This window comes from Streptomyces altiplanensis, from assembly GCF_053591575.1.
The window spans coordinates 1-56,137 of sequence record NZ_JBSFUB010000029.1 but is presented as its reverse complement, the minus strand read 5'-3'; the positions used below and the strand labels follow the sequence as shown (position 1 = coordinate 56,137).

At 71.7% G+C, this 56,137-nt stretch carries 49 protein-coding genes (1 of these 49 cut by a window edge); 33 read left to right on the top strand and 16 right to left on the bottom strand.

The window, feature by feature from the left end:
• The 6 genes from ACWD0Y_RS15805 to ACWD0Y_RS15780 form a co-directional block, all read left to right on the top strand.
• Window positions 1–722 carry the 3' portion of an alpha/beta hydrolase fold domain-containing protein gene (locus ACWD0Y_RS15805; protein WP_450260912.1) on the top strand. The gene continues 166 nt to the left of window position 1, outside the view, so 722 of the gene's 888 nt are visible here — the last part of the coding sequence; its start codon lies off the left edge, out of view; the stop codon is at window positions 720–722.
• Window positions 723–1,005: 283 nt separating this feature from the next.
• The gene (locus ACWD0Y_RS15800) at window positions 1,006–1,758 is read left to right on the top strand and encodes a GntR family transcriptional regulator (RefSeq protein WP_450260911.1); all 753 of its coding nucleotides are present in this window, start codon (window positions 1,006–1,008) and stop codon (window positions 1,756–1,758) included.
• Window positions 1,759–2,098: 340 nt separating this feature from the next.
• Window positions 2,099–2,278 (top strand): SPOR domain-containing protein, encoded by a 180-nt coding sequence (locus ACWD0Y_RS15795; RefSeq protein ID WP_450260910.1) that lies wholly within the window; start codon window positions 2,099–2,101, stop codon window positions 2,276–2,278.
• Between the two features lie 63 nt (window positions 2,279–2,341).
• Complete coding sequence (locus ACWD0Y_RS15790; protein WP_450260909.1) at window positions 2,342–2,767, top strand: (deoxy)nucleoside triphosphate pyrophosphohydrolase; 426 nt, start codon at window positions 2,342–2,344, stop codon at window positions 2,765–2,767.
• Between the two features lie 242 nt (window positions 2,768–3,009).
• Window positions 3,010–3,438 carry an ATP-binding protein gene (locus ACWD0Y_RS15785; RefSeq protein ID WP_450260908.1) on the top strand — a complete coding sequence of 143 codons (429 nt, stop codon included), beginning with the start codon at window positions 3,010–3,012 and terminating at the stop codon, window positions 3,436–3,438.
• Window positions 3,439–3,627: 189 nt separating this feature from the next.
• Window positions 3,628–6,135, top strand: coding sequence for a SpoIIE family protein phosphatase (locus tag ACWD0Y_RS15780; protein WP_450260927.1), 2,508 nt, complete (start codon window positions 3,628–3,630; stop codon window positions 6,133–6,135).
• 88 nt (window positions 6,136–6,223) lie between these two features.
• On the opposite strand, the gene ACWD0Y_RS15775 is transcribed toward ACWD0Y_RS15780, so the two are convergent.
• From ACWD0Y_RS15775 to ACWD0Y_RS15745, 7 genes are all read right to left on the bottom strand, one after another.
• On the bottom strand, window positions 6,224–6,934 hold the full coding sequence (locus ACWD0Y_RS15775; RefSeq protein WP_450260907.1) for a PspA/IM30 family protein: 711 nt from the start codon (window positions 6,932–6,934) through the stop codon (window positions 6,224–6,226).
• A 44-nt stretch (window positions 6,935–6,978) separates the two neighbouring features.
• Window positions 6,979–9,099, bottom strand: a complete 2,121-nt coding sequence (locus tag ACWD0Y_RS15770; protein ID WP_450260926.1) for a TPM domain-containing protein — start codon at window positions 9,097–9,099, stop codon at window positions 6,979–6,981.
• Window positions 9,100–9,172: 73 nt separating this feature from the next.
• Window positions 9,173–10,021, bottom strand: a complete 849-nt coding sequence (locus ACWD0Y_RS15765) for an arylamine N-acetyltransferase family protein (RefSeq protein ID WP_450260906.1) — start codon at window positions 10,019–10,021, stop codon at window positions 9,173–9,175.
• A gap of 63 nt (window positions 10,022–10,084) precedes the next feature.
• Complete coding sequence (locus tag ACWD0Y_RS15760; protein ID WP_450260905.1) at window positions 10,085–10,855, bottom strand: succinate dehydrogenase/fumarate reductase iron-sulfur subunit; 771 nt, start codon at window positions 10,853–10,855, stop codon at window positions 10,085–10,087.
• A gap of 13 nt (window positions 10,856–10,868) precedes the next feature.
• On the bottom strand, window positions 10,869–12,830 hold the full coding sequence (locus tag ACWD0Y_RS15755) for a fumarate reductase/succinate dehydrogenase flavoprotein subunit (protein ID WP_450260904.1): 1,962 nt from the start codon (window positions 12,828–12,830) through the stop codon (window positions 10,869–10,871).
• Window positions 12,831–12,860: 30 nt separating this feature from the next.
• Window positions 12,861–13,697, bottom strand: a complete 837-nt coding sequence (locus ACWD0Y_RS15750; RefSeq protein WP_450260903.1) for a hypothetical protein — start codon at window positions 13,695–13,697, stop codon at window positions 12,861–12,863.
• Window positions 13,698–13,799: 102 nt separating this feature from the next.
• A complete protein-coding gene (locus tag ACWD0Y_RS15745) occupies window positions 13,800–14,093 on the bottom strand; it encodes a hypothetical protein (protein ID WP_450260902.1) in 294 nt (97 codons plus the stop codon).
• Window positions 14,094–14,396: 303 nt separating this feature from the next.
• Here ACWD0Y_RS15745 and ACWD0Y_RS15740 point away from each other — a divergent pair, with 303 nt between their 5' ends.
• The 12 genes from ACWD0Y_RS15740 to ACWD0Y_RS15685 all read left to right on the top strand — a co-directional run bounded on the left by ACWD0Y_RS15740 (window position 14,397) and on the right by ACWD0Y_RS15685 (window position 31,149).
• Complete coding sequence (locus ACWD0Y_RS15740; RefSeq protein WP_450260901.1) at window positions 14,397–16,799, top strand: ABC transporter family substrate-binding protein; 2,403 nt, start codon at window positions 14,397–14,399, stop codon at window positions 16,797–16,799.
• Window positions 16,800–17,167: 368 nt separating this feature from the next.
• Window positions 17,168–19,039, top strand: coding sequence for a translational GTPase TypA (typA, locus tag ACWD0Y_RS15735; protein ID WP_093799244.1), 1,872 nt, complete (start codon window positions 17,168–17,170; stop codon window positions 19,037–19,039).
• 475 nt (window positions 19,040–19,514) lie between these two features.
• On the top strand, window positions 19,515–21,134 hold the full coding sequence (locus ACWD0Y_RS15730) for a peptide ABC transporter substrate-binding protein (RefSeq protein WP_450260900.1): 1,620 nt from the start codon (window positions 19,515–19,517) through the stop codon (window positions 21,132–21,134).
• 120 nt (window positions 21,135–21,254) lie between these two features.
• Window positions 21,255–22,184, top strand: a complete 930-nt coding sequence (locus ACWD0Y_RS15725; protein WP_093799242.1) for an ABC transporter permease — start codon at window positions 21,255–21,257, stop codon at window positions 22,182–22,184.
• Window positions 22,177–23,130 (top strand): ABC transporter permease, encoded by a 954-nt coding sequence (locus tag ACWD0Y_RS15720; RefSeq protein WP_450260899.1) that lies wholly within the window; start codon window positions 22,177–22,179, stop codon window positions 23,128–23,130. The genes ACWD0Y_RS15725 and ACWD0Y_RS15720 overlap by 8 nt, the downstream gene beginning before the upstream one ends.
• A 15-nt stretch (window positions 23,131–23,145) precedes the next feature.
• A complete protein-coding gene (locus ACWD0Y_RS15715) occupies window positions 23,146–24,204 on the top strand; it encodes an ABC transporter ATP-binding protein (protein WP_450260898.1) in 1,059 nt (352 codons plus the stop codon).
• Window positions 24,197–25,348, top strand: a complete 1,152-nt coding sequence (locus ACWD0Y_RS15710; protein ID WP_450260897.1) for an ABC transporter ATP-binding protein — start codon at window positions 24,197–24,199, stop codon at window positions 25,346–25,348. Before ACWD0Y_RS15715 ends, ACWD0Y_RS15710 begins: the two co-directional genes overlap by 8 nt.
• Window positions 25,349–25,523: 175 nt before the next feature.
• Window positions 25,524–27,149, top strand: coding sequence for a peptide ABC transporter substrate-binding protein (locus ACWD0Y_RS15705; protein WP_450260896.1), 1,626 nt, complete (start codon window positions 25,524–25,526; stop codon window positions 27,147–27,149).
• A 42-nt stretch (window positions 27,150–27,191) separates the two neighbouring features.
• A complete protein-coding gene (locus ACWD0Y_RS15700; protein ID WP_450260895.1) occupies window positions 27,192–28,115 on the top strand; it encodes an ABC transporter permease in 924 nt (307 codons plus the stop codon).
• Window positions 28,108–29,088 carry an ABC transporter permease gene (locus tag ACWD0Y_RS15695; RefSeq protein WP_450260894.1) on the top strand — a complete coding sequence of 327 codons (981 nt, stop codon included), beginning with the start codon at window positions 28,108–28,110 and terminating at the stop codon, window positions 29,086–29,088. The genes ACWD0Y_RS15700 and ACWD0Y_RS15695 overlap by 8 nt, the downstream gene beginning before the upstream one ends.
• Window positions 29,089–29,099: 11 nt before the next feature.
• Complete coding sequence (locus ACWD0Y_RS15690) at window positions 29,100–30,083, top strand: ABC transporter ATP-binding protein (RefSeq protein WP_450260893.1); 984 nt, start codon at window positions 29,100–29,102, stop codon at window positions 30,081–30,083.
• On the top strand, window positions 30,076–31,149 hold the full coding sequence (locus tag ACWD0Y_RS15685) for an ABC transporter ATP-binding protein (RefSeq protein ID WP_450260892.1): 1,074 nt from the start codon (window positions 30,076–30,078) through the stop codon (window positions 31,147–31,149). Before ACWD0Y_RS15690 ends, ACWD0Y_RS15685 begins: the two co-directional genes overlap by 8 nt.
• Window positions 31,150–31,345: 196 nt before the next feature.
• Here the strand turns inward: ACWD0Y_RS15685 and ACWD0Y_RS15680 are convergent, their stop codons facing one another.
• Entirely contained in the window at window positions 31,346–33,472 is a 2,127-nt protein-coding gene (locus tag ACWD0Y_RS15680; RefSeq protein ID WP_450260891.1) for a prolyl oligopeptidase family serine peptidase, read from the bottom strand.
• A 168-nt stretch (window positions 33,473–33,640) separates the two neighbouring features.
• Between ACWD0Y_RS15680 and ACWD0Y_RS15675 the strand changes: the two genes are divergently transcribed.
• The 4 genes from ACWD0Y_RS15675 (at window position 33,641) to ACWD0Y_RS15660 (ending at window position 37,318) form a co-directional block, all read left to right on the top strand.
• The gene (locus ACWD0Y_RS15675; RefSeq protein WP_028811826.1) at window positions 33,641–33,835 is read left to right on the top strand and encodes a hypothetical protein; all 195 of its coding nucleotides are present in this window, start codon (window positions 33,641–33,643) and stop codon (window positions 33,833–33,835) included.
• Between the two features lie 22 nt (window positions 33,836–33,857).
• Window positions 33,858–34,745 (top strand): N-acetyl-1-D-myo-inositol-2-amino-2-deoxy-alpha-D-glucopyranoside deacetylase, encoded by an 888-nt coding sequence (gene mshB / locus ACWD0Y_RS15670; RefSeq protein WP_450260890.1) that lies wholly within the window; start codon window positions 33,858–33,860, stop codon window positions 34,743–34,745.
• Entirely contained in the window at window positions 34,742–35,110 is a 369-nt protein-coding gene (locus ACWD0Y_RS15665; RefSeq protein ID WP_450260889.1) for a DUF6113 family protein, read from the top strand. Before mshB ends, ACWD0Y_RS15665 begins: the two co-directional genes overlap by 4 nt.
• A gap of 168 nt (window positions 35,111–35,278) precedes the next feature.
• Complete coding sequence (locus tag ACWD0Y_RS15660) at window positions 35,279–37,318, top strand: hypothetical protein (protein WP_450260888.1); 2,040 nt, start codon at window positions 35,279–35,281, stop codon at window positions 37,316–37,318.
• A 6-nt stretch (window positions 37,319–37,324) separates the two neighbouring features.
• Here the strand turns inward: ACWD0Y_RS15660 and fabG (ACWD0Y_RS15655) are convergent, their stop codons facing one another.
• Genes fabG (ACWD0Y_RS15655) through ACWD0Y_RS15645 form a run of 3 tightly spaced genes read right to left on the bottom strand, consistent with a single transcriptional unit; the run spans window position 37,325 to window position 40,817 of the window.
• The gene (gene fabG, locus ACWD0Y_RS15655) at window positions 37,325–38,107 is read right to left on the bottom strand and encodes a 3-oxoacyl-ACP reductase FabG (protein ID WP_450260887.1); all 783 of its coding nucleotides are present in this window, start codon (window positions 38,105–38,107) and stop codon (window positions 37,325–37,327) included.
• A complete protein-coding gene (locus ACWD0Y_RS15650; RefSeq protein WP_450260886.1) occupies window positions 38,104–39,813 on the bottom strand; it encodes a phytoene desaturase family protein in 1,710 nt (569 codons plus the stop codon). Before ACWD0Y_RS15650 ends, fabG (ACWD0Y_RS15655) begins: the two co-directional genes overlap by 4 nt.
• Window positions 39,810–40,817 carry an ACP S-malonyltransferase gene (locus ACWD0Y_RS15645; protein ID WP_450260885.1) on the bottom strand — a complete coding sequence of 336 codons (1,008 nt, stop codon included), beginning with the start codon at window positions 40,815–40,817 and terminating at the stop codon, window positions 39,810–39,812. Before ACWD0Y_RS15645 ends, ACWD0Y_RS15650 begins: the two co-directional genes overlap by 4 nt.
• Before the next feature lie 260 nt (window positions 40,818–41,077).
• On the opposite strand from ACWD0Y_RS15645, the gene ACWD0Y_RS15640 reads away from it, so the two are divergent.
• The 5 genes from ACWD0Y_RS15640 (at window position 41,078) to ACWD0Y_RS15620 (ending at window position 44,694) form a co-directional block, all read left to right on the top strand.
• Entirely contained in the window at window positions 41,078–41,353 is a 276-nt protein-coding gene (locus ACWD0Y_RS15640; protein ID WP_093799227.1) for an acyl carrier protein, read from the top strand.
• A complete protein-coding gene (locus ACWD0Y_RS15635; protein ID WP_450260884.1) occupies window positions 41,346–42,578 on the top strand; it encodes a beta-ketoacyl-[acyl-carrier-protein] synthase family protein in 1,233 nt (410 codons plus the stop codon). Before ACWD0Y_RS15640 ends, ACWD0Y_RS15635 begins: the two co-directional genes overlap by 8 nt.
• On the top strand, window positions 42,575–43,711 hold the full coding sequence (locus ACWD0Y_RS15630) for a beta-ketoacyl synthase N-terminal-like domain-containing protein (protein WP_450260883.1): 1,137 nt from the start codon (window positions 42,575–42,577) through the stop codon (window positions 43,709–43,711). The genes ACWD0Y_RS15635 and ACWD0Y_RS15630 overlap by 4 nt, the downstream gene beginning before the upstream one ends.
• Window positions 43,712–43,870: 159 nt before the next feature.
• Window positions 43,871–44,275, top strand: a complete 405-nt coding sequence (locus tag ACWD0Y_RS15625; RefSeq protein WP_450260882.1) for an FAS1-like dehydratase domain-containing protein — start codon at window positions 43,871–43,873, stop codon at window positions 44,273–44,275.
• Window positions 44,272–44,694 (top strand): MaoC/PaaZ C-terminal domain-containing protein, encoded by a 423-nt coding sequence (locus tag ACWD0Y_RS15620; protein WP_450260881.1) that lies wholly within the window; start codon window positions 44,272–44,274, stop codon window positions 44,692–44,694. The genes ACWD0Y_RS15625 and ACWD0Y_RS15620 overlap by 4 nt, the downstream gene beginning before the upstream one ends.
• A gap of 93 nt (window positions 44,695–44,787) precedes the next feature.
• Here the strand turns inward: ACWD0Y_RS15620 and ACWD0Y_RS15615 are convergent, their stop codons facing one another.
• From ACWD0Y_RS15615 to ACWD0Y_RS15600, 4 genes are read right to left on the bottom strand one after another with little or no spacing between them, the layout of a single operon-like run.
• Complete coding sequence (locus tag ACWD0Y_RS15615) at window positions 44,788–45,231, bottom strand: ester cyclase (protein WP_093799222.1); 444 nt, start codon at window positions 45,229–45,231, stop codon at window positions 44,788–44,790.
• Between the two features lie 36 nt (window positions 45,232–45,267).
• On the bottom strand, window positions 45,268–45,972 hold the full coding sequence (gene fabG, locus ACWD0Y_RS15610; RefSeq protein ID WP_450260880.1) for a 3-oxoacyl-ACP reductase FabG: 705 nt from the start codon (window positions 45,970–45,972) through the stop codon (window positions 45,268–45,270).
• A gap of 4 nt (window positions 45,973–45,976) precedes the next feature.
• Window positions 45,977–46,678: an HAD-IA family hydrolase gene (locus ACWD0Y_RS15605; RefSeq protein ID WP_450260879.1), complete on the bottom strand. Its 702-nt coding sequence runs from the start codon at window positions 46,676–46,678 to the stop codon at window positions 45,977–45,979.
• Window positions 46,675–47,667 (bottom strand): AfsA-related hotdog domain-containing protein, encoded by a 993-nt coding sequence (locus ACWD0Y_RS15600; protein WP_450260878.1) that lies wholly within the window; start codon window positions 47,665–47,667, stop codon window positions 46,675–46,677. The genes ACWD0Y_RS15605 and ACWD0Y_RS15600 overlap by 4 nt, the downstream gene beginning before the upstream one ends.
• A gap of 144 nt (window positions 47,668–47,811) precedes the next feature.
• Here ACWD0Y_RS15600 and ACWD0Y_RS15595 point away from each other — a divergent pair, with 144 nt between their 5' ends.
• On the top strand, window positions 47,812–48,453 hold the full coding sequence (locus tag ACWD0Y_RS15595; RefSeq protein ID WP_450260877.1) for a MerR family transcriptional regulator: 642 nt from the start codon (window positions 47,812–47,814) through the stop codon (window positions 48,451–48,453).
• Window positions 48,454–48,541: 88 nt separating this feature from the next.
• Here ACWD0Y_RS15595 and ACWD0Y_RS15590 read toward each other — a convergent pair whose 3' ends face one another.
• Window positions 48,542–49,171: a class I SAM-dependent methyltransferase gene (locus ACWD0Y_RS15590; RefSeq protein WP_450260876.1), complete on the bottom strand. Its 630-nt coding sequence runs from the start codon at window positions 49,169–49,171 to the stop codon at window positions 48,542–48,544.
• A 266-nt stretch (window positions 49,172–49,437) separates the two neighbouring features.
• On the opposite strand from ACWD0Y_RS15590, the gene ACWD0Y_RS15585 reads away from it, so the two are divergent.
• The 5 genes from ACWD0Y_RS15585 to ACWD0Y_RS15565 all read left to right on the top strand — a co-directional run bounded on the left by ACWD0Y_RS15585 (window position 49,438) and on the right by ACWD0Y_RS15565 (window position 55,990).
• Window positions 49,438–50,079: a DedA family protein gene (locus ACWD0Y_RS15585; protein WP_450260875.1), complete on the top strand. Its 642-nt coding sequence runs from the start codon at window positions 49,438–49,440 to the stop codon at window positions 50,077–50,079.
• A gap of 124 nt (window positions 50,080–50,203) precedes the next feature.
• Window positions 50,204–51,640, top strand: a complete 1,437-nt coding sequence (locus ACWD0Y_RS15580; RefSeq protein WP_450260874.1) for an MFS transporter — start codon at window positions 50,204–50,206, stop codon at window positions 51,638–51,640.
• 56 nt (window positions 51,641–51,696) lie between these two features.
• On the top strand, window positions 51,697–53,907 hold the full coding sequence (locus ACWD0Y_RS15575; RefSeq protein WP_450260873.1) for an MMPL family transporter: 2,211 nt from the start codon (window positions 51,697–51,699) through the stop codon (window positions 53,905–53,907).
• Window positions 53,904–54,806, top strand: coding sequence for a hypothetical protein (locus tag ACWD0Y_RS15570; protein WP_450260872.1), 903 nt, complete (start codon window positions 53,904–53,906; stop codon window positions 54,804–54,806). Before ACWD0Y_RS15575 ends, ACWD0Y_RS15570 begins: the two co-directional genes overlap by 4 nt.
• A complete protein-coding gene (locus tag ACWD0Y_RS15565; RefSeq protein WP_450260871.1) occupies window positions 54,803–55,990 on the top strand; it encodes a lactonase family protein in 1,188 nt (395 codons plus the stop codon). Before ACWD0Y_RS15570 ends, ACWD0Y_RS15565 begins: the two co-directional genes overlap by 4 nt.
• The last annotated feature ends 147 nt before the right edge of the window (window positions 55,991–56,137 follow it).

Genomic DNA, 56,137 nt, shown 5'->3' with positions numbered 1-56,137 from the left:
CCCGGGCCGCCCCGGCGGGCCCCGCCCCGCTGGTGCTGTTCGTGCACGGCGGTGCCTGGCGCCGCGGGCGGCGCGACGACATGGGTCTGCGTACGCGCGACTGGGCCCCGGGGCCCTTCGCCCGCATCGCGGCGGCGGGAGCCGCGGTCGCCTGCGCCGACTACCGGCTCAGCGGCGAAGCCGCCTTCCCCGCCCCGCTGGACGACCTCCGCACCGCGCTGCGCTGGCTCACGCTGCGATCGCCGGAGCTCGGCATCGACACCGGGCGGACGGTGGTGTGGGGAGAGTCCGCCGGCGGACACCTCGCCTCCCACCTCGCCCTCACCCACACCGACCCGCCCCTGGCCGGCGCCGTCGTCTGGTACGGCCCGAGCGACCTGACCACTCCCCGGGACGGCTACGACCCCGCGAATCCGGCCACCCCGGAGGCCCTGCTGATCGGGGCCGCCCCGGCCGCCGCCCCCGACCGCGCCCGCGCCGCGAGCCCCGTCGCGCACGTCCGCTCCGACGCGCCGCCCTTCCTGCTCGTCCACGGCGAGGAGGACACCATGGTGGCGTGCGCGAACAGCGAAGCCCTGGCCGCCGGTCTCGAGGACGCCGGCGCGCCGGTCGAGTTGCGTACGGTGCCGGACGCCGACCACGGCTGGTACGGACTGCCCGACGAGGAGGTGGAGGACATCTTCGCCCACTCGCTGCGCTTCGCCCTGCGCCTGATCACCTGAACCGCGCTCGCCCCGCGCCCACGCCCTGACCGCGTTGGACCCCACCGTTCTCGCGCGCGTCGCCTGCGGCATTCCTGACGGTGAGTCGCCGGACCGGGGTGCGGGGGCCGGAAACGGAATCGAGGCAAGCCGGTTCCGGGGTGAGGGGCCTGACATCCATACCCACGGTAAGGCCCTGCGTAAAAGCAAATCATCACTTCGGGTGAAACCTTGGCCTGTGCTTGCGGTCAACAACCTACGGTTGCCACGCTGTTGCTGTCTGCCAACCTGATGGGAGTGGCCAGTGACATTCGGTGAGCAGCCGGCCTATCTGCGCGTCGCGGGCGATCTACGGCAGAAGATCGCCGACGGTTCCCTGCCACCCCACACCCGGCTCCCCTCCCAGGCCCGCATCCGCGCGGAGTACGGCGTCTCCGACACCGTCGCCCTGGAGGCCCGCAAGGTCCTGATGGCGGAGGGCCTGGTCGAAGGCCGCTCCGGTTCCGGTACGTACGTGCGCGAGCAGCCCGTCCCGCGCCGCATCTCCCGCGCCGGCTACCGGGGGGCGACGCCTTCGACCCCGTTCCGGCAGGAGCAGTCGGAGGCCGGTGCGCGCGGCACCTGGGAGTCCGGCAGCGAGCAGGAGGAGGCGACCGCGTCCATCGCCAAGCGGCTCGGCATCCAGGAGGGCGACCGCGTGATGCGCACGCGGTACGTCTTCAGGGACGCCGGCGAGGCGATGATGCTCTCCACTTCCTGGGAGCCCCTCGCCGTCACGGGGCGCACGCCCGTGATGCTGCCCGAGGAGGGTCCGCTGGCCGGATGCGGCGTCGTCGAGCGGATGGCCGCCATCGACATCGTCGTGGACAACGTGGTGGAGGAGGTCGGCACCCGGCCCGGCCTCGCGGAGGAGCTGCTCAGGCTCGGCGGCGTACCGGGCCATGCGGTGCTGGTCATCGAGCGGACGTACTACGCGTCGGGGATGGCGGTCGAGACGGCCGACGTGGTGGTCCCGGCCGACCGCTACCGGATCGCGTACCACCTGCCCGTGAAGTGACCGGCGCGAAGCGGTCGGCCGCCGGAGTCCGGACCCCGCGCCCGCCGTGATCCCGCTGCGCCGCTCGCCCGAGCCGGAGTGCGGTGGCATGTGCCGCACGGGGGAGGCGCCGGATCCCGTGCCGGTGCCGGCGCTGCCACCGCCGCCGCGCGAGGGCTGGGCGGCCACGGGAAGGGGGGCGCACTCCATCGAGTGCGCCCCCCTTCCCGTGGCTTGATGCGTACCTCTTTGTGTAAAAGCGTATCCGCTGAGTAAAGGTCAGGCGTAGGGTCGGGCATATGCGGATTGCGGTTTCCTGGGGATCCTTAGAGACGGGCACGCCGGCGGACGGAGGCGCACGATGAGCGACAGCGGCGCTGTTCTCCCGTGGCTGGTCATACGGCAGGACGACAACGGCAACCGGTACCGCGTCGGCCGGTACGCGACCAGGGCCGAGGCGCAGAAGATCGTCGACAGCTTCGACGACCGCGGCCACAAGCAGCTGTACTGGGTCGAGCGGATCGGCCAGAGCGTCCAGTAGCCGGCCGTACGGGCCGCGCGGCCGCGTCCCGCCGCCTTCCCCGTACGCCATAGGCTTCCGGGCATGACGGGCGTGACTGATCGTGTCGTGGTGGGCGCAGCGGTGTTCCACGAGGGGCGGCTGCTGGCCGCGCGCCGCAGCGCCCCGCCCGAGCTGGCCGGCGGCTGGGAGCTGCCCGGCGGCAAGGTCGAGCCCGGTGAGAGTCCGGAGCAGGCGCTCGTGCGCGAGCTGCGCGAAGAGCTGGGGGTCGAGGCGGACGTGAGGGAACGCATCCCCGGCGAGTGGCCCCTGAAGCCCGGTTATGTCCTTCAGGTGTGGACCGTCCGGCTGCTGTCCGGCACCCCTCGCCCGCTCCAGGACCACGACGCCCTGCGCTGGCTCCTTCCGCACGAGGCGGACGCCGTGGACTGGCTCGTCCAGGACCGCCCCGCCGTCACCGAGGCGGTACGCCGCCTGAGCGCTCCGCCGGGGACCGCCGCGCAGACGTGACGCCGCGCCCCCGCCGTACGGACGGCTCTCGCGCCGGTCCGCGCCGGTCCGTGCAGACCCCTGCGGACCCCTGCGGACCCCTGCCCGGCCCGGCCCCCGGCGCGGGGCTGGCGGCGGGGACCTGTACGCCGTTCGTGCCACTGTGCGTCCGGGACCGCGATAGCCCGACTCTCATATCGGGTATGTGCTGGCTAACCCCCCGAAAAGGGACGCGGGTCTGCTGCAGGTCTGGGATCTGGGATGTGATCGGCGTGATCGACACCGACGGCGTCTGCGCCGAGTGGTCGTTCCCTGCTGAACCCGGTGCCGTCCGCACCGCCCGCCACGCCGTCCGGGACACGCTGCGCGCCTGGGACCTGCCGGAGAGCGTCGGCGATGTGACGGTACTGCTGGTCAGTGAGCTGGTGACCAATTCCTTGCGGTACGCGTCCGGGCCGATCGGGGTCCGCCTCCTGCGCCCCGCCGCCGACGGCCACCCGCCGGGCACCCGGCCCGTACTGGTGGTCGAGGTCTCGGACCCGCTTCCGGATCCGCCCCTGGAGCGGGCCGCGGCCCCCGATGACGAGGGAGGACGCGGTCTGCAACTGGTGGCCTGTTCTGCCTGGCGGTGGGGCACCCGCCGCGGCAGAACGGGCAAGACGGTGTGGTTCGAGCTGGCTCTCCCTGGTTAGAAGAGTGAAGGGACAACGATCACCTCGGGGGAATCTTTCCTGGCCGAAAAGGAACGAGACCGTGCTGTGATCGTGAACGCCGTGCAGGTTGGGACCGTAGTGCTGAATACTGCGGGAAGGACCGGTCCGGTGCGCTGAGCTGGAGGGGACGGTCGCGTGAACGAGATACCAGCGGCAGCTGGCGATGTGATGTGGCAGAACAGCCCGCCCGGCTCGATCTACGACTACATCGGCGTCGCCTCCTTCTCGGTGGGCCCCGACGGGCTGGTCGAGCAGTGGAGCAGGCGGGCCGAAGAGCTGTTCGGCCTGACCGCCGACGAGGTCGTGGGCAAGGACCCGGTCGAGACCTTCATGCCCCCCGAGCTGCGGGGACGCGGGCAGCACCGGCTCGCCGGGATCCTCGACGGCAAGGAATGGACGGGCCTCGTCCCGTTCCGGGCGCCCGGCCGCGAGGGCGCGCAGGGCGTCGCGGAGATCTACGTGATGCCCAGCGCGGCGACCGACGGCGAACGGGCCGCGCTCTGCGTCGTCGTCGACATCCGTGCCGTGCGCCGGATCGAGACCGATCTCGCTGCTTCGCAGGCCATTTTCGGTCAATCTCCTTTCGGATTCCTGCTTTTCGGTACGGACCTCACCGTGCAGCGCGCCAACCAGCGCTTCGCCACCGTCTTCGGCGGCAGCGCGACCGACCACCGCGGCCGCACCGTCCACGACTACCTCTCCCGCGCCGAGGCCGACCGGATGACTGCGGCCCTGGAGCGGGTCCTGGAGACCGGCGAGGCCGTCACCGACCTGCAGATCGTCGGCACCGTCCCCGGCGGGACGGAGCGCAGGCACTGGTCGGTCAACCTCTACCGGGTGCACAGCGGATCCGGCCGCACCATCGGAGTCGCCGGGCTCGCCACCGACGTGACCCGGCGCCACGTCGCCGCCCGCGAGGCCGCCGACGCCCGCCGCAACCTCGCCCTGCTGAACGAGGCCGGCGCCCGCATCGGGAACTCCCTCGACCTGGAGACCACCGCCCGCGAACTCCTCGACGTCGCCGTCCCCGGCTTCTGCGACCTCGCGTCCGTCGACCTCTACCAGGGGCTCCTGGCCGGTGACGAGACCCCGCCGGGCCGGTCCGACGGCAGCGCCGAACTGCGCCGCGTCGCCTTCGCCAGCGCGGTCTCGGGCGGCCCGCCCGCCGCCCCCGCACGCCTCGCCGGCGGTGACGAACCGGCGCCGGCCGAAGTCGGCGACGTCCACCGCTATCCGTTCCACTCGCCCTGCGCGAGCGCCCTGCGCACCGCCCGCGCCCGGGTCGTGCCCGGCGGGGAAGGCAGCCTCGTCCACACCACGCTCGCCGTGCCGATGGTCGCCCACGACACCGTCGTCGGCCTCGCCCAGTTCTCCCGTGCGAAGGGGAGCGAGCCCTTCGGCGAGCGCGACCTCGCGCTCGCCACCGAGCTCGCCGCGCGTGCCGCCGTCTGCATGGACAACGCCCGCCTCTACCGGCGCGAGCACGAGCGGGCCCTGATCCTCCAGCGCAGCCTGCTGCCCCCCGGCGACCCCGAGGCCGCCGGACTCGACATCGCCTGCCGCTACCTGCCCGGCAACACGGCGACCGAGGTGGGCGGCGACTGGTTCGACGTCATCGAACTGCCCGGCCACCGCACGGCCCTGGTCGTCGGCGACGTGATGGGACGCGGCCTGCGCGCCGCCGTCGCCATGGGCGAACTGCGCACGGCGGTACGGACCCTGGCGCTCCTCGACCTGGAGCCGGCCGAAGTCCTCTACGCCCTCGACGAGATCGCGCGCGGCCTCGGCTCGCCCAGCGGCGCGCAGCACGCGTCGCGCGCCGCCCACAAGGCACGCGAGGCCGACCTCTCCGAGGTCTACCTCGCGACCTGCGTGTACGCCGTCTACGACCCGGTCACCCGCCGCTGTACGTTCGCCAACGCCGGCCACCTGCCGCCCGTCCTCGTCGAACCGGGCGAGGAGGCGCTGCTGCTCGACGTACCGCCGGGCATGCCGCTCGGCGTCGGCGGCGAGCCCTTCGAGGAGGTCGAGGTCGAGGTGGCCGAGGGTGCGCTGCTCGCCCTCTACACGGACGGGCTCGTCGAGTCGAGGGACCATCCGCTCGACGAGGGGCTGCGCGAGTTCCGCAGGGCGCTCGCCGATCCCGTACGTCCCCTGGAGGAGGTCTGCGACCACGTGCTGAGCACCCTCGACACCCGGCACGGCGAGGACGACATCGCCCTGCTGATGGCCCGCATCCAGGGGCTGCCCGCCGGTTCCGTCGGCGACTGGCGGCTGTCGCGCGGGCCGCGCTCGGTGGGCCGGGCGCGGGAGCTGGCGCGGGCGCAGCTGGTGTCCTGGGGCCTCGAAGACCTGGTGGACACCACGGAGCTGCTGGTCAGCGAGCTGGTCACCAACGCTCTGCGGTACGGCGAGGGCGAGATCAGGGTCCGGCTGCTCCTCGACCGTACGCTCGTGTGCGAGGTGTGGGACGCGGGCCTCGTCCAGCCGCGGCGGCGCCGGGCCCGCGACACCGACGAGGGCGGGCGCGGGCTCCAGCTGGTGGACCTGCTCAGCGCCGCGTGGGGCTCGCGGCGCACACCGCGCGGGAAGACGGTCTGGTTCGAACTCGCCCTGCCGACGGGGGAGGAGGAGAAGGGCGAGCTCAGTGTCGACGAGCTGCTGAGCCTCTTCTGACTCCGGCTCCGGCTCCGGCTCCGGCTCTGACTCCGGCTGTGGCTGTGGCGCCGAAGCCGGTACGGGAGTCGGTACGGGCCGGTGCCGGTCACCGGGCTTTCATGGCGGCCAGCCTGGCCTCGATCTCGGCGTCGTCGCCCAGGCTGTCCAACTGCTCGAACTGGGCGTCCAGGGACGACGCGGCCAGCTCCTGCCTGCCCAGCGCCTTCGCCTCCTCGCGGCGCACCTTGTCCTCGAAGCGGCTCAGCTCGCTCGTCGGGTCCAGGACGTCGATGTTCTTCACGGCGTCCGTCATCCGGTTCTGCGCCTGCGCGGACGTGGCGCGGGCCACCAGTTCGTCGCGCCTGGAGGTGAGCTCGGTCAGCTTGGTCTTCATCCGCACCAGACCGGCCTTGAGCTTGTCGACCACCTCCGTCTGCGTGGCGATGACCGGCTCGGCGGCCTTCGCCTCCTTCTCGGACTGGAGCTGCCGCTGGAGCGCCACCTTGGCGAGGTGGTCGAAGGCGTCCGCCTGCGCGGCCGGCCCGGTGCCGCGCATCTCGTCCGCCTTCCTGCTGGCGGCGAGCGCCTTGACGCCCCACTCCCGGGCCGCCTCGACGTCCTCCTCGTGGTCCAGCTCCAGGAGCCGCAGATTGCCGATGGTGGCCGCGACGGCCTCCTCGGCCTCCCTGATGTTGTCGGTGTAGTCGCGGATCAGCTGGTCCAGCATCTTCTGCGGGTCCTCGGCCTGGTCGAGGAGGGCGTGGATGTTGGCCCTCGCGAGCTGGGTCACGCGCCCGAGGACCGTCTGCTTCGTCATGCGCATCTCCTTGAGTCTTGAGTGGTGTACGAGCGGTGTACGGGTCAGAACCGGCCGCCGCCGCCCCTGCGGCCCCGCGTGCCTCCGCCGCCGAAGCTGCCGGGACCGCCGCCGAGGCCCCCGCCCCCGCCGAAGCCCCTGCCGCCGAAGCCGCCGCCCCCGCCGAAGCCGCCCGCGCCCCGGCCGCCGCCGAGGAGGCCGCCGAGGAGGATGCCGCCGAGCACGGCCCCGTCCAGGCCGCCCCCGGCCGCGCCGCCCGCGCCCGCGAAGCCGCCGCCGAACCGGTCGTCGTACCCGCGTACGTCCTGTTCGGCCAGGCTCTGCGCCTGCCGGGCCAGGGCGTCCGCCCGCTGGGCCTCGGCGAGCGCGCCGGGCGCGTCGGACGGTGCGGCGGCCGCGGACCGTTCGAGATGGCGCCGCGCCTCCGCGAGCCGGGTGCGGGCCTGGCTGCCGACCGCGCCCCGGTGCGTGGTGATGTAGTCGGCGGCCGCCCCGACCGTGGCACGGGCGGCGAGCGCGGCCTGGCCCAGCAGGGCGCGCGCCCGCTGGGCCGCCGTCTCGCGCTCGCGCGCCCCCGCCAGGGCCTCGTCGAGCGCCGAGTCGGCCTCCTCGACGCGGCGCAGGGCGTCGATCGGGTCGTACCGCCCCGACCGCTCCTCCTGCCGTACGCCGGTGACCACCGCCTCCGCACGGGCGATGCGCCCCTGGAGGTCGGCGGTCGGGACTCCGCCGCCACCGCCTTCCGCCGCGGACCTGAGACCCTCCAGGAGGCCGCGGGCGTCGGCCAGGTCGGTCTCGGTCTCGGTCAGCGCGCCGGGCAGCCTGCCCGCGGCCTCGGCGAGTTCGCGCGCCCGGCGGTCGACGGCGTCGATGAGCGTGGCCGCCTGGCCGACGGCGCCCTCGGCGGCCCGTACGAACACGGCAGCCCTGCCCGTGTCGCCCGCGTCCACCGCCTGCCGGGCCTCGGAGAGGCTGCCGGTCGCGAAGGCGAGCCGGTCCTTGGCCTGCTCGGCGTGGCCGGCGACCGGCGCGGACGCGGAGTCGGCGTACCGCCCGCGCATCGCGGTCAGCACCGCCTCCGCCGTGCCCGTGCGCCCGGCGAGACCGCGGAACGCCGCCTCGGCGTCGGCCAGCGCCCTAGGGGCGTTCTTCTCCAGGGCACGCAGCTGGTCGAACGACTCGGCCTCGGCGTCGAGCCGGCGGTTGGCCTCGGCGCAGCGGGCGACGATCTCCTCGAGCATGCGGCGGCGGGTGGCGTCGTCCTCCGGCCAGGCGTCGTCGAGCTGCTGGCGCAGCCGGAAGGCGGCGGCCAGCTCGCTCCTGGCGTGCGCGAGCGCCTCGCCGAAGGGGCGGGCCGCCTCCTCGCCGAACTGGGCGGTCGCGAAGCCCAGTTCCTCCTCGCTGGTGTGGATCGCGTCGTCCGCCCCGACGAGCTCCCGCCTGGCCCTGGAGTCGAGTTCGGGCAGCGGGACCTCCCGCTCCCGGGCCTCCCGGGCCCCCTGGGCGGGCGTGGACCGGGTGCTCGTGCGCCTCCTGCGCCGGGTGTACGTGTACGCCGCCAGCGCACCGGCCGCGCCGACCACGACCACGGGGAGCACCAGGTCCCCGGCGCCGCTCACGCCGTCACCCGCACCGCCGCCGGGGTCGGCTTCGCCCGGGGTGAGCGTGGGGACCGGGACGGGCTGCCCGGCGAGCACCGCGGCGTAGCCGTTCGCGGCGCCGATCGCCGCGCCCGCCCAGTCGTTCCCCCGCAGGGCGGGTTCGATCGCGGTCCTGGCGACGTCGTCGAGCTGGGCGCCGGTGAGGCGCGAGCCCTGGTCGACGGAGTAGGCGTACTGCCGGTCGTGGGTGGCGACCGCGAGCAGCACGTCGTCGCTGCCGAGACCGTTCTGTCCGGCGGTGGCGTCGGCCCAGCTCTGCCCGGGCCTCCCGGAGAAGTCACGGACGTACACGACGAAGAGCTGGACGCGGCGGGTGTCGTAAAGGCGGTCCAGCGCGGCCTCGACGTCGTTCGTACGGTGGCCGAGCGCGCCCACCCTGTCGGTGACCTGGCCGTCGCGGGAGAGGCGGACGGGGTCTTCGGCGGACGCGGGGGCCGCGGGCACTGCGAGACACCACGCCGCGAGCAGTGTGCCGAGGAGGATCCGGGCGGCGGCGGTTCGCATCACGTCTGTGAGGTTATGTCCGTGTTGCGCGGCTCGCGAGCGGAGGGCGGGGCCCCGAGCCGCGCCGCCGCGGTCAGACCAGCTTCGTCAGGAGCAGGTCCGCGTCGTCCGGGGTGAGCTCGATGCCGAACACGTCCGCCAGGACCTTCGGTACCTCCTCCGGCTCCAGCTCCCGCACCTCCGGCGGTCCGGCGACGCCCGGCCTGACGGTGGTCAGCGTGCGGTTGTCCAGGATGTGCAGCCGGTCGGGGTGCACCCGCTGGACGAAGGGGCGGTAGCTGAAGGGGGAGTGCGGGCTCGTCGCGATGAAGTGGTTCGCCATCCGGAAGTCGACCGGGTACTGCGGGTCGAGGGTGAAGGTGTGCCGCGCCATCCACCCGTCACCGGTGTCGTCGCTCCCGCCCTCACGGGCCGGCTGGTAGAGCGTCCACCCGTCCGCGCCCGGCGTGACCTCCCCGCGCCGCAGCCGGTACGCCCACACGCCGTCCGTGGTTTCGGTGCCGTCCGTCAGCTCGATCGGCTCCAGCGGGCTCGCCCCGAAGCCGATGTCGCTCAGCAGGCGCCGGCCCTCGGTCTCCACGATGAGCATGGCGTGCGTGGTGGGCAGCATCGTGGGCGCGCCCATCCGGATCCGGCCCAGGACCGCGAAGAACGTGAAACCGAGCCGCTCCAGGGCCGCGGCGTACAGCGAGACGTGCTCGAAACAGTAGCCGCCGCGCGGGTTGCCGATCATCTTGCTTTGGAGCGTGGCCGGGTCGAGCGGGACGTCCCCCCGCAGAACCGCGTCCAGGTTCTCCCAGCGCACGGTCAGCACATGCGCGCGGTGCAGCTCGCGCAGGGTCTCCAGGGTGGGGGAGCGGTCCCCCTCGTACCCCAGATGGGCCAGGTAGGCGTCCAGATCGAGTGCGTCACCGTTCCACATGCGTACGTTCCCCGTCGTCTCGTCGGCTCGTTGCGACAGGTGCAGCGTGGGGACGTACCGCCGCTATTCCGGGCGCCGGAAGATCTTGTTGCCCAGCCGGACCAGCGGATCGTACTTGCGGTCGGCGGCCCGCTCCTTCAGGGGGATCAGGGCGTTGTCCGTGATCTGGATGTTCTCGGGGCAGACCTCCGTGCAGCACTTTGTGATGTTGCAGTAGCCGAGCCCGTGCTCGTCCTGCGCGGTCTTCTTGCGGTCGACGCCGGCCCCGGCCGCCGCGTCCAGCGGGTGCATGTCCAGCTCGGCGATCCGCATCAGGAACCTCGGACCGGCGAAGGACTCCTTGTTCTCCTCGTGGTCGCGCACCACATGGCAGGTGTTCTGGCACAGGAAGCACTCGATGCACTTGCGGAACTCCTGCGGGCGCTCCACGTCGATCTGCTGCATCCGGTAGTCGCCCGCCGCGACCCCCGGAGGCGGTACGAAGGCGGGCACCTCCCGTGCCTTCGCGTAGTTGAAGGACACATCCGTCACCAGGTCGCGTACGACGGGGAAGGCCCGCAGCGGTGTGACGGTGACCGTCTCCTCGCGCGAGAAGACCGACATGCGCGTCATGCACATCAGCCGCGGCCGCCCGTTGATCTCCGCGCTGCACGAACCGCACTTGCCCGCCTTGCAGTTCCAGCGCACCGCCAGGTCCGGCACCCGGGTGGCCTGGAGGCGGTGGATGATGTCGAGGACGACCTCGCCCTCGTTCACCTCGACCTCGAAGTCCTCCAGCCGCCCGCCGTCCGCGTCACCGCGCCACACCTCGAAGGCCGCTGTGTAGCCGCTCATGCTGTGTGTCCGATCATGACAGGAGCTCCTCTTCGGCGAGGTACTTGATCAGCTCTTCCTTCTCGAAGAGGCCGAGCAGATCGGGACGGACGGGCTCGGTGGTCTCCCGTACGAGCGAGATCCGGCCCGCCGGCGGACCGGCCGGCGCCGGGCCGCCGCCGGGGTCCGCCAGGTGGCAGAGCAGGTTGACCCGGCGCCACTCCCGCTCCATGGCCGGGCAGTCCTCGCGGGTATGACCGCCGCGGCTCTCGGTGCGCTCCAGCGCAGCCCGCGCGACGCACTCGCTGACCAGCAGCATGTTCCGCAGGTCCAGGGCCAGGTGCCAGCCCGGGTTGAACTGGCGGTGCCCCTCGACCCCGGCCCGGCGCGCCCGTACCCGCAGCTCGGACAGTTTCTCCAGGGCCCGCTCCATCTCCGGCGCCCGCCTGATGATGCCGACCAGGTCGTGCATCGCCTGCTGGAGTTCCTGGTGGAGGGTGTACGGGTTCTCCGGCGGATGCCCGTCCGCCTCGCCCGGCTCCGGCGCGCTGAACGGGCGCAGCGCCTCGGCCGCCGCCGCGTCCACCTGGGCGGTGTCCGGCCGCGGCCGTGCGGTCCCGGCCCCGAACCCGGTCGCGTACTGCGCGGCGTACAGACCGGCCCGGCGCCCGAAGACCAGCAGGTCCGAGAGCGAGTTGCCGCCGAGCCGGTTGGAGCCGTGCATGCCGCCCGCCACCTCGCCCGCGGCGTACAGCCCCGGGACGGTGCGGGTCGCGGCGGTGTCGGAGTCGACGGCGACGCCGCCCATCACGTAGTGGCAGGTCGGCCCGACCTCCATCGCCTCGGCGGTGATGTCGACGTCCGCCAGCTCCTTGAACTGGTGGTACATCGACGGCAGCCGGCGCCGGATCGTCTCGGCCGGCATGCGCGTCGACACGTCGAGGAAGACACCGCCGTGCGGGGAGCCGCGGCCCGCCTTCACCTCGGAGTTGATGGCGCGCGCGACCTCGTCGCGGGGGAGCAGTTCGGGGGGACGCCGGTTGTTGTCCGGGTCCTCGTACCAGCGGTCGCCCTCCTCCTCGGACTCCGCGTACTTCTCCCTGAAGACGTCGGGGATGTAGTCGAACATGAACCGCTCGCCCTCGGAGTTGCGCAGGACACCGCCGTCGCCGCGCACCGACTCGGTGACGAGGATGCCCTTCACCGAAGGCGGCCAGACCATCCCCGTCGGGTGGAACTGGACGAACTCCATGTTGAGCAGCGGGGCGCCCGCGAGCAGCGCCAGCGCGTGCCCGTCGCCCGTGTACTCCCAGGAGTTCGACGTCACCTTGAAGGACTTGCCGATGCCGCCGGTGGCCAGCACCACGGCCGGCGCCTCCAGGACGAAGAAGCGGCCGGACTCGCGCTCGTAGCAGAAGGCGCCCGCGACCCGCCCCCCGTCGTCCTCCGGACCGCGCTCTTTCAGGACCCGGGTGACGGTGCACTCCTGGAAGATCTTCAGCCGGGCCTCGTAGTCACCGGACTCGCGGAAGTCCTCCTGCTGGAGCGCGACGATCTTCTGCTGGAGGGTGCGGATCAGCTCCAGGCCGGTCCGGTCGCCGACGTGCGCGAGACGCGGGTACTCGTGCCCGCCGAAGTTGCGCTGCGAGATCCTCCCGTCCGGCGTGCGGTCGAACAGCGCGCCCCAGGTCTCCAGCTCCCACACCCGGTCGGGCGCCTCGCGCGCGTGCAGCTCCGCCATCCGCCACTGGTTGAGGAACTTGCCGCCGCGCATGGTGTCGCGGAAGTGGACCTGCCAGTTGTCGCCAGAGTTCACGTTGCCCATGGACGCGGCGATGCCGCCCTCGGCCATCACCGTGTGCGCCTTGCCGAAGAGCGACTTGCAGATGACCGCGGTACGGGCCCCCTGCTCCCGCGCCTCGATGGCGGCGCGCAGTCCGGCGCCGCCCGCGCCGACCACGACGACGTCCCACTGCTGCCGTTCGAGCTGTGTCATCGGGCACCTTTCATCCGGTCGTCCGGTCGTCTAGAACAGCCGCGGGTCGTCGAAGGCGCCGGACGCCAGCAGGTACACGTAGAAGTCGGCGAGCGCGACACTGACCAGCGAGGCCCAGGCGAGCGCCATGTGATGGGCGTTGAGCCTGCTGACCCAGCCCCACAGCCGGTAGCGCACCGGGTGCTTGGAGAAGTGCTTGAGCCTGCCGCCGACGATGTGCCGGCAGGAGTGGCAGGAGAAGGTGTACGCCCAGATCAGCCCGATGTTGACCAGGAAGACGAGGGTGCCCAGGCCCATGTGGCCCCATGCGTACGTCTCGTCGCGGAAGGCCAGCACGGTGTCGTAGGTGAGGATCCCGGCGACGGGGACGGCGGCGTAGAAGAAGTACCGGTGGATGTTCTGGAGGACCAGCGGGAAGCGGGTCTCACCGGTGTACTTCTTGTGCGGCTCGGCGACGGCGCAGGCGGGGGGCGAGGCCCAGAAGCCCCGGTAGTAGGCCTTGCGGTAGTAGTAGCAGGTCAGCCGGAAGCCGAGCGGGAAGACCAGGATCAGCAGGGCGGGGGACAGGCCCCACCAGCTGCCGAAGATCTCCCAGTTGGGGCCGCCCTTCATCGGCACGCAGTTCTCCGCCAGGCAGGGCGAGTAGAACGGCGAGACGTAGGGCGCCGCGTAGTAGTCGGCGTTCGCGAAGGCCCGCCAGGTCGAGTACACGACGAAGGCGAGCAGTCCGGCGGCGGTCGCGGCGGGCGCCAGCCACCAGCGGTCCGTACGCAGATGGCGGGCGGCGATCGTGGCGCGCGAGACGTCATGGACGCCATGGGCGCCGGGGACGTCCGTGCGGGGCTGGGGTTCTGTACCAGTGGCCAACGAGGACTCCGTATGGAGCGGGCAGTCGGGACGGGGCAGGGGCGGGCGGCGGGCCGGGCCGGTGCGTACCGCTGCGGCGCGTGCCGCTGCGGGGCCGTGCCCCTAGGGCGCGTGCCGGTCGCGGGCGCCGAGGCCCTCGTCGTCCGAGTCCGTCCACAGCGCGCTGTTGTACGGGTCGTCCGAGATGGCGACCAGGTCGGGGCGCGACTGGGGAGGGTGCAGGGTGGGGGCGGCCTCGGCCAGCAGGACGAGGCTCTCGCGGAGGTGGCTCGCGTCGGTGCGTACGCGCCTGATCTCCAGGCTGCCGCCGCCGACCTGCTTCTCCAGCCGTTCGACCGACCGGACCAGAGTGTCGAGGCAGCGCTGAACCGCTGCCAGATCTTCCTGCAGGGACATGGGATGCCCTCATTTCCACGGTGGCGCGTGGTCACGCTCATGCGCCTGCGAGTGTCGCGCGTCACATCCCTCCTTGTGAAGGGATGTGCAGCGATTCTCGGCGCGCGCCGGCCCGTGCGCCCCCTCGGTTGGGCCGCACGGGTGGGGTTCGGGGGGTGTGCCGCCGTGTCGCCGACGGCTCACGCGCGGGGTCCTTTTCAGTTGAAGGGTAGTAGATGTGATCACCATCATATGCCGCCAAATGTGAAAAACCGGGCCCATTCCGACAGGGTGTGGGCCGGGCCGGCCCTGGAGGTACCAGCCATGTCCCACGTCGGCGTCCCCCGCGGGAAGGTCCCCCACGGGGAGGCACCCCGCAGGAAGGCATCCCTCCGCACGCCCCGGCGGTCCCGGGCCGTCCACTGCCTCGCGCTCGTCACCGCCGGTGTGCTCACGCTCCCCGCACTGGCCGGCTGCTCCTCGGGCGACGACCCGACGCAGGCGGCGGCGGTCCCCCAGGACATCGCCCCGGCCGGACGCGACCAGGTGGCCGACGGCGGCACGGTGCGCTGGGCCCTCGACACGAAGCCGGCCACCCTCAACGCCTTCCAGGCCGACGCGGACGCCTCCACCACACGCATCACCGGCGCCGTGCTCCCCTCGCTCTTCACCCTCGACGAGCGCGGACGCCCGCAGCGCAACGCCGACTACCTGGAGTCCGCCGAGGTCGTCGAGCGCGAGCCCAAGCAGGTCGTGCTCTACAAGATCAACCAGCGGGCGGTGTGGAGCGACGGCCGGGAGATCGGGGCGCCGGACTTCGTGTCCCAGTGGCGTGCGCTGAACGGCAGGGACACCGCGTACTGGACCGCCCGCAACGCCGGCTACGAGCGCATCGAGAAGATCGAGCGCGGCGCCAGTGACCTGGAGGTCAGGGTCACCTTCGGCAAGCCCTACGCGGACTGGCGCTCGCTCTTCACGCCGCTCTACCCGAAGAGCGTGACGGGCAGTCCCGACTCCTTCAACGACGGTGCCCGCGCCAAGCTCAAGTCGACGGCGGGCCCCTTCAGGTTCAAGAGCCAGGACCGCGCGGCCGGCACGGTGACGCTCGTCCGCGATCCCCGCTGGTGGGGGAAGGCCGCGAAGCTCGACACGCTCGTCTTCCGCGCGGTGGCGCGCGACAAGCGCACCGCCGCGCTCGCCGCCGGCGAGCTCGACATCGCCGACGTCGGCCGCAGCACCGCGGACCGGATGGCCCTGGCCGCCAGGCAGGCGGGCGCCGCCGCCAAGGGGCGGCAGCCGGCCCACGGCCCCGGAGCCGCCGTCACCCCCGCCTCCGCGCTCAGGTCCTGGGCGATCGCCCACGGCTCCGCCGAGGAGGCGGCCGAGGCCGAGCGGAAGGCCCGCAAGAAGTCCCGCGAGGCGATCAGGAAGTACGCCGACGAGCAGGCCGAGCTGCGCGGCTTCTCCCTCCGCAAGTCCCTCGAACCCGCCTACACGCAGCTCGCGCTGAACGGCACGTCGGGTCCGCTCACCGACGACCGCGTACGCCGCGCGGTGGCCCGCGCGCTCGACCGCCGCGCGCTCGCCGAGGTCGTACTGAAGCCGCTCGGCCTGCCCGCCCACCCGCTCGGCAGCCATCTCGCGCTGGCCGGCCAGGAGGGGTACACCGACAGCAGCGGCGCCCTCGGCGACCAGGACACCCAGGCCGCGCAGGCGCTGCTCGCGGACGCGGGCTGGACGCCCGGCGGCGCGGCGCGGCAGACGCCGGACGGTGCGAAGGCGGGCAGCGAGGCGGAAAAGAAGGCGGAAAAGAAGGAGAAGAACAAGGAAAGCGGAGCCGACGAGGGCATGTACATCGTCGGAGACGACGAGAGCGGCAAGAAGAGCGACAAGAAGAGCGACAAGAAGAGTGACGAGAAGAACGCGGACGTGAGCGATTCCAAGCCGGGCGGCCGCGCCCACGGCTCGGAATCCGGTACGTACGTCCTGGCCCCGGCGCCCGACGCGGTCCTCCAGAGCCGGGCGCTGCGCGCGCAGGCGCGCTTCGTGGACCGGCCGAAGGCCGACGCGGGCACCAAGGACAGCGCCGACGGCCGGCAGAAGGGCGGCATCGCCGGCGCCTACGCCCCGCTCGGCACCGCGGCCCCCGCCGGCGCCGCCCCGGGCCCGCTCGCCAAGGACGGCAAGACGCTGACCCTGCGTTTCGTCCTCCCGGCGGGCCCCGGCTCGGAGACGCTGCGCGCCGTCGGCGACAAGATCTCGCAGATGCTGGAGCGCATCGGCGTACGCACGGAGATCAGCAAGGTCTCCGACGCGAGTTACTTCAAGGACCACATCGCCTCGGGCGACTACGACCTCGCCCTCTACTCCTGGCCCGCCACCCCCTACCCGGCCACCGACGCCCGCCCGATCTTCGCCAAACCGGAGCCGGCCGCCGACGGGTCGCTGCTGGTCGAGCAGAACTACACGCGCGTCGGTACGGACCACATCGACCAGCTCTTCGACCAGGCCATGGCGGAGCTGGACGAGGAAGCCGCCCGTGACCTGCTGAAGCGGACCGACGCCCGGATCTGGGCCGCGGCCGGATCCATCCCGCTCTTCCAGCGTCCCGAGGTCGTCGCGGTCAGGTCCCACCTCGCCAACGCGGGCGCCTTCGGCTTCGCCACCCCGCGCTACCAGGACATCGGCTTCAAGAAGGCCGAAACCGACGACCGCTCGAAGAAGTAGCGAAGAAGTAGCGAAGAAAACCGAAGGAACTGGAGAACTCGCAGGTCAGGGCCCTCAGGATTGGCTCAAGTCACTTGCCCGCCGGCCTTGCCGGCGGGCACAGTGGCAGGTGCCCCTTGACCCGGGACCGCCCCGCACCCCCACCTCCGCGCAGGGCTTCCACGCAGGGCCCGAACACACCCCCCGACACAGCTTCACCGGACCGCCCGGAGCCCTCGCGCGGGGCCGGTACCGATCGCCCGGGAAGCCCGCGCGGTTCGCTCCCCGTACCATGGGGGGTAGCCGTGGCGCGACCGCCCGGCGGGCGTATGAGGAAACGAACCGAATACGACGCCCGATCCCACGATCGAGAGAAGCGCAAGTCACCCATGCCCACGCGCCACGACATCCGTAACGTAGCCATCGTCGCCCACGTCGACCACGGCAAGACCACCCTGGTCGACGCCATGCTCAAGCAGGCCGGTGCCTTCGCCGCACACGCCGCGGAGTCGCTCGACGACCGCATGATGGACTCGAACGACCTGGAGCGTGAGAAGGGCATCACGATCCTGGCCAAGAACACGGCGGTCAAGTACCACCCGAAGGACGGCGGCGACGCCATCACGATCAACATCATCGACACCCCCGGCCACGCCGACTTCGGTGGTGAGGTCGAGCGCGGCCTGTCGATGGTCGACGCGGTCGTCCTGCTGGTCGACGCCTCCGAGGGCCCGCTGCCGCAGACCCGCTTCGTGCTCCGCAAGGCGCTCGCCGCGAAGATGCCGGTCATCCTCTGCATCAACAAGACCGACCGCCCGGACTCCCGGATCGCCGAGGTCGTCGACGAGACCTACGACCTGTTCCTGGACCTGGATGCGGACGAGGACCAGATCGAGTTCCCGATCGTCTACGCCTGCGCGCGTGACGGCGTCGCCTCGCTGACCAAGCCGGAGGACGGCACCGTCCCGGCCGACAGCGAGAACCTGGAGCCGTTCTTCTCCACGATCCTCCAGCACGTCCCGGCCCCCGAGTACGACGAGACCGCCCCCCTTCAGGCGCACGTCACCAACCTCGACGCCGACAACTTCCTCGGCCGCATCGCGCTGTGCCGCGTGGAGCAGGGCGAGCTGCGCAAGGGTCAGACCGTCGCCTGGATCAAGCGTGACGGCACGATGTCCAACGTCCGCATCACCGAGCTGATGATGACCGAGGCCCTCACCCGCAAGCCCGCCGAGAAGGCGGGCCCGGGCGACATCTGCGCCATCGCCGGTATCCCGGACATCATGATCGGCGAGACCCTGGCCGACCCCGAGAACCCGATCGCGCTGCCGCTGATCACGGTCGACGAGCCCGCCATCTCGATGACCATCGGCGCCAACACCTCGCCGCTGGTCGGCAAGGGCGGCAAGGGCCACAAGGTCACCGCCCGTCAGATCAAGGACCGCCTCGACCGCGAACTGGTCGGCAACGTCTCGCTGCGCGTCCTGGACACCGAGCGCCCCGACGCCTGGGAGGTGCAGGGCCGCGGTGAGCTGGCGCTGGCCATCCTGGTCGAGCAGATGCGCCGTGAGGGCTTCGAGCTGACCGTCGGCAAGCCCGAGGTGGTCACCAAGGAGATCGACGGCAAGAAGCACGAGCCGATCGAGCGCATGACGATCGACTCGCCGGAGGAGCACCTGGGCGCGATCACGCAGCTCATGGCGACCCGCAAGGGCCGCATGGAGACGATGACGAACCACGGTTCGGGCTGGGTCCGCATGGAGTGGATCGTCCCGTCCCGCGGCCTCATCGGCTTCCGTACGGAGTTCCTGACGCAGACCCGCGGCACCGGCATCGCGCACTCCATCTTCGAGGGCCACGAGCCGTGGTTCGGCGAGCTGCGCACCCGCCACAACGGCTCGCTGGTCGCCGACCGCGCGGGCACGGTGACGCCGTTCGCGATGGTCAACCTCCAGGAGCGCGGTGTCATCTTCACCGAGGCCGGCACCGAGGTCTACGAGGGCATGATCATCGGCGAGAACTCGCGCGCCGACGACATGGACGTGAACATCACCAAGGAGAAGAAGCTCACCAACATGCGTGCGGCTTCCGCGGACACCACCGAGAACGTGGTCCCGGCCCGCAAGCTCTCCCTGGAGCAGTCCCTGGAGTTCTGCCGCGAGGACGAGTGCATCGAGGTGACCCCGGAGACCGTGCGTATCCGCAAGGTCGTCCTGGACCAGAAGGAGCGCGGCCGCACGGCTTCGCGCGCCAAGCGCTGACGTACTGACGTACTGACGTACTGACGTACTGAGACACCGAAGGCCGGTTGCCGTCACTCCCCGCGGGGAAGGACGGCAACCGGCCTTCGGTGCGTCAGGATCCTGGAACCGACACGCACTTATGATCTTCGCCGTCAAGCGGATTTAGGGGCGGGTGCGTCCGGTTATCGGTCGTTGCTCTCCGGAAGCTGCGTTAACAGTCCGTTTCGGGGGTGTCTGTCTGAGATCATTTTGTCCGGATTTCGGGCAGGTGGGCCCGGTCGATGTTGTCAAAACGAGACCCTTTAGGTGTGGTTTACGGGTCGGTGTTACTTAATAGTTGGCTCCATTGAGCTCGGGTCAATGGGTCACGCACTGTGGGGAGTGCCGACTCACGAGCACACTCGGGGTACATGCGACTCATCGCCGTCAGGGGTGTCGGCGACCGTCTGCTTACCCCTCTTGTAGTGATCAGTGGACTCATGAGGAGGAACCCATGCGTGGTGCCAAGAGCGCCAAGTGGGTCGCAGGTGCGATAGTCGTGGCTCTGTCGGCAACGGCGTGCGGTGGCTCGGACAGCGGCGACACGGAGGCCAAGGAGAAGGGCAAGCCCGCCGGTTACGTCTCCATCGACGTCGGCGAGCCGCAGAAGCCGCTGATCCCGGCCGACACGAACGAGACGCTCGGCAGCTACGTCATCCAGTCGCTGTTCACTCAGCTCCTGGACTTCGACGCCAAGGGCCAGATCGTCTACACGAACGCCGAGTCGATCGAGACGACCGACTCGAAGACGTGGACGGTCAAGCTCAAGAAGGGCTGGAAGTTCCACAACGGCGAGGCTGTCACCTCCGAGTCGTACATCAACGCCTGGAACTGGTACGCCAACGTCGAGAACAAGCAGCAGAACGCCTTCTGGTTCGAGGACATCAAGGGCTACGAGGACGTCCACCCGGCCAAGGGTGCGCCGAAGGCCGACAAGATGTCCGGCCTCAAGGCCGTGGACGACACCACGTTCACCATCGAGCTGTCGAAGCCGGTTCCGTACTTCGAGTACAAGCTCGGCTACACGACCTGGGCCCCGCTGCCCAAGACGTTCTACGGCGACCCGAAGGCGTTCGGCCTGAAGCCCGTCGGCAACGGCCCCTACATCTTCGAGAAGTGGGACCGCAAGAAGCTCATCCAGGTCAAGGCCAACCCGGACTACCAGGGTCCGAACAAGGCCCAGAACAAGGGTGTCCTCTTCAAGAACTACGCGACCGTCGAGGCCGCGTACCAGGACCTGCTCTCCGGCAACCTGGACATGATCCGCCAGATCGGCCCGAAGGACCTGCCGAAGTACAAGCAGGACCTGGGCGACCGCGCGATCGACCAGGAGTACGCGGCGATCCAGTCGCTCGTCCCGACCTTCTACAGCAAGACCTTCAAGGACATCGACCCGAAGGTCCTGCAGGGTCTGTCGATGGGCATCGACCGCGAGACGATCACCAAGACGGTGCTCAACGGCACGCGCACGCCGGCCACGAGCTTCACGCCCCTCGGTGTCCAGGGCAACCAGAAGCTCGACACGGACGTCTTCACGTTCGACGCGGCCAAGGCGAAGAAGCTCGTCACCGAGGGCGGCGGCGTTCCGGGCAACAAGATCTGGATCCAGTACAACGCCGACGGCGGCCACAAGGAGTGGGTGACCGCGGTCTGCGAGTCCATCCGCAACTCCACCGGGGTCGAGTGCCTCCCGGACGCGAAGCCGGACTTCCAGACCGACCTGGAGGCCCGTGACAACAAGGAAGTCAAGTCCTTCTACCGTGGTGGCTGGGTCGCCGACTACCCGGTGAACGCCAACTTCATGCGCGAGCTGTACGGCACCACCGCCGAGGCGAACAACGGCAAGTTCTCCGACAAGGAGGTCGACGCCGCGTTCAAGAAGGGCGACAACGCCAAGTCCCTGGAAGAGTCGATCAAGCTCTACCAGGAGGCCGAGAAGCTGGTGCTGGAGAAGATGCCGGCCATCCCGCTGTGGCAGTACCGCATCAACGGCGGGCACTCGGAGGCTGTCGACAACGTCGAGGTCGACTTCCACGGTGACCTCGAAGTTACCGGCGTCACCGTCAAGAAGTAGTCCGCTCGCTGACCACCCCTCATCCGGTCAGTACCCGCCACCGCACCGGCGGTAGGCCCGGGGGCCGCTTCCTCGATCAGGAAGCGGCCCCCGGCCACAGTTATCCACACGGAGGCAAACATGGGGCGTTATGTCGCGCGGCGACTGCTCCAGATGATCCCGGTCTTCATCGGGTCAACCTTGCTGGTCTTTTTGATGATGTACGCCCTGCCCGGTGACCCCGTGCGCGCGCTCGCCGGCGAGCAGGCCGTGGACCAGGCACAGATCGCCCAGATGAAGAAGGACCTCGGGCTCGATCTGCCGATCTGGCAGCAGTACTGGAACTACCTGACCGGCCTGTTCCAGGGCGACTTCGGTACCCAGATCGCCACCCAGCGCCCCGTCGCCGAGGTGATCGGGGACGCGTTCCCGATCACGGTCCGGCTGGCCCTGTTCGCCTTCGCCTTCACGGCGATCGTCGGCATCGCCATGGGTGTCCTGGCCGGCCTGAAGGCCGACACCTTCCGGGACCGGGGACTGCTGGTGGTGACGCTCCTGCTGATCTCCGTTCCGTCCTTCGTACTCGGCTTCCTCGCCCAGTACTTCTTCGCCCACCAGCTGGGCTGGGTCGAACCGAACGTGAGCGCGCTGGCGGAGTCGCACGAGCTGATCCTGCCCGCCGTGGTCCTGGGTTCGCTCTCCCTCGCGTACGTCGCCCGGCTCACCCGCACCTCGGTCGCGGAGAACCTGCGCTCCGACTACATGCGCACCGCCGTGGCGAAGGGCCTGCCCCGCCGGCGCATCGTGGGCGTCCACCTGATGCGCAACTCCATGATCCCCGTGGTCACCTTCCTCGGCACCGACATCGGCACCCTGATGGGCGGCGCGGTCGTCACCGAGGGCATCTTCAACGTCCAGGGCGTCGGTTACGCCGTCTTCGGCGCGCTGAAGTCGCGTGAGGGCTCCACCGTGGTGGGCATCGTCACCCTCATCGTGGTCGTGTATCTCGTCGCCAGCCTGCTCGTCGACCTGCTCTACGCGGTCCTGGACCCGAGGATCCGTTATGCCTGAGGCGCTCGAAGCCACCGTCAAGAACGGGACACCGGTCGCACCCGACGCGCAGGTCAAGGCCGCCGACGCGGCCAAGGCCGAGAAGCCGCGCAGTCTGTGGTCCGACGCCTGGCACGACCTGCGGCGCAACCCGCTGTTCGTGGTCTCGGCGATCCTGATCGTGTTCCTGCTGACCATGTCCGCCTTCCCGGGCCTGTTCACCAGCGCCGACCCCCGGCACGCGGACCTCGCCAAGCACTACCTCCAGAAGCCGAACTGGGGGAACCTCTTCGCCGAGGACTGGTTCGGTTACGACGTCCAGGGCCGCTCGATCTACGCCCGCGTCATCTACGGCGCCCGGGCGTCGATCGCCGTCGGTGTCTTCGTCACTCTCCTCGTCACCGTCATCGGTACGGTGACGGGCATGCTCGCCGGTTACTTCGGCGGCTGGATCGACACGCTGCTGTCCCGCGTCACGGACATCTTCTTCGGCATCCCCTTCATCCTCGGCGCGATGGTGGTGCTGACCTCCTTCGAGCAGCGGCACGTCTGGGTCGTGATCCTGGCGCTCGCGTTCCTGGGCTGGACCCAGATCGCCCGTGTCGCCCGGGGCTCGGTCATCACCATCAAGCAGGCCGACTACGTGATGGCGGCGAAGGCGCTCGGCGCCTCCACCTCCCGCATCCTGCTCCGGCACATCCTGCCCAACGCGATCGCCCCGGTGATCGTGGTCGCCACCATCGCGCTCGGCGGCTACATCTCGGCCGAGGCCACGCTGTCCTTCCTGGGCATCGGTCTCGCGGAGCCGACCGTCTCGTGGGGCGTCGACATCTCGTCGGGCCAGGAGCAGCTGCGCAACGCGGCCTACGTCCTGATCATCCCGTCGATCATGGTGTCGATCACCGTCCTGGCCTTCATCATGCTCGGCGATGCGGTACGCAACGCCCTCGACCCCAAGCTGCGCTGAGGGAGGCGTACGTACATGACCATCATCGACAAGACGGCGGACGTTCCCGCGTCCCGAGGTTCGACGGACGGCGGCGGACCGCTGCTCGACGTCCGTGACCTGCACGTGGAGTTCAAGACCCGCGACGGCGTCGTCAAGGCCGTCAACGGCGTCAACTACAGCGTCTCCGCCGGCGAGACCCTCGCCGTGCTCGGCGAGTCCGGTTCCGGCAAGTCCGTGACGGCGCAGGCCATCATGGGCATCCTCGACATGCCGCCCGGCCGCATCCCGCAGGGAGAGATCCTCTTCCGCGGCGAGGACATGCTGACCATGGGCTACGAGGAGCGGCGCAAGATCCGCGGCCAGAAGATCGCGATGATCTTCCAGGACGCGCTGTCCTCCCTCAACCCGGTGCTGTCCGTCGGCTACCAGCTCGGCGAGATGTTCCGTGTCCACCAGGGCCTGTCCAAGAAGGACGCGAAGGCGAAGGCCGTCGAGCTGATGGACCGGGTGCGCATCCCGGCGGCGAAGGAGCGGGTCGACGACTACCCGCACCAGTTCTCCGGCGGCATGCGCCAGCGCATCATGATCGCGATGGCGCTGGCCCTGGAGCCCGACCTGATCATCGCCGACGAGCCCACCACGGCTCTCGACGTGACCGTCCAGGCGCAGGTGATGGACCTGCTCGCGGAGCTCCAGCGCGAGTACAACATGGGCCTGATCCTGATCACCCACGACCTCGGCGTCGTCGCCGACGTCGCGGACAAGATCGCGGTCATGTACGCGGGCCGGATCGTCGAGACCGCCCCGGTCCACGAGCTGTACAAGCGCCCCGCGCACCCGTACACCCGTGGTCTGCTGGACTCGATCCCGCGCCTGGACCAGAAGGGCCAGGAGCTCTACGCGATCAAGGGCCTGCCGCCCAACCTGCTGAAGATCCCGTCCGGCTGCGCCTTCAACCCGCGCTGCCCGAAGGCGCAGGACATCTGCCGTACGGACGTCCCGGCCCTGCTGTCCGTCACCGAGCGGGACGGCGGCGAGCTGCCGGGGCGCCGCAGTGCGTGCCATTTCTGGAAGGAGCAGATCCATGGCTGAGCTGAAGAAGAACGACGAGGCTGCCGTGGACGCGACCCCCAACGTCACCGCGGTCGAGACCGTCGACGCCGCCAGCACCGAGGAGGCGGTGGCGGCGATCGAGGCCCCGGTCGAGCGCGGGGAGCCGATCCTCCAGGTGCGCAACCTGGTCAAGCACTTCCCGCTGACGCAGGGGATCCTGTTCAAGAAGCAGGTCGGTGCGGTCAAGGCGGTCGACGGGATCTCCTTCGACCTCTACCAGGGCGAGACGCTCGGCATCGTGGGGGAGTCCGGCTGTGGCAAGTCCACCGTCGCGAAGCTCCTCATGACGCTGGAGAAGGCGACCGCCGGCGAGGTCTTCTACAAGGGCCAGGACATCACCAAGCTGTCCGGGCGCGCGCTGAAGGCGGTGCGCCGCAACATCCAGATGGTGTTCCAGGACCCGTACACCTCGCTCAACCCCCGTATGACGGTGGGCGACATCATCGGTGAGCCGTACGACATCCACCCGGAGGTCGCGCCCAAGGGCGACCGGCGCCGCAAGGTCCAGGAGCTCCTGGACGTCGTGGGCCTGAACCCGGAGTACATCAACCGGTATCCGCACCAGTTCTCCGGCGGCCAGCGCCAGCGCATCGGCATCGCCCGCGGCCTGGCGCTCCAGCCGGAGATCATCATCTGCGACGAGCCGGTGTCGGCGCTGGACGTGTCCGTCCAGGCGCAGGTCATCAACCTGATGGAGAAGCTCCAGGACGAGTTCAACCTGTCCTACCTCTTCATCGCGCACGACCTGTCGATCGTCCGGCACATCTCGGACCGGGTCGGCGTCATGTACCTCGGCAAGATGGCCGAGATCGGTACGGACGTGCAGATCTACGACCACCCGACGCACCCCTACACCCAGGCGCTGCTGTCGGCGGTCCCGGTCCCCGACCCGGACGCCCGCGAGGGCCGCGAGCGGATCATCCTCACCGGCGACGTCCCGTCCCCGGCGAACCCGCCGTCCGGCTGCCGGTTCCGTACGCGCTGCTGGAAGGCGCAGGACAAGTGCGCCGAGGAGGTCCCGCTGCTGGCGGTCCCCGAGCGCTTCGCGTCCTCGGACACCCCGGCGGCGCACGAGTCGGCGTGTCACTTCGCCGAGGAGAAGGACGTCGTCCACGCGGCGTGACGCTGCTCGGCCGTACGCACACGGGGGCGCCCCGGGCCATCACGGCCCGGGGCGCCCCCGCTTTTCGGCGCGTGCCCGCGTCCGCCGCGCGAACGGGCGCGGTTGAAGTGCGGTATGTGCGGCTCTGGGGTGATATGGGTGCTACGTGAGACCCAAGGACCTCAGGAGGGACTCCATGCGCGGAGCCACGCACGCCAAGTGGGCGGCATGTGCCCTGGCCGCCGCCCTCGCGGCGACGGCCTGCGGCGGCGGTGGCAACGGCGGTGGCGGTGCGTCAGGAGTGGTCAGCTCGTCCTGGGGCGACCCGCCGAACCCGCTGGAGCCCGCGAACACCAACGAGGTGCAGGGCGGCAAGGTCCTCGACATGCTCTTCCGCGGCCTCAAGCGGTACGACCCGAAGACCGGTGAGGCCCAGGACTGGCTGGCCGAGAGCATCGACACCACCGACTCGCGGAACTTCACCGTCACCGTCAAGGACGGCTGGACGTTCAGCAACGGCGAGAAGGTCACCGCCAAGTCCTTCGTCGACGCCTGGAACTACGGCGCGCACCTGAAGAACAACCAGCGCAACGCCTACTTCTTCACCTACATCGAGGGCTACGACAAGGTCCACCCCGAGAAGGGCGAGGCCACCGCCGGCACCCTCTCCGGCCTGAAGGTGAAGGACGACAGGACCTTCACCGTCAGGCTCACCCAGAAGTTCTCCACCTGGCCCGAGACCCTCGGCTACAACGCCTTCGCGCCGCTGCCCAGGGCGTTCTTCGACGACCACGACGCCTGGCTGGCCAAGCCCGTCGGCAACGGCCCGTACACCGTCGAGTCGTACACCAGGGGCTCGATGATGAGCCTGCGCAAGTGGGACCAGTACCCCGGTGAGGACAAGGCGCGCAACGACGGCGTGGACCTCAAGGTCTACACCGACAACACCATCGCGTACACCGACCTCACCGCGGGCAACCTCGACCTCCTCGACGACGTACCGGCCTCCCAGCTCAGGAACGTCCGGGCCGACCTCGGCGACCGCTACATCAACACCCCGGCCGGCATCATCCAGACCCTCGCCTTCCCCTATTACGACAAGCGGTGGAACGCCGACGGCATGGAGAAGGTCCGCAAGGGCCTGTCCATGGCGATCGACCGGCAGCAGATCACCGACACGATCTTCCAGAAGACCCGCACCCCCGCCAAGGACTGGACCTCCCCGGTCCTCAAGGAGGAGGGCGGCTTCGACGACGGGCTGTGCGGCGATGCGTGCGAGTTCGACGCGGCCGAGGCGAAAAGGCTGGTCGAAGAGGGCGGCGGCATTCCCGGCGGCACGCTGCGGCTCACGTTCAACGCGGACACCGGCTCCCACCGGGAGTGGGTCGACGCCGTCTGCAACAGCATCAACAACGCGCTGGGGAACGACAGGGCGTGCACGGGCAACCCCGTCGGCACCTTCGCCGACTTCCGCAACGAGATCACCGCCCACAAGATGACGGGCCCCTTCCGGGCCGGCTGGCAGATGGACTACCCGCTGATCCAGAACTTCCTCCAGCCGCTCTACTACACGAACGCCTCGTCCAACGACGGCAAGTGGTCCAACGAGGAGTTCGACCGGCTCGTCGACGAGGCCAACGCCGAGGCCGAACCGGTCCGGGCGGCCGAGAAGTTCAAGGACGCCGAGGAGGTCGTACGCGACGAGATGGCCGCCATCCCGCTCTGGTACCAGAACGGCAGCGCCGGCTACTCCGACCGGATCTCGAACGTGGCCCTGAACCCCTTCAGCGTCCCCGTCTACGACGAGATCACGGTGGGCTGACACCGGGCCGGACGTAGGCGCCCCCCTTCCGAGGAGCCCTTCATGGGACGTTATGTGATCCGGCGTCTGCTGCAGATGATCCCGGTCTTCTTCGGCACCACACTGCTGATCTTCCTGATGGTGAACGTCATGGGCGACCCCGTCGCGGGGCTCTGCGGCGACCGGCAGTGCGACCCCGCGACCGCCGCCCGGCTCCGCGCGGAGTTCGGCCTCGACCAGCCCGTGTGGCAGCAGTACGCGACGTACATGGGCAACGTCTTCACCGGCGACTTCGGCACCGCCTTCAACGGCCAGAAGGTCACCGAGCTGATGGGGACGGCCTTCCCCGTGACCGTCCGGCTGGCCGCCGTCGCCGTCGTGTTCGAGGTGGTGATCGGCATCAGCCTCGGCGTGCTCACCGGCCTGCGCCGCGGCCGCCCCGCCGACACCGGTGTCCTGCTCGTGACGCTCGTGGTCATCTCGGTCCCGACGTTCGTCACCGGCCTGCTGCTCCAGCTGCTGCTCGGCGTGAAGTGGGGGATCATCGAGCCGGCCGTCCCGCCCATGGCCACGGTCGACGAGCTGCTGGTCCCCGGCCTGGTCCTGGCCTCGGTCTCCCTGGCGTACGTCACCCGCCTCACCAGGACCTCCGTCGCCGAGAACGCCCGCGCCGACTACGTCCGCACGGCCGTCGCCAAGGGCCTGCCCAGGCGCCGCGTGGTCTCGCGCCACCTCCTGCGCAACTCGCTGATCCCCGTCGTCACCTTCATCGGTACGGACGTGGGCGCCCTCATGGGCGGCGCCATCGTCACCGAGCGGATCTTCAACATCCACGGCGTCGGCTACCAGCTCTACCAGGGCATCGTCCGGCAGAGCTCCCAGACCGTCGTCGGCTTCGTGACCGTCCTGGTGCTGGTCTTCCTGCTGGCGAATCTGATCGTCGACCTCCTGTACGCCGTACTCGACCCGAGGATCCGTTATGCCTGAGCCCCCCTACGGTCCCGACGCGGCGGTCTCGGAGGCCGGAGCCGGCGGCGCGACGGATCTCGCCCCGGACGAGGGCCGGGCGCTGGAGGAGGGGCCCGGGGGCCCGCAGGACCCGGACCCCGCCGGCAGGCCGCGGAGCCTGTGGTCCGACGCCTGGCGGGACCTGCGCCGCAATCCGGTCTTCGTCGTCTCCGGGCTCGTCATCGTCTTCCTCGTCGTCATCTCGCTCTGGCCGTCCCTGATCGCGAGCGGCAACCCCCTCCACTGCGACCTCGGCAGGGCCCAGGAAGGCTCCCAGCCCGGCCACCCCTTCGGCTTCGACGGCCAGGGCTGCGACGTCTACACACGCACCGTGTACGGCGCCAGGACGTCGGTGACGGTCGGCGTCTGCTCCACCCTCGGGGTGGCCCTCCTCGGCAGCGCCCTGGGCGGCCTCGCCGGCTTCTTCGGCGGCGGCTGGGACGCGCTGCTGTCCCGCATCACCGACGTCTTCTTCGGCATCCCCGTCGTCCTCGGCGGCCTCGTCTTCCTCTCCGTCGTCACCAGCACCACCGTCTGGCCGGTGATCGGCTTCATCGTGCTGCTCGGCTGGCCGCAGATCGCCCGTATCGCACGCGGCTCGGTCATCACCGTCCAGCAGAACGACTACGTGCAGGCGGCGCGGGCGCTCGGCGCGAGCAACGCACGGATGCTGCTGCGGCACGTCGCGCCCAACGCCGTCGCGCCGGTCATCGTCGTGGCGACCATCGCCCTCGGTACGTACATCTCCCTGGAGGCGACCCTCTCCTTCCTCGGCGTCGGCCTGCGCCCGCCCGCCGTGTCCTGGGGCATCGACATCTCCGCCGCCTCCAGTTACGTCCGCAACGCCCCGCACATGCTGCTCTGGCCGGCGGGCGCGCTCGCGGTCACGGTGCTCGCGTTCATCATGCTCGGTGACGCGGTGCGCGACGCCCTCGATCCCAAGCTGCGCTGAGGAGCCCCGCCATGCCCGGCCCATTGCTCGAAGTACGTGACCTGCACGTGGAGTTCCGCCTGCGCGACGGGGTCGCCAAGGCCGTCAACGGCGTCGACTGCGCGGTGGCGGAGGGCGAGACGCTCGCCGTGCTCGGCGAGTCCGGCTCCGGGAAGTCCGTCACCGCGCAGGCGGTCATGGGCATCCTCGACATGCCGCCGGGGAGGATCACGGGCGGCGAGATCGTCTTCCGGGGCCGCGACCTGCTGAAGCTCAGGGAGGACGAACGGCGCGGGGTCAGGGGCCGGGAGATGGCCATGATCTTCCAGGACGCGCTGTCCTCCCTCAACCCGGTGCTGTCCGTCGGCCACCAGCTCGGCGAGATGTTCACCGTCCACCGGGGGATGTCCAGGAAGGACGCGAAGGCGAAGGCCGTCGAGCTGATGGACCGGGTGCGCATCCCGGCGGCGAAGGAGCGGGCCGGTGACTACCCGCACCAGTTCTCCGGCGGCATGCGCCAGCGCATCATGATCGCGATGGCGCTGGCCCTGGAGCCCGACCTGATCATCGCCGACGAGCCCACCACGGCTCTCGACGTGACCGTCCAGGCGCAGGTGATGGACCTGCTCGCGGAGCTCCAGCGCGAGCTCGGCATGGGGCTCGTCCTCATCACGCACGACCTGGGCGTCGTCGCGGACGTCGCCGACAGGATCGCCGTCATGTACGCGGGCCGGATCGTGGAGACGGCGCCGGTCCACGACATCTACAAGGCGCCGGCCCACCCGTACACCCGCGGCCTGCTGGACTCGATCCCGCGCCTGGACCAGAAGGGCCGGGAGCTGTACGCGATCAGGGGCCTGCCGCCGAACCTCACGCGCATCCCGTCCGGCTGCCCCTTCCACCCCCGCTGCCCGCTGGTCCGCGACGTGTGCCGCACCGATGTGCCGCCGCTGTACGAGGTGGAGGACGGCCGGGGGAGCGCGTGCCACTTCTGGCCGGAGACCCTCCATGGCTGAGCCGGCCGGGCGGGGCGCCGAGCCGGTCCTGGAGGTACGGGACCTGCACAAGCACTACCCGCTCACACGGGGCGTCCTCTTCAGGAAGCAGGTCGGCACGGTCAGGGCGGTCGACGGCGTCGACCTCGGCCTGGCGGCGGGCGAGACGCTCGGCATCGTGGGGGAGTCGGGGTGCGGCAAGTCCACGCTGGCCAGGCTGCTGGTCCATCTGGAGCGGCCCACGTCCGGGACGATCCTCTACAAGGGCGAGGACGTCACCAAGCTGTCCGGGCGCGCGCTGAAGGCGGTGCGCCGCAACATCCAGATGGTGTTCCAGGACCCGTACACCTCGCTCAACCCCCGTATGACGGTGGGCGACATCATCGGTGAGCCGTACGAGATCCACCCCGAGGTCGCGCCCAGGGGCAGCCGGCGGCAGAAGGTCCAGGAGCTCCTGGACGTCGTCGGCCTGAACCCGGAGTACATCCACCGCTATCCGCACCAGTTCAGCGGCGGCCAGCGCCAGCGCATCGGCATCGCGCGGGGGCTCGCGCTCCAGCCGGAGATCATCGTGGCCGACGAGCCGGTGTCGGCCCTCGACGTCTCGGTCCAGGCGCAGGTCGTCAACCTGCTGGAGAAGCTCCAGAGCGAGTTCGGCCTCAGCTACGTCTTCATCGCGCACGACCTGTCGATCGTGCGGCACATCTCCGACCGGGTCGGCGTCATGTACCTTGGGCGGATCGTCGAGACCGGCCGGGACGCCGAGATCTACGACCACCCGACCCATCCCTACACCCAGGCGCTGCTGTCCGCCGTGCCCGTGCCCGACCCGGAGGCCCGCGACCACCGCGAGCGGATCCTCCTGACCGGTGACGTGCCGTCGCCGGCGAACATCCCGTCGGGCTGCCGGTTCCGCACGCGCTGCTGGAAGGCGTGGGACCGGTGCGCGCTGGAGGTGCCGGCACTGGCGGTGCCGGCGGCCTTCCGGGACGAGGACTCCCCGGCGGCGCACGACTCGGCGTGCCACTTCGCGGAGGAGAAGCACGTCGTCCCGGCGGAGGACGGGCCGGGCGCGCCCGTCGGATGACGGCCGGCCGGGTTAACAGCCGCGCAACTCGGCCGACCCCACACCGATATGTGGACGGACGACACTGAACATCGTGCGGCCGTGCGGGTGCCGTTGCCCGGCCGGGGGCGCCGCCATGTCGCCCCCGGCCGGGTACTCGCGCCCCGGGCCCCGGAGGACCAGGTCCGTCCGGCGACCGGGTGGGGGCCGGCGGGGATCACCTCGGCCCCAGCGACCGCCGCAGGAAGTCCACCTGGAGCAGGAGCAGATTCTCCGCGACCTGCTCCTGCGGCGTCATGTGCGTCACCCCCGACAGCGGCAGCACCTCGTGCGGCCGCCCCGCGGCGAGCAGCGCCGACGACAGCCGCAGCGTGTGCGCCATCACCACGTTGTCGTCCGCCAGGCCGTGGATGATCATCAGGGGCCGGTGCGTGCCGGCCGGCCGGGACAGCCCCTCGTCGGTGACGAGCGAGTTGGCGGCGTACACCTCCGGCTGCGCGTCCGGGTCCCCGAGGTAGCGCTCCGTGTAGTGCGTGTCGTACAGCCGCCAGTCGGTCACGGGCGCGCCCGCGATCCCCGCGTGGAAGACGTCGGGCCTGCGCAGCACCGCGAGGGCCGCCAGATAGCCGCCGTACGACCAGCCGCGGATCGCGACCCGTGCGAGGTCCAGCGGGAAGTCCGCGGCCAGTGCGTGCAGCGCCTCGATCTGGTCGTCGAGCGTGAGCGTGAAGTCGTCCCTGACGGCCTTCTCCCAGCCGGGGGAGCGGCCGGGGGTCCCCCGCCCGTCGGCCACGACCACCGCGAAGCCCTGGTCGGCGAACCACTGCGAGGTGAGGTGGGCGTTGTGGACGGCGACGGCGCGCCGGGCGTGCGGTCCTCCGTACGGATCCATCAGCACCGGAAGCGGGCCGTCCTCCTCCGTGTAGCCCGCCGGGAGCAGGACGGCGCACGGAATCCGCCGCGCGCCCCCCTCGACGAGCCGCACGCGGGCGCGCAGCACGGGTTCCTCGGCGTACGACGCGACCACGGCCTCCTGCTTGCCGTCGCGCACCACCCGCACCACCGTGCCGCTGCTCTCCGCGCACGCCGAAGCCAGCACCGTCACCCCGCCCGACCGCACCGCGGAATGCACGCCCGGCCCCTCCGAGAGGCGCTCCACGCCCAGCTCGCCGACCCGGTAGACATGCACCTCGCCGGTCTCCGCGGCAGCGGCCTCCGGGCCCGCCGAGGCCGACACGAGCACATCGCCGTCCGACACGTCCAGCACCGCCCGCACCTGCAACTGCGGCCCGGTCAGCGTCCGGTCGCCGACGGCCAGCACCCGCGCCCCGCCCTCGTCCGCGATCCGTACGAGCCGTCCGTCCGGGGCCCAGACCGGCACCCCGTCGAAAAGATCCAGCCACACCGGGTCCTCGTCCACGTGCACGGTCCGCGTCGCACCGGTCCCGGTGTCCACCGCCAGGTACACCTGGCTGCGCTGGTCCCGCGCCTGCACCAGCAGCAACGGCGCGCCCGCGTCCGACCAGTGGACCCGTGCCAGGTACGGATACCTCGCACGGTCCCACACCACCTCCGTGCGCTCCCGGCCGTCCACCCCGTACAGGAAGAGCCGCACCTCGGCGTTGGGCGTCCCCGCCGCCGGGTACGCGACCCGCGCGGGCTCGCTGTGCGGGTTGGCCGGATCCGAGATCCACCAGCGCGCCACGGCCGCGTCGTCCGCGCGGGCGACCAGCAGCCGGTCCGACTCCGGCGACCACCAGAAGCCGCGCGAGCGGCCCATCTCCTCGGCCGCCACGAACTCCGCCAGGCCGTACGTCGTGCCCTCGTCCTCCGGCTCGGCGAGCGCCCGGTCGCCGTCGCCCTCCGCGCCGATCACCCGCAGGGCGCCCTGGGCGACGTACGCGACACGCAGCCCGTCCGGCGACGGCCGGGGGTCGAGAACCGGCCCCGCGGCGGGCAGCTCGCGGGCGGTGCCGGCCCGCAGCTCGGCCGCGAACAGCCGCCCCGACAGCGCGAACGCGGCCAGCTCGACCGCCGTGTCCACGGCGTACGACACGATGCCCGCGGACCCCTCCCGGCTCCGCTCGCGCCGCGCCCTCTCCTGCGCCGACAGCTCCTCGGCGGCGCCGCCGAGGAGCTGTCCGGGATCCGCGGCGACGCGCTCCTGCGCGCCCCCCTCCAGATCGAGCACCCAGAGCCGGTGGGCGCGGTCGGTGCCGGACGAAGAACGGAGGAACACCACGCGGGCCCCGTCGGGCGACACCGTGAACGCGCGGGGTGCCCCGAGGGAGAAGCGCTGAGTCCTGGCGTGCTGCCGGGGGAAGGAGAGTTGATTCGTCGTCATATGCCCGAAGCTACCGCTCGCGACGTCACTTCATGCGCCCCTCGTGCTGCCGTGCACCGAACAATGCGTACACACGGATAGTTATGATCCGTAGCGCCTGGTGGGTATGAACTTGCCGGGAGCTGTCCGCATGCCCGTTTCGGCCCGAGTAAGTGGAGGTGAACCGCCGTGGCACTCTCGATTTCGGCGGTAGTGCTGTTGGCGATCATCGTCATCCTGATGGTCCGGAAATCGGGACTGAAGGCCGGACATGCGGCGGTTTGCGTATTGCTCGGCTTCTATCTCGCCAGTTCCTCCATCGCTCCCACCATCAACGAACTGACCACGAACGTGGCAGGGATGATCGGGGGCATCAAGTTCTGAGCGGGGCTCGTAGGGTGGTCCCATGACGGACCAGGACCACCCAGCCCGTCGTCTGCTCCTCGTGCACGCGCACCCGGACGACGAGTCGATCAACAACGGCGCCACCATGGCCAAGTACGCCGCCGAGGGCGCCCGGGTCACCCTGGTGACCTGCACCCTCGGCGAGGAGGGCGAGGTCATCCCGCCCGCCCTCGCGCACCTGGCCGCCGACCGCGACGACACCCTCGGCGCCCATCGCATCGCCGAACTGGCCGCCGCGATGAAGGAACTGGGGGTCACCGACCACCGCTTCCTCGGCGGCCCCGGCCGCTTCCGCGACTCCGGGATGATGGGCGTCCCGCAGAACCACCGCGAGGGCGCCTTCTGGGCCGCGCCGGTGGACGAGGCGGCGGCGTACCTCGTCGAGGTGGTCCGTTCCGTACGCCCGCAGGTCCTCGTCACCTACGACCCGGACGGCGGCTACGGACACCCGGACCACATCCAGGCCCACCGCGTCGCGATGCGCGCGGCCGACCTCGCGGCCGACCCGGACTTCCGCCCGGACCTCGGGGCGCCGCACACCATCGCCAAGATCTACTGGAACCGCGTGCCGCGCACCTACGCGGAGGACGGCTTCGCCCGCCTGCGCGCGGCAGCGGTGAGCTTCCCGGGCACCGCCGCCGTGGACGACATCCCCGGAGTCGTCGACGACGCGCGGATCACCACGGAGATCGACGGCGCGCCGTACGCCGGGGCCAAGACCGCCGCGATGCGCGCGCACGCCACCCAGATCACGGTGGAGGACGGTTTCTTCGCCCTCTCCAACCACCTGGGCCAGCCCGTCCTCGTCACGGAGTTCTACGAGCTGGTACGCGGTGAACGCGCCGCCGGCGGACGTGAGACGGATCTCTTCGCGGGAGTGGACTCGTGACCCCGGGCCGCACCGCCGCCTACCTCCTCCTCGTCGTCCTGGGCGCGCTCACGGGCGCGGCGGGCGTACTCGTCCACGCGGCCTGGTTCCCCGGCGGCCTGCTGCTGGCGCTGCTCGCGGCGGCGGGCGTCTTCTACGGCTCCCTGTACGCCACGGGCACGAAGGCCGGTGTCGGCGCGTCCGCCGCCGGATGGCTCGTGGCCGTCGTCCTGCTGACCGTCAGCCGTCCCGAGGGCGATCTGCTCGTCGGCGGCTCCGCGGTCTCGTACGCCTACCTGCTGGGCGGGATGGCCGTCGCTGTGATCTGCGCCACGATGACGGAACTGCCGCGGCCGCCTGCGGGCCGCGCCCGACTTGGCAAATGACGTACTAGTTGAGTCCGTGAACCGGCCGTGCCCGCGCGGCCGTCGGGCCCTTAGCCACCCTGGGCGCGGGGCGCCTGTCGGCGGCGGCCAGTATGGTGGTGCGCGCCGCCGGGCCTCCCGCAGTACAGGGTAAGAGCGGGCGAGCGGAGCTAACCGGGAGAACCTGCCTTGAGTCGTGAAACTGACAGTTCGTCCTCCGGCCCCCAGGGGCGTGGCGGAGCCGCGTACCCCTCGGGGACGCCGCCGTACGGATCCCGCCAGTATCCGTCGCCGCACCCCGGGCAGGACGCTCCGGAGGAGACTGCCGGGGCCGCCGCGGGGGCGGAGCCGGACGAGCCCAGGACCGAGACCACGCTGACCACCCGCATCCGGATCAACATCCCCGGATCGCGGCCGATCCCCCCGGTCGTCGTGCGTACGCCCGTGGGCGACGCGGAGCCGCCCTCCTCGCCCGTGAAGGCCGAGCGCACGGGTGCCACGTCCCGCCCGCCCGAGCCGTCGCGGGACACCGCGGCCGAGCCGTCGCGGGAGGAGGCCGGTCCCGGCGAGGACAAGCAGCCGCCGGCCAGCGACTGGTTCGCGCCGCGCAAGTCGTCGCCCGCGCCCGCTCCGTCGCCGGCCGCTGCCGCGCCGGCCGCGCCGCAGGGCGGTGGGCAGCGCCCCGAGTTCCCGTACTCCACGCCCTCCACGCCGGAAGAGCCGCAGCGCCAGAGCGCCGCCCCGCTGCCGCGCCGTACCACCGGCGGCACGCCCGGTGACGCGGCCGCGAACGGGGGCAGCCGCGCCGCCGGCACGCGTCCGTCCGGCCCCACGGGCCCCCTGGGCCCGACGGTCGGTCCGGCGGGGCCGACCGGCCCGGCCGTCGGTCCGGCGGGTCCGACCACCGGCCCGATGACCGGCAGCTCGCCCTTCCTGGGCTCCGGCCCGCGCCCCGGTTCCGGCGTGCACCCGCCGGGCGTCGCAGGTTTCCCGGCCCAGCCCTCCATGACCGACGACACGGCGGTACTGACCCCGCAGAACCCGGCCCCGGGCCCCTCCGCGGGCGAGTACGTCTCCGGTGACACGCTGACCAGTGGCATGCCCGTGATCCCGGCGGCGGAGCGGCACTCGCCGTTCGCCCCGCCGCAGGCCGGCGCCCGCTTCGTCCCGGACCCGGTCTCCCCCGGCCCGGACGGGCCGGCGGCCCCGGCCCCCGGCCCGGCCGCCCCCGCCCGGACCACACCGCCGCCCGCCGCCTCCTCCGCCCCTGCCGCTCCCGCGAAGAAGGGCCGCTCCAAGCTGGTCCTGCTGGCCGTGGGCGTCGTGGGGCTGGCCGGTGTGGCGTACGGCGCGGGACTCCTCATGAACCACTCCGACGTACCGAAGGGCACCACCGTCCTCGGCGTCGACATCGGCGGCGGCACGAAGGAGGAGGCGGTCGGCAAGCTCGACACCGCCCTCGGCAAGCGCGCCGCCACGCCGCTCGTCCTCACCGTCGACGGCAAGCAGGCGAAGCTGAAGCCCTCCAAGGCCGGTCTCGCCCTGGACAGCCAGGAGACCGTGCGCGGCGCCGCGGGCAGCGACTACAACCCCGTCTCCGTGATCGGCTCCCTCTTCGGCGGCGAGCGCGTCGCCGAGCCGGTGATCCCGGTCGACGAGGAGAAGCTGAGCGTCGCGCTGGCCGACCTGGCGGGCACCTCGGGCACGGCCAGCGAGGGCACGATCAAGTTCGTGCCCGGCAAGGCGGTCGCCGTACCGGGCAAGGCGGGCAAGCAGCTCGACGTGGTCCGCTCGATGACCCGGGTCAAGGACGCCTACCGCGCCCAGGTGGAGACCGGCAGGCCGAACACGGTGGAGCTGCCCGTCGTCACCAGGTCCCCGAAGATCGGCCGGGCCGAGCTGGACCGGGCCATGCGGGAGTTCGCCCAGCCGGCGATGTCCGGCCTGATCACGATCAAGGCGGGCGGCAAGCAGATCCAGTTCGGCCCGGCGAGGTCCCTGCCGAAGATCCTCTCCATGAAGCCGATCGACGGCCGGCTGGTGGAGGTCTACGACAAGCAGGCGATCGAGCAGCTTCTGGAGGGCGTCTTCGACGGCGTTCAGATCACCAAGGGCGACGGCAAGAAGCACCCGGTCACCGCGGACGACGTGGCCTACGCCATGCGCACGGCACTCGTGGGCAAGACCCCGGCGCAGCGTGTCCAGGAGATCAGTCTCAACCCGAGCTAGCGGTGGTCAGGAGGTGCCGAGGCCACCGCAGACGTTGAGTGCCTGGGCGGTGATGGACGCGGCCGTGTCGGTGGTCAGATAGCCGACCAGGCCCGCGACCTCCGCGGGGGTGGAGTAGCGGCCGAGCGGGATCTTCGACTGGAACGTCTTCAGGGCCACTTCTTCGCCGATGCCGTACGCCGCCGCGTACTCCTGCCGGATCCGCCGGCCCGTGGGTGTCTCGACGTGCCCCGGACAGACGGCGTTGACGGTGATGCCGGTGGGCGCCAGTTCGTTGCCGAGCGCCTGGGTGAAGCCGATGACGCCGTGCTTGGAGGCCGAGTAGGGGGCGTCGAGGACGTCGCCCCGCCGGCCGGCGGTGGACGCGATGTTGATGATCCGGCCGCGCTTCTTGGCGCGCATGCCTCCGGCGGTGAGCACCTCGCGGGTCATCAGGAAGACGCTGTTGAGATTGGTGTCGATCACGTCGAACCACAGCTCGTCCGTGAGCTCCGCGGTGCTGCCGCCGCCGGAGCGGCCCGCGTTGTTCACCAGGACGTCGACCGGGCCGAAGCGGTCGACGGCGTGCCGCACCACGCGCCGGATGTCGTCGCGGTCGCGGACGTCGCCCGCCGTCCCGTCCACGTCCAGAGCCTCCGCCTGGAGCTCCCTGACCGTGGCCGCGACGGTGCGGGCGGTGCGCGCGCACAGGAAGACCTGGTGGCCGCGGGCGGCGAGCGCGCGGGTGACCGCCAGGCCGATGCCACTGGTGGCACCGGTGACGACGGCCACTTTCGGAGTCAGGCTCATCGGCTCTTCTCCAGGGCGGGACCGAGTCCCGGCCCCGTGCGGACGAGCCGGTCCTCGTCGCCGCGGGAGACCTCCAGCGGGTCCCAGTCCGCGCGGCGCTCGGGCAGCGCCGCCGGGTCGCCCAGGGTGGCGCCGCTGTGCACTTCGTGCATCAGGCGGCGGCCCAGGATCTGGCCGGCGCAGGCGATGCCGCTGACCGCCGAACCGGTGATGCCGTTTCCGTAGCGGGTGTTGGCGCCGGTGACGTACAGGCCTTCGACGAAGGTCGCCGTGTCGGGCCGGGCCCCGGCGGCGCCCCAGTGCGCCATCCCGAACGGGGTGCCGCCGGTGGAGTGCGTGTACCGCTCGTGGGTGAGCGGCGTCGCGGTCTCCAGATGGGTGATGTGGCTCCGGAACGGTCCGAGCGCCTCCTCGGCCGCGTCCAGCACGGCCTCGGTGAGCCGGGCCTTCTCCGCCCGGTACACCGGGTTGCGGCGGTACTTCTCGCCGTCGGCCGGGCCCGCCGTGACACCCCAGCGCTCGAAACCGGGGGGACACAGCGTCATCAGCTGGAAGTTGGAGTGGCCCGGCGGGCAGATCCGCGGGGTGACGGGGTCCTTGCCGGAGGCGAACGAGGCGAAGAGGAAGTCGGCCGTGTCCATGCCCCCGGAAGCGGTGTCCGCGCCGGCGCGCAGGCCGGCGTAGAAGCCCTCGATGTCGTCGTTCCGGTACCACCACAGATTGGCGTGCTGCTCGATGTCGATGTCGAGCGCGACGTACACGGCTGCCCAGGGCAGCGCCATCCGGGCGTCCCGCGTCTTGGCGGCGAGCCTGCGCGGCAGCCGTTCCTCGCCGACCAGCCCGAGCATCGTCCGCCGGTAGTCGGCGTTGGACACCACGACCGGAGCCAGCGCCCGGCTGCCGTCGGCGAGTTCGACGCCCCGGGTCCGCCCGTCGCCGACCGTGATCCGGCTGACCCTGCTGTACGTGCGCAGGGCGCCGCCGTGCGCACGGATGACCTCCAGCAGCCCGGCGGCCAGGGTCTGGCCGCCGCCCTCCGGGTAGTACGCGCCGCGCACGTAGTGGTCGGTGACCGTGGCGTGCAGGGCGACGGTCGCCTCGTCGGGCGCCATGCCGTAGTTGGGGGACTGGGCGGCGAGCAGCGTCCGGGCGCGGGTGGACAGCCCGCAGTGGGCGAAGAGCTCGGTGAGCGTACGCCGCCCCCAGGCCACCGACTGCGGTGCGTGCTGCGGCAGCTCGGACATCGGCACGTCACCGGGGGCGACGATCGCGTCCCGCCGCTCCGCGCCCAGGGCGGACACGATGCCCAGGAAGGTGTCGATGCCGGGCGCGTCCGCGGGGCACGCCTCGTGAAGCCGCTTGCGGTACGTCTCCCAGTCGGCCGGCATGTCCAGGGTGGTCCCCGGGATCACGATGCGGTCGAAACCGTCCGGGTCCATCTCCCGGTAGCGCAGCCGGTCGCGCAGGCCGAGACCGTTCAGGATGGCGGGGAGCAGGCCGTCGGAGCCGCAGTCGCCGAGGTAGTGCACGCCGACGTCGAACTCGTACGCGCGGCGCCTGCGGAAGACATGGCTGTTGCCGCCCGCGACACCGCCCTGCTCGGCGACGAGCACCCGCCTGCCGGCGACCGCGAGGTAGGCGGCGCAGACGAGCCCGCCGATCCCCGAGCCGACGACGATCGCGTCCCAGTGTTCCTCCGCGCTCACGCGGCGCTCCGTACCGAGGAGGAGCGCAGCGAAGGCGTCACCGAGGGGTCCGCGGGGGACGGCGCCGGTGCGGGCACGGCGACCAGCTGGCCGGGTTCGGAGATCGTCAGCCGGGAGACCTGGGGGGTGATCTTGCGGGCGAGGCCGGTGAGCGTACGGCCGGGGCCGATCTCCACGAACATGTCGCAGTACAGCTCGTCGGCCATCGTGCGCACCGACTCCGCCCAGCGCACCGGCCCGGTGATCTGCTGCCCGAGCCGCTGCGGCCAGGCATCGGTGCCCCGGTGCGGGCGGGCGTCCACGTTGGCCACGACCGGCGCGTGGCCGGGCCGGAACTCGGCGGCCTGCGCCGCCCGGACGAACGCGTGGGCCGCGGGCCGCATCAGGGGCGTGTGGAAGGCGCCGCCCACCGGGATCGACACGATCCGGAGCGCGCCCAGGGCCTGGGCCGCCTCGGCGCACCGGGCGACCGCTCCGCTCTCACCGGAGACGACGCTCTGCTGCGGCGAGTTGAGGTTGGCCACCCACACCCGGCCGCCGTCTTCGCGGACCCCCGCAGCCGCCTGCTCCACGAGCCCCGGGGACAGGCCGAGCACCACGGCCATGGTGCCGGGCTCCGTGGCGCACGCCGCGCGCATCGCCTCGCCGCGCGCGGTGACCAGCCGTACGCCGTCGTCGAAACCGATGATTCCGGCGGCCACCAGCGCCGCGTACTCGCCGAGGCTGTGACCGGCGCACACGACGGGCCGCTTGGCGGCGGGCAGCGCATGACGCACCTCGTGGAGGATCACCATCTCCAGGACGAAAGTGGCCAGCTGGGCGTTGTCCGTACGACGGAGGGCGTCCTCGTCCGCGCGCAGCAGCAGCTCCACGACATCGCGCCCGGACACCTCGGCCGCCCGCTCCGCCAGGAACCAGCCCGGCCGGCCGGCCCAGGGGCGTCCCATCCCGGGCTGCTGCGCTCCCTGGCCGGGGAATATCAATGCCAATCGTGGACCGCTCATCGTGGCTTCTCCCGTCTCCAGCCGAATCTCCTCCGATTCGAGCAAGGCAATGGTGGCAGCAGGATTTGAAAGGTGTATGAAGGGCAGATAAAAGCGTCGGGGGCGGTTCATGAATAGGCCGGGTATCACTTTCGGGGAATGCCGTGTCTCTTTGGTGCGGCCCCTCTTGCTGCCCGGACTCCGGGCCGCTTACGTTCCTCTCGTCTTGCCCCGCGACAGCGGAAACGGCCCGCGACGGCGGAAAAACGAGAGGTAGACGCATGACTCAGCAGACTGTGGCAACGGCGGCCGACTTCCAGGAGCAGGTGAGCCGGATCGTCATTGAAGAGCTGGAGCTGGAGGAGGGCGAACTCACCGGGAGCGGCCACTTCATCGACGACTACGACAGCGATTCGCTGTCGCTCATCACCGTCGTTTCCAGGATCGAGAAGGAATTGGGAGTCGTCATTCCCAAGACGGAACTCGGCGACCTGGTGAACCTGAGCCTTCTCGTCGAGGCCGTTGTCCAGCACGCCGCGGAGAGCAACCATGGCTGAACTTCCTTCGGCGCCACGGCGCCGGGTGGTCATCACCGGGCTCGGCGCGGTGTCACCGGTCGGCATCGGCGCGGACGTCTTCGCGTCCGCCGTCCGGGCCGGCGCCGACGGCACCGCGCCGATCCAGAGCTTCGACGCGAGCGGCTTCCCGCGCCGGCGGGCGGGCGAGGTCACCGACTTCGAGCCCACCGACCACCTCAAGCGCCTCGACCCGGCGGCATGGGGCCGCAGCGGTCTGCTGGCGGCCGCGGCCGCCCGGCTCGCCGTCGCGGACGCCGGGATCGGCGAGGAGCAGCTGGAGCAGGGCCGGGCCGGGGCGATCATGGGCACCACCAGCGGTGAGTCCGCCGTCGTCCAGGCGCTCGCCGAGCAGTGGGTCGCCGACGGCCTGGAGTCCATCGACGGCGAACTGGCCGGGCAGACCCCGGCCTCGCGCATCGCCAACGCGGTGAGCGCCGAACTGCGGCTGCACGGCGAGACCCAGACCATCCCGACCGCCTGCTCGGCCAGCAACTACGCGCTGGGTTACGCCTACGACCTGGTGCGCAGCGGTGAGGCGGACGTGATGCTGGCGGGCGGCGCGGACGCCGTCAACCGGCTCACCCACGCCGGTTTCTACGCGCTCGGCGCCATGGCCGAGGACCTGCCGCGCCCCTTCGCCGCCGACCGCACCGGCATCCTCACCGGCGAGGGCGGCGCCGTACTGCTCCTGGAGACACTGGAGCACGCACGGGAGCGCGGGGCCCGTATCTACGCGGAGATCCTCGGGTACGCCGCCAACTGCGACGCCGCGCACATGGTGCACCCCGACGCGGCCAGCATCGCCGCGTGCATCCGTGCCGCGCACCGCAACGCAGGTGTCGAGCCGGAGCAGATCGACTACATCTGCGCCCACGGCACGGGCACCCCGACCAACGACTCGACCGAAGTGGCCGCCGCCCGCGAGGTCTTCGGCGGCCGTATACCGCCGATCAGCTCCATCAAGTCGATGCTCGGCCACACCATGGGCGCGGCCAGCGGCTTCGGCGCGATCGCCTGCTGCAAGGCGCTGGAGCAGGACTTCCTGCCGCCCACGGCCAACGTCACCGAGGCGGACCCCGCGCTGGGCGACGGCGTGGACTGCGTACCGGGCACCGGCCGCGAGGCCCGCCTGGACATCGTGCAGAACCACGGGTTCGCGTTCGGCGGCAACAACGTCATCACCATCCTCGGGAGGGTTTCGTGACCACGGCGACCGCCACAGCGGCCGCGGCCGCGACACGGACGGCCACCCGGCCGCTCTACGTCACCAGCGCCGGCGTCGTGTCCTCGGCCGGCCACGGCCTGGCCGCGCTCGCCGGGCTGCTGCGCGACGGAGCCTCGCCGGCCGAGGAGCCGGCCGGCGAGGACGGGGCCGCGTACCCGCCCCGCCCGGTCCGGGCCGTCAACGGCTTCGACGTGAAGGCGCACCTGGGCCGCAAGGGCACCAAGTACCTGGACCGGCTCACCTCCTTCGGCCTGGTGGCCTGCAAGGAGGCCATCGAGGGCATGGACGCCGCCGAGGTCGCGGGGGACCGTACCGGCGTCGTACTGGCGACCAACACCGGTTCCGTGTCCAGCCACAGCACCCTGCTGCACGACACGCTGACCCTGGACAAGCCGTACCTGGTCAACCCGGGCCAGTTCCCGAACACGGTGATGAACTGCGCCGCCGGACAGGTCGCCATCCGCAACGGGCTGCGCGGCCTCAACGCCACGGTGGCCGGCGGCCAGACCGCCTCGCTGCTGGCCTTCCGGCACGCGCGTCTCGCTCTCACGCTCGACCGCGTCGACCGGCTGCTGGTGGGCGGCGCAGAGGAGATCGGCGCCCCCGCGGCCTGGGCCTGGCACCGGACCGGAGTGCTGAAGGAGCGGGCGGCGCTCGGCGAGGGCTGTGCGGTGTTCACGGTGCAGCGGGAGGCACCGGCGGACGACGCGGACGTACTGGCCGAACTGCTCGCCTGCGAGGTGCGCTTCTCGGCCGACGCGCGGGACTACGCCGACGGCCTGTCCGGGGCCGTCACCCGCGCCCTGGACCGCAGTGGGGTCCGCCCGGAGGAGGTGGCCGTCGTCTCCCTCGGCGCCGTCCACCACCGTGGTCTGGAGCGGATCGAGGAGCGCGGTGTGCGGACCGCGCTGGGTGGTGGCGAGCTGCCGCGCACCGTACGGGTCGCCGATGTGCTCGGTGAGACGTACAGCGCCAGTGGTGCGATGCAGCTCGCCGCCCTGCTCGGCCTGTGGCAGGCCGAACCGCCGGCCGAGCGGGAGTACGCGCTGGTCACCTCGGTCGGCCGGGACGGAAACGCGGCCGCGATGGTGGTGCGCAGCCCGCTTCGTTGACCGCCCCGGATCCCCGGATCCCCGGACCACCCCGGACCACCCCGGTCCAGCCCGGCCCCCACCGGACAGCAGCGGCGCCCGTGATTTCCCCCCACGGGCGCCGCTGCATGTTTCCCCGCCCGATTTCCCCGTCCGACTGAAGACAAGGACCCCTGTCCCATGAACACGGCGTACACCGGGCGGAGTTACCCGCCCACCGAACCCTACGAAGTCGGCCGCGAGAAGATCCGTGAGTTCGCGCTCGCGGTCGGCTCCGACCCCGGCGACGGGCGCACCGCGCCCCCGACCTTCCCCATCGTGCTGTCGATGCACGCCGAGAAGCAGGTGGTGGACGACCCCGGCTTCGGCTTCGACTTCTCCCGCGTGGTCCACCGCGACCAGCGGTTCGAATCGGTGCGCCCGGTCAGGTCCGGCGACCGGCTCACCGTCACCGTCGAGGTGGTCGCCGCGGACACCGTCGACGGCAACGACGTCGTGACCCTGCGCGGCCACATCCGCGAGGCGGACGGCGGGGCGCCGGTGTGCGTCACGACGTCGACACTCGTCTCGCGAGGTGGGCGATGACGGCCGCCGGCGAGAGGATTCCCACCCGCACCTTCCGCATCACCCGCGCTGATCTGGTGCGTTACGCCGCCGCCTCCGGCGACCACAACCCCATCCACTGGTCGGACTCCCGCGCCGCGGCCGTCGGACTGCCCGGCGTCATCGCGCACGGCATGCTCAGCATGGGCCTGGTGGCCACCGCCGTCACCGACTGGGCGGGCGAGGGCGTGGCCGTCAGCGAGTACAGCACCCGGTTCAGCCGTCCCGTGCTGGTGCCCGACACCGCCGACGGGGTGGAGCTCACCGTCGAGGGCACGGTCGGCGAGGTCCGGGCGGACGGTTCGGTGCGCGTCGACCTGACGGTGCGCTGCGGCGCGGCGAAGGTGCTGGCGCGGACCCGGGCCGTACTGGCGCCGGGCGCCCGGACGGTGTCCGCGTAGGGCCCGCGGGGAAAGCGCGCACGCACGGAGAAGACCGCCGGTCCCCGAGGGGGCCGGCGGTCTTCTCCGTGGTGCTCCGCGGCGCGGGGCCGGTCAGGCCTGGGTGCCGGCGGGCGGCAGCTTCAGCTCGACGGCGCCGATCTGCGCGAGCAGGAACAGGTCCTGGCGGCAGGCCCAGTGCTCGTGGACGAGGCCGTCGTCACCGACGCGGTAGATGTGGATGTGCTCGACGTCCACCTTGTTGCCGGTGCCCTCGAAGCCGAGGAAGTTGCCGGTGTGGATGCCGGTGAACCGGACCCGGATGACGGCCTTGTCGCCGTCCGCGAAGCTGTCGATGTGGTCCCAGGCGGCCTCGGAGAACACGCTGTTCATCCAGCGGGCGGTGCCGAGGTAGCCGCCGGGGCCGCCGGGGGTGCCGGGCGGGGCCTCGTAGTCGACGAAGTCCGGGGCGACGAGCTCGTGGGCGACCTTCTCGTCCAGGTCGTTGAAGATCTTGCCCATCTGCTGGGCGATCTCCAGCACGGTGGCGTTGGACATGGGTTTCCTTTCTTGGGAGGGGTGGTGCGGGGGGTATCAGTGGCCGACGCCGAGACCGCCGGTGACCGGGATGATCCCGGCGGTGACGTACGACGCCTCCTCGCTGGCGAGGAAGCGCACGACGTGGGCGACCTCGTCGGGCCGGCCGGCCCGGAACAGGGAGGTCTGGCCGAGGACGTGCTCGCGGCGGGCGTCGGTGACGTCCTTGACCATGTCGGTCTCGATCAGGCCGGGCGAGACCATGTTGACCGTGACGTTCCGCTTGCCCACCTCACGGGCGAGCGAGCGGCCGAAACCGATCAGGCCGGCCTTGGACGCCGCGTAGTTGGTCTGGCCGGGGGCGCCGGCCAGCGCGCTCATCGACGTCATGAACACCACGCGGCCCCAGCGGGCCTTGAGCATGTCCGGGACGGCCTCCTTGGCCACCGTGACGGCGGACATCAGGTTGGTCTCGATGACGCTGCGGAAGTCCTCGTCCTCCATGCCGACCAGCAGCTGGTCGCGGGTGATCCCGGCGTTGGAGACCAGCACCTGGATGGGACCGTGCTGGCTGCGGGCCTCGTCGACGGCGCGGCGGACGGAGACGGGGTCCGTCACGTCGCAGCGCACGCCGAACAGCCCCTCGGGCGGCTCACCCGTGCGGTAGGTCACGGTGACCTTGTCGCCCTGGGCGGCGAAAACGCGGGCGGTGGCGAGGCCGATGCCCCGGTTCCCGCCGGTGATGAGCACGGAACGGCTCACGGAATCAGTTCCCTTCTGCGGCTTGCGAGGCAGCTACGGCTGCTGAGGCGTGTGAGGTGTCCGCAGCCGACAGCAGCTCGTCGAGCCGCTCCGCCGCCGCCGCGGTTTCGGTGAAGTGGACGGCGGTCCAGCCGGCCGCCTCGGCTCCCGCGCAGTTGTGCGCGAGGTCGTCGACGAGCACGCAGCGCTCGGCCGGCACCCCCGCCCGCTCGGCGGCGAGCGCGAACATGCCGGGCGACGGCTTGCGGTGGCCGACCTCGAAGGACAGGAGTACGTCGTCGAAGAGCTCGTCCGGGTCGACCATGCGGCGCCAGTGCGCGTCCCAGGTCGGCACCATGTTGGAGAGCATCCCGACGAAGGCGCCGCGCTCGCGCGCCTTGCGCAGCTCCGCGACCCAGGCGAGGTTCGTCTCGCGGCCGTCGAACCAGGCGTCGGCGAGGGTCGTCAGCCGCACGCCGTGCACGCCGTGATCGGCCGCGAGCACGTCGGAGACCTGGCCGAGCCACTCCTCCTCGCTCACGAGGGGGGTGTCGATCGGCTCCATGATGTCGGTGGTGCCGTACCGGGCCGTCACCTTCCCCAGCGCCTGCTGGAGCACCGCGGGGTCGAGCCCCTGGCCGGCGCAGAAGGTGCCCATGGTGTGGGCGATGGACGGGGTCAGTACGCCGCCGAAGTCGGTCCAGACGGCCAGGCGTTCGGTGCTCACAGCTCACTCCCGGAGGCGAGGGTCACGGTCACCCGGGCGATCTCGGCGTCGCCCTGGAGGAAGCGGACCGGCACTTCGCCGCGGCCGCCGTCGAGGCGCGGCCGGGGCGCGGAGGCCCGTACCGTCTCGTCCAGTTCGGCGAAGCGGGAGAACCGGGCCTCGAAGCCGACGGCGTACGTCGACAGCGACTCGTCCACCGCCAGGAACGACAGCTGCCGGGCGGCCTCGACGAGGGTCATGGCCGGCAGGTGGTCGTAGACGTGGTCGAACAGCCCCCGGTTGGCGAACCACGGGGTGACCTGGGCGGTCACTTCGGCGGGGGAGCTCTCGGCGTGGGACAGCACGACGTTGAGCGGGTTGCCGCGGCCCACCCGGGCCGGTTCGACCTGCCGGGAGCCGTCGGCGCCCGGTCCCTGGTCGGGGAAGTCGGAGGTGAGGGGGGCCGGCGTGCCGCGCTGGGCGTGCCGGAGCACCTCGTTCTCGTGCTGGTTGATGAAGAGCACGTCCATCTCGTGCTCCCCCACCTCGGCGTCCCCGATGTAGAAGCGCTGGGCGACCTTGCCCTTGCGGTAGCGGCCGCGCCGGGTGGGCCGGCCGATGTAGTCGGTGTCGATGCGCAGCCGGCCGGGCTCGGGCCCGATCAGCAGCTCCTTGAGCCCGGTCAGGGACAGCCGGAAGGAGTCGACGATCATCGTGGTGCCCTCGGAGAGGCCGATGTGGGTGTGCGAACCGGCGATGGCCGCCTGCCGTCCCGATTCCAGCAGCAGCAGGGCGTCGTACAGGGCGGGCCGCTGCAGATGGTCGCTGTAGTAGCCGTGGATGAGCGGTAGCTGCACCGCTGCGCGCACCTTCTTGAGGGCCAGCGGGAGGATGTCCGTGACGAAGACCTCGGACACCGCGGCCCGGTGCACCAGCGAGCGGTCGACGGTGCGTCCGTAACTGAGCTCGACGGGTGCCGAAGGAATCTCCGGGGCCGTTTGTGTTGTCATACCTGTTCCTTTGGAATCGGGTACCGGTACGGAGAGCCTCGCAGCGCCGGATGGAGCCGGGGTCGAGCGCGAATTCAAGCGCGATAAAAGAGGGGGAATTCCCGAGGGGGCCGGGCGGGTTGCGGGTCCGGTTATGCTCGGGGGATGCGTATAGGAGAGCTGGCGCGGCGCACCGGAATTCCGGTTCCGACCATCAAGTACTACCTGCGGGAGGGGCTGCTGCCTGCCGGTGAGCGCACCAGCCCGAACCAGGTGCAGTACGCCGACGCGCACGTGCGCAGGCTGAAGCTCGTCCGCGCGATGCTGGAGGTCGGCGGCCTGTCCATCGTGGCCGCCCGCGAGGTGCTCGCCGAGGTCGACTCCCCGGCCCGCACGGTCCACGGCATGCTCGGCGCCGCCCAGTCCGCGGTCACCAGGATCACGACGGACCGCGGCACCGAGGAGGAGTGGGAGCGGGCGGAGCGCGAGGTCGCCGACCTGGTACGGCGCCACGGCTGGGTGACGAAGCCGGACAACCCGGGATGGAAGGCGCTGGTCCAGATCGTGCTGACGTACCGGGACCTCGACCGGGGCGATCTGCTGACCCTGCTCGACGGGTACGCCGAGGCGGCCGCCGGGCTGGCCACCGCCGAGCTGGCCGTCCTGGCGCAGGTGCCCAGCACCGACGGCAAGGTGGAGAGCGCGGTGCTCGGTACGGTCCTGGGCGACGCCGCGATGGCGGCCCTGCGCAGGATCGCCCAGGAGGACGCTTCCCAGCGGGTGCAGCAGCGGCCGCACTCCGCCTGACCCGCGGCCGGAACCCCGGCCCGTCCGTCCGTCCGCCTGCTGCCCGGCCCGCCTGCCGCCTGCCGTCCGTCGGAGGACGGCGCGGGAATCAGCCGATGTACGCCGTGCTGGCCAGCGGCGCCAGGTGGTGCACCCGGGCCGGCGGCAGGTTGCCCAGCACCGTCTCGGTGCGGAAGGCGTGGTCGCGCAGCGTCCGGCCCACCACGGCCTGCACCGCGAGCGTCCGTTCGCGCGCCGCGCCCCGGGTGAACGCCCTGCGCAGCGGCGGCACCCCGGCGTAGGCGAAGAACGACAGGGTGCCGCCGGGGCGCAGGGCGCCGATCAGCCGGTCGAAGATGTCCTGCGCGGTCGCCGCGTCGAAGTTGGCGAACGGCAGGCCGCACACGATCGTGTCGTACGAGCCGAGCTCGTGCTCCTGCACCAGGCCGGTCAGCAGCCGCAGCCGCTCCTCGTGGCGGTAGGTGCGAGCCAGCAGGGCGGCGAAGCGCGGATTCGCCTCGACGAGGTCGAGGGTGTCCAGCCGGCCGAGCGAGGCGGCGATGTGCTTGGTCACGGCGCCCGTCCCCGGGCCGACCTCGAGTACCGCGCGCGGCCGGTCGGCGGAGGGCACCACGTAACGGGTCAGGGCTCTGGCGAGCAGTGGGCTGCTGGGGGCGATGGCCCCGGTGTCCCGGCGGGTCCGGGCGAACTCCCTGAAGAACAGCGTCACGTCCGTCATGGCCTCTCCTGCGTCATGGGGCCGCACCCCTCGGTGCGCACGGCGGCACCGTGGTGCTGCGCCGAAAGTGATAGTGCAACTATCGATAGCGTAAGTTATGGTTGTTGAGGAGTTGCCGGTACCCGCGCCCTCCGGACCGCGACACCGACGCTAGTGGGCCTGTGACCAGGGGTCATGACCCACCAACGATCCGGCAGATGTTTCCAAAGGAGCATTGCGCCACCCGACTTGAGGGCCTCCGTAAGCGGCGGCATGAGGGGCTGACCATGGACTTCGCATCGCTCGTGGCATGGATCGACGTCACTTCCGGGCTGACGGCCCGCATGGCCGGAGCGGCCTGCTGGGCGTACGCGATCCTCGCGATCACGACGCTGCCGCCGCTGCTGCCCAACGCCGCGCTCCTGGTCACCGGCGGGATGCTCGCCGCCCGGGGCGAGATGTCACTGACCCTGGTGCTCCTCTCGGTGGCCGGCAGCGCCCTGCTCGGCGACCTCCTGATCCACCGTTTCGGCTGGTCGGCGGGGGGATCGGTACGCCGCCGCATGGCCTCCCGCAAGCGCCAGGGCGAGCTCTTCGACTGGGCCTCCGGGCGCATACAGCGCGGCGGCATCCCGTTCGTGGTCGGCGTGCGCTTCCTGCCGAGCGGACGGCTGCTCGGCGGCCTCGCGGCGGGCGCCGCGGGTTACCCCGCCCACAAGTTCGCGATCGGCGCGGCCCTGGCGGAGGCGGTCTGGGCGGCGTACTCGGTGGGCGTCGGCTACTTCGGCGGCGCGATGAGCGACGACCCGGTCGTCTCGGTCGCCCTCGGACTCGGGCTCTCGCTGGCGGTGGGCGCGGTCGCCTGGCTCGCCCAGCGGCGTACCGCGGTGCCCGCCGCCGCGAACGCTCCTGTCTCCAAAGAGACATGAGGGATTCCACCTCGCGTGAATATCCCTCTCTCTTCGCCCCTGAAATGCTCGCATTGCCGCTCTGCCGAGTCGCTCTGCTGAGAAAAGGAAGCTTGAGGCTGACGTGTCGCACAAGAATTCAGCGGTGCTGTGGGCACTCCTGGCCACATCGGTCCCCATGTTCATGGTGTCGCTCGACAACCTCGTCGTCACCAACGCGCTGGTGGACATCGCCCGTGATTTCCGCACCACCCAGCCCGAGCTCCAATGGGTCGTGAACGGCTATGTGCTGCCTTTCGCGGGCCTGCTGCTGGCCGGCGCCGCGCTGGGCGACCGCATCGGCCGCCGCCGGGTGTTCGTCTGGGGCATCGTGCTGTTCACCGCCGCCTCCGCCGCCTGCGCCCTCGCGGGCTCCATCGGTGCGCTGGTCGCCGCGCGGGTGGCGCAGGGCGCGGGCGCCGCCATGATCCTGCCGGTCTCGCTGACGCTGGCGGTGGCCGCCGTCACGGAGAAGCGGCGCAACCTGGCGGTGGGGGTCTGGGGCGGGGTCAACGGGCTCGGCATCGCGTTCGGCCCGCTGGCCGGCGGCCTCGTGACGGAGGGTCTGGACTGGAGCTGGATCTTCTGGATCAACGTCCCGGTGGGCGTGATCGCCGTTCCGCTGGCGCTCTGGGCCCTCAAGGAGAGCCGGGGCGCCCAACGGCACCTCGACGTCCCCGGGATGACGCTCGTCGCCGGGGCCGTGGTCGCCGCCGTATGGGGCGTCGTACAGGCCGCGGAGCACGGCTGGAGCCGCCCGGGCGCCCTGCTCGGCCTGGTGGCCGCCGCCGCGCTGCTGGCCGGCTTCGTCGCCTGGGAGCGCCGCACGAGCCGCCCGCTCGTGCCGCTGCGCATGTACCGGCTCCCCGCCTTCCTGCTCAGCAACGCGGTTTCCCTGGCCATGTACTTCGGAGTCTTCGGCTCCATCTTCTTCCTCGCGCAGTTCATGCAGGGCCCGATGGGCTACTCGCCCTTCGAGGCCGGCCTGCGCACCCTGCCCTGGACCGCGGCGCCCATGGCGGTGGTGCCCCTGGCGAGCCTGCTGGTGGACCGGGTCGGCGGCGGAGTCCTCCAGGCGCTGGGCTGCGGTCTGCAGGCCGTCGGCCTGGCCTGGTTCGCGCTGGTCCTCAGCCCCGGACTGCCGTACGCGGCGATGGTGATCCCCATGGTGCTGGCGGGCGTCGGCATGGGCCTGGTCTTCGCCGCCAACCCCGCCACCGTGATCGCCTCCGTGGAAGAGAGCGAGCACAACACGGCGTCCGGCGTGAACAACACCGTCCGGGAGTTCGGCGGAGCGCTCGGCATCGCCGTACTGACGACGGTGTTCACCCACGGCTCGGCCGGCCACGTGGCGGACGGACCGCAGGCCGGAGCGGCCGCGTTCACCGCCGGTCTGCAGCCCGCCCTGTGGTTCGGCGCCCTCGTGGTCGCGCTCGGCGCTGTCGCCGCGCTGCTGATCCGCCGCCCGCGGCAGAAGCCCGCGGCGGGAGGCCCGCCCCCCGGACCGCGGTCTCGCAGCGCCGAGCTCGCGGCCGCCGAATGACCGGACGAGCGGCGCCCCCCGCGCGCCGGGCCGTCTCGTACCAACGGAGGAAAGAAATGTTTGCCGCCCTTGGCAAGTTCACCGCGCGACGCCGTAAATGGGTCGTCGTCGCGGCAGTGGTCTTCACGCTGTTCGCCGGCGTATGGGGAACCGGTGTGTTCGGTTCCTTCACCGGCGGTGCCGGCTTCGACGACCCGGCCAGCGAGTCCGTCGCCGCCGACAAGGTGCTCGACGGACCGCTCGGCCGGGAGTCGAACGACCTGATCGTCCTGTACGAGGACAAGGAACGCACCGTCGACGACCCCGCCTTCTCCGACGGTGTGAGCAAGGCGCTCGCCGGCGTGCCGCGCGAGGACATCGAGCGGCTGAACTCGTTCTGGGAGCCCGGCTCGCAGGACAAGGCCGCGTACGTCTCCGAGGACCGGCACGCGACGTACGCCACCGTGCAGTTCACCTCGGACGTGGACCAGGAGCAGGTCGAGTCGCTCGCCGAGATCAAGGAGTCCTTCGAGGCGCCGGGCGTGACGGTCCGTTACGGCGGTGTCGCCGCCATGACCGAGCAGGTCAACTCCCTCACCGGCTCGGACATCGCACGGGCCGAGATGCTCTCCGTGCCGATCCTGCTGGTGCTGCTCGTCCTCATCTTCCGCAGCGCGGTGGCGGCGCTGCTGCCGCTCGCCGTCGGTACGTTCGTCGCCCTGGGCTCCTTCGTCGTGCTGCGCGTCCTGACGATGTTCACCGAGATCTCCAGCACCGTCATCAACGTCATCACCATCCTCGGCCTGGGCCTGGCCATCGACTACGCGCTCTTCCTGGTCAACCGCTACCGCGAGGAACTGCACGCGGGCGCCGACGTGGACACCGCCGTGCACCGCGCCACCGCCACCGCCGGCCGCACCGTCGCCTTCTCCGGCCTCGCCGTCGCCATCTCCTTCGCGGGCCTGGCGCTGTTCCCGTCCCGCTTCCTCAGCTCCATGGGGTACGCGGCCGTGGCCGTGGTCGCCTTCGCGGTCGTCGGCTCGCTCACCCTCCTGCCCGCCCTGCTGCGCTACACCGGCCACCGCATCGACAAGTGGCGCATCCCGCTGCCCGGCGGCCGCCGCCGGGCCCCCGTGGCCGAGACGCAGGGCCGCTGGTACCGCACCGCCCACGCCGTGATGCGCAAGCCGCTGCTGTCCACGCTCGCGATCGTCGCCGTCCTCGTCGGCCTCGGTGCCCCGCTGCTCGGCGTCAACTGGGCGCGCCCGGGGGAGTGGGTGCTGCCGTCCAACGCCGACGCGAAGGTGGTGAGCAAGCAGCTGAGCCAGGACTTCGACGTCAACCCCGCCCAGATCATGACCGCGGTCGTACGCTTCGACGGCCCCGCGCAGCCGCAGCGCGACGGAATCGACGCGTACGCGCAGAAGCTGGCCGCCGTCGACGGCATCTCCGAGGCGCGCACCACCGCGGTCGAGGGCAACGACGCGCGCGTCACCCTGCGCTACACGCCCGACCCCATGTCGGCGCAGTCGAACGACATGGTCCGTGACGTACGGGCGGTCGCGCCGCCCGAAGGCGCCACCACGGCCCAGGTCACCGGCATGCCCGCCTCCCGCGTCGACATCGTCGACATGATCGGCGAACGCCTGCCCTGGATGGCCCTGTTCGTGGCCGTCGTCTCCTTCCTGGTCCTCTTCCTGGCCTTCGGCTCGCTGCTCCTGCCGCTCAAGTCCGTGATCCTCAACCTGTTGTCGCTGCTCGCCGCCTTCGGCGCGATCAAGTGGATCTTCCAGGACGGGAACCTGTCCGGGCTCCTCGGCTTCGAGGCCATCGGCGCGGTGGACGCCAACTTCCCGGTGCTGATCATCGCGATCGCCTTCGGCCTCGCCATGGACTACGAGGTGTTCCTGCTCTCCCGGGTCCGCGAGGAATGGGAGGTCAGCGGCGACCCGGTCGAGTCGGTCGCGCTGGGCGTCCAGCGCACCGCGAAGATCATCACGAGCGCGGCGCTCCTGCTGGTCGTGGTGGTCGGCGGCTTCATGACCTCGTCGATCCTCTTCATGAAGATGATCGGCGTGGGCCTGGTGATCGCGGTGATCGTCGACGCCACGATCGTACGGGCCCTGCTGGTGCCGGCCACGATGGCGCTGATGGGCAAGTGGGCCTGGTGGGCCCCGGCGCCGCTGGCCCGCTGGTGGTCCAAGTACGGCATCCGCGAATCGGACCCGGCCCCCCTGGCGCCGCAGGCCGACCGGTCCGCCGACTCCAGGGCCGGGGCCCTGCGATGACCCCGCTCCGCCCCGATTCCCGGGCGTCCGGGCCCACGGTCACCGTGCCGGGCCCCGGACGCCCCCGGCCCCGGAAGCCCGGGGCCGGGCCGGCGCCCGCCGTCTCCGGCCCCGCGCCCGCCGTGGCCGGAGCCGGAGACGGGGCGGAGCCCGCCGCGGGGCAGGACTCCGGAGCCGCCGGGGCCGTCGCCGCCGGCGTCACCGCCGTACTGGCCGCCCTCTTCGGGGACTGGGGGGCCTGGTCCAGTCCCCTCGGGGCCGGCGCGGCGTGGTTCCCGCTGCCCTGGGGGGTGACCGCGGGCCCGCCCGTGCTGCTGCTCACGATCGCCGGTGTCCTGATCGCGCGGGCCGGCGCCCCCTCCTTCGCCCGTACCTGGGCCCATACGGCCGCCGGGCTCGCCGCCGCCGCCGGCCTGCTGGTGCTGGTGCTGGAACCCCTCCGGCCGGAGACGGTCTGGAACGCGCTCGCCGAGGCCGCGCACGCCGGTCTCTTCGGGGTCGCGCTCGGCTGGGTGCCCGCCCTCGCCGCGCTCGCCCTCACCGGCCGGCGGCCCCGGCGCGGTACCGGACTCGCTCCGTACGTATGGCTCACCCTCCTCGGCGCCGTCGTGCCCCTGATCGCCCTGACCGCGGGCCTCGCGGGGGCCTCACCGGTCCACGGCGCGGTGTGCACGGCCACCGAGTGCATCAGCCCGCGCGCCGGGCTGCTGTTCACCGGCGAGCTCTCGCTGCGCCTCGCGCTGCCCGCCTGGGCCGCGGGCGCCGCGGTGCTGGCCCTGGCCCGGCGCAGCCCCCGCGTCCGCGGGCTGCGCGGCGGGTGGCAGGTGCTGCTCGCGCTGGGCGCCGGCGGACTCGCCGTCCTGTTCTCGCCGGGACTCGTCTTCGGAGCATCCGTATGAATTCGCCGTACAGCAGACGCCGCGTCCTTTCCATGGGCGCGGCCGGAGCCCTGGCCGCCCTCGGCTGGACCGGCGCGAGCGCCGCCGCCGGCAGTGACCCGCGACCGCGGGCCCGGCGGGCGTACATCGGGGGGTTCACCATCGGCGAGTACGGCCTCCCCGGCCTTCCCGGCATCGGGATCGCGGCCGTCGGCGCGGACGGCCGGCTGGAACTCACCGGCTGGCGGCGGGGGATCGAGAACCCCTCCTTCCTCACGCTCTCCCCGGACCGCCGCGTGCTGTACGCGGTCAGCCAGCTCCCCGGCGGGGCCACTGGCGCGATCCACGCCTACCGGATCGACGCCGGACGGCTCCTCCCGCTCGGCCGCCCCCGCTCCAGCCGCGGCGCGGCCCCGGTCCATCTCGCCGTCCACCCGGCGGGGCGCTTCCTGCTCACCGCCAACTACGACTCCGGGCACCTCGCGGTCCTTCCGCTGGGCGCGGGCGGCGAGCTCGGCGAAGCCGTCCACGTGGTACGCCACCGGGGCAGCGGCCCGCACCCCGTGGAACAGCGCGGCCCCCACCCGCACATGATCGCCTTCGACCCGGCGGGCAGCCGGGTGCTCGTGCCCGACAAGGGCGACGACCACATCCACGTCTACGACTTCGACGCCCGCACCGGCCGGCTGACGCTCGCCCACCGGACGCTCGTCGGCCGCCGCACCGGCCCCCGCCACCTCGTCTTCCACCCCTCGGGGCGGCTCGCGTACGTCACCAACGAGCTCGGCCACTCGGTCACCGTCCTGACCTACGACCAGGACACCGGAAGGCTGCGCCCCGTCTCGCACGCCTCGGTCGCCCCGCTCGGCCTCGATCCGCGCAACGCGCCCTCCGCGCTGCACCTCACCCGCGACGCCGGGCTGCTGGTCACCACCGACCGCGGCCTCGACACGGTGGAGACCTTCCGGGTCGGCGGCGCCGGCCGCACGCTCACCCTGCTCGAATCGCAGCCGGTCACGGCCAAGGCTCCCGGCACCCGCTGGCCGCGCGACATCGCACTGGACCTCTCGGACCGCTTCGTCTACGCGGCGAACCAGGCGGGCCAGTCGGTCAGCCAGTTCCGCCTCGATCCGTCCAGCGGCCGGCTGCGCCCGCTGGGGCCGCCCCTGGAGGTGGCGAGTCCCTCCTGCGTACTGCTCCTCTGACGGGGCGCGGGAACCGGCGGAAGCACGGAAGTACGGGCGGCGGCCCCGGGGTGAACCCGAAGTTCGTGGTCCTGCGGGCGGTGAAGCGGTAGCACCGGGTGCGGCGGCGGCGCAGGGCCCCCGCCGGGCCTACGCACCGCCCGGCAG

Bases quoted from the DNA above. Each gene is read 5' to 3' on its own strand.
- ACWD0Y_RS15685 (WP_450260892.1), top strand. From the start codon at position 30,076: ATGGCTGAGCCGGCCGGGCGGGGCGCCGAGCCGGTCCTGGAGGTACGG.
- ACWD0Y_RS15645 (WP_450260885.1), bottom strand. From the start codon at position 40,817: ATGAGCGGTCCACGATTGGCATTGATATTCCCCGGCCAGGGAGCGCAG.
- ACWD0Y_RS15760 (WP_450260905.1), bottom strand. From the start codon at position 10,855: ATGAGCGGCTACACAGCGGCCTTCGAGGTGTGGCGCGGTGACGCGGAC.
- ACWD0Y_RS15740 (WP_450260901.1), top strand. From the start codon at position 14,397: ATGTCCCACGTCGGCGTCCCCCGCGGGAAGGTCCCCCACGGGGAGGCA.
- ACWD0Y_RS15590 (WP_450260876.1), bottom strand. From the start codon at position 49,171: ATGACGGACGTGACGCTGTTCTTCAGGGAGTTCGCCCGGACCCGCCGG.
- ACWD0Y_RS15770 (WP_450260926.1), bottom strand. From the start codon at position 9,099: ATGCGAACCGCCGCCGCCCGGATCCTCCTCGGCACACTGCTCGCGGCG.
- fabG (WP_450260887.1), bottom strand. From the start codon at position 38,107: ATGAGCCTGACTCCGAAAGTGGCCGTCGTCACCGGTGCCACCAGTGGC.
- ACWD0Y_RS15730 (WP_450260900.1), top strand. From the start codon at position 19,515: ATGCGTGGTGCCAAGAGCGCCAAGTGGGTCGCAGGTGCGATAGTCGTG.
- ACWD0Y_RS15600 (WP_450260878.1), bottom strand. From the start codon at position 47,667: ATGACAACACAAACGGCCCCGGAGATTCCTTCGGCACCCGTCGAGCTC.
- ACWD0Y_RS15640 (WP_093799227.1), top strand. From the start codon at position 41,078: ATGACTCAGCAGACTGTGGCAACGGCGGCCGACTTCCAGGAGCAGGTG.
- ACWD0Y_RS15745 (WP_450260902.1), bottom strand. From the start codon at position 14,093: ATGTCCCTGCAGGAAGATCTGGCAGCGGTTCAGCGCTGCCTCGACACT.
- ACWD0Y_RS15715 (WP_450260898.1), top strand. From the start codon at position 23,146: ATGACCATCATCGACAAGACGGCGGACGTTCCCGCGTCCCGAGGTTCG.
- ACWD0Y_RS15755 (WP_450260904.1), bottom strand. From the start codon at position 12,830: ATGACACAGCTCGAACGGCAGCAGTGGGACGTCGTCGTGGTCGGCGCG.
- ACWD0Y_RS15775 (WP_450260907.1), bottom strand. From the start codon at position 6,934: ATGACGAAGCAGACGGTCCTCGGGCGCGTGACCCAGCTCGCGAGGGCC.
- ACWD0Y_RS15705 (WP_450260896.1), top strand. From the start codon at position 25,524: ATGCGCGGAGCCACGCACGCCAAGTGGGCGGCATGTGCCCTGGCCGCC.
- ACWD0Y_RS15635 (WP_450260884.1), top strand. From the start codon at position 41,346: ATGGCTGAACTTCCTTCGGCGCCACGGCGCCGGGTGGTCATCACCGGG.
- ACWD0Y_RS15695 (WP_450260894.1), top strand. From the start codon at position 28,108: ATGCCTGAGCCCCCCTACGGTCCCGACGCGGCGGTCTCGGAGGCCGGA.
- ACWD0Y_RS15570 (WP_450260872.1), top strand. From the start codon at position 53,904: ATGACCCCGCTCCGCCCCGATTCCCGGGCGTCCGGGCCCACGGTCACC.
- ACWD0Y_RS15710 (WP_450260897.1), top strand. From the start codon at position 24,197: ATGGCTGAGCTGAAGAAGAACGACGAGGCTGCCGTGGACGCGACCCCC.
- ACWD0Y_RS15795 (WP_450260910.1), top strand. From the start codon at position 2,099: ATGAGCGACAGCGGCGCTGTTCTCCCGTGGCTGGTCATACGGCAGGAC.
- ACWD0Y_RS15620 (WP_450260881.1), top strand. From the start codon at position 44,272: ATGACGGCCGCCGGCGAGAGGATTCCCACCCGCACCTTCCGCATCACC.
- mshB (WP_450260890.1), top strand. From the start codon at position 33,858: ATGACGGACCAGGACCACCCAGCCCGTCGTCTGCTCCTCGTGCACGCG.
- ACWD0Y_RS15680 (WP_450260891.1), bottom strand. From the start codon at position 33,472: ATGACGACGAATCAACTCTCCTTCCCCCGGCAGCACGCCAGGACTCAG.
- ACWD0Y_RS15765 (WP_450260906.1), bottom strand. From the start codon at position 10,021: ATGTGGAACGGTGACGCACTCGATCTGGACGCCTACCTGGCCCATCTG.
- ACWD0Y_RS15720 (WP_450260899.1), top strand. From the start codon at position 22,177: ATGCCTGAGGCGCTCGAAGCCACCGTCAAGAACGGGACACCGGTCGCA.
- ACWD0Y_RS15565 (WP_450260871.1), top strand. From the start codon at position 54,803: ATGAATTCGCCGTACAGCAGACGCCGCGTCCTTTCCATGGGCGCGGCC.
- ACWD0Y_RS15725 (WP_093799242.1), top strand. From the start codon at position 21,255: ATGGGGCGTTATGTCGCGCGGCGACTGCTCCAGATGATCCCGGTCTTC.
- typA (WP_093799244.1), top strand. From the start codon at position 17,168: ATGCCCACGCGCCACGACATCCGTAACGTAGCCATCGTCGCCCACGTC.
- ACWD0Y_RS15575 (WP_450260873.1), top strand. From the start codon at position 51,697: ATGTTTGCCGCCCTTGGCAAGTTCACCGCGCGACGCCGTAAATGGGTC.
- ACWD0Y_RS15595 (WP_450260877.1), top strand. From the start codon at position 47,812: ATGCGTATAGGAGAGCTGGCGCGGCGCACCGGAATTCCGGTTCCGACC.
- ACWD0Y_RS15790 (WP_450260909.1), top strand. From the start codon at position 2,342: ATGACGGGCGTGACTGATCGTGTCGTGGTGGGCGCAGCGGTGTTCCAC.
- ACWD0Y_RS15780 (WP_450260927.1), top strand. From the start codon at position 3,628: ATGTGGCAGAACAGCCCGCCCGGCTCGATCTACGACTACATCGGCGTC.
- ACWD0Y_RS15700 (WP_450260895.1), top strand. From the start codon at position 27,192: ATGGGACGTTATGTGATCCGGCGTCTGCTGCAGATGATCCCGGTCTTC.
- ACWD0Y_RS15615 (WP_093799222.1), bottom strand. From the start codon at position 45,231: ATGTCCAACGCCACCGTGCTGGAGATCGCCCAGCAGATGGGCAAGATC.
- ACWD0Y_RS15585 (WP_450260875.1), top strand. From the start codon at position 49,438: ATGGACTTCGCATCGCTCGTGGCATGGATCGACGTCACTTCCGGGCTG.
- ACWD0Y_RS15625 (WP_450260882.1), top strand. From the start codon at position 43,871: ATGAACACGGCGTACACCGGGCGGAGTTACCCGCCCACCGAACCCTAC.
- ACWD0Y_RS15690 (WP_450260893.1), top strand. From the start codon at position 29,100: ATGCCCGGCCCATTGCTCGAAGTACGTGACCTGCACGTGGAGTTCCGC.